Source organism: Pseudomonas sp. TH34 (assembly GCF_016650865.1).
Taxonomy (GTDB): Bacteria; Pseudomonadota; Gammaproteobacteria; order Pseudomonadales; family Pseudomonadaceae; genus Aquipseudomonas; species Aquipseudomonas yamanorum.
Genome location: NZ_JAEKFB010000033.1, coordinates 509,262 through 564,326, shown reverse-complemented (window position 1 = coordinate 564,326; position 55,065 = coordinate 509,262). Strand labels below are relative to the sequence as shown.

Sequence of the window (55,065 nt, the reverse complement as noted above, 5' to 3'; positions counted from 1 at the left end):
AGCCGACCATGATCACCACGTCGGCGTGTTCGCCACGGGCCAGGCGGTTGGGAATCGCTTCCGGCGCCTTGCCCATCGACGGGCCGAGGATGGTGTCGAGGGTATCGCCGCTCTGGGTGGCATATTGCGCACCCAGCACCTTGTAGGCAGCGGTGAAGCCGCCGGAGGTCATGACTTTCAGCTCTTCAGCGTGGGCGACCATCCCCAGGGAACCGATCGCCAGTGCCACCAGTGTTTTCAATAGGGGGTTCATCAGCGTGACTCCTCAGGCAACTTGCAGACGGGCGCTGGCACGGCGATACAGTGCGAACGTCGCGCACAGGGCGCACAGTGCGGCGAACATCAGCCAGTAGGCCGGCGATGCCTTGTCGCCCGTCTCGTGGATAAACCACGTGGAAATCGCCGGGGTAAAACCACCGAAAATGGCGGTCGCCAAGCTGTAGGCCAGGGAGAAGCCCGCCACACGCACTTCCACCGGCATGATTTCGGTCAGGGCCGGGATCATGGCGCCGTTGTACATGCCGTAGAGGAAGGAGAACCACAGCAGGGTTTCCAGCATGTGCGCGAAGCTTGGCGCGTTGACCACGTAGGAAAGTGCCGGGTAGGCGGTCAGCACGGTCAGGGTAGTCATGGCGATCAGCACCGGCTTGCGGCCAAAACGGTCACTGAGGGTGCCGCCGATGGGCAGCCAGATGAAGTTCGACACGGCTACCAGCAAGGTCACCAGCAGGGCGTCGGAGGTGGTCAGGTTAAGCACGGTCTTGCCGAAGGTCGGCGCATACACGGTGATCAGGTAGAAGGCAGTGGTGGTCATCGCCACCATCATCATGCCGCCGATGACGATGGTCCAGTTCTTCACCAGGGTGGCCAGCACTTCGCGCATGGTGGGGCGGTGCTTGCGGTTGGCGAACTCTTCGGTTTCCTGCAGGTTGCGACGCAGGACGAAGATGAACGGGATGATCACGCAGCCGATGGCGAACGGAATGCGCCAGCCCCAATCGGCAACCACGGCCGGTTCCATCCACTGGTTCAGGCCATAACCCAGGGCGGCCGCGACCACGATGGAGATCTGCTGGCTACCCGATTGCCAGCTGGTGTAGAAGCCCTTGCGGCCCGGTGTGGCCATTTCGGCCAGGTACACCGACACACCGCCCAGTTCGGCACCGGCCGAGAAACCTTGCAACAAGCGGCCCATCAACACCAGCAGCGGTGCCCACAATCCAATGGTGTGATAGCCCGGCACCAGCACGATCAGCAGGGTGCCGCTGGCCATGATCGCCAGGGTCACGATCAAGCCTTTGCGACGGCCCACGTCATCGATGTATGCGCCGAGGATGATTGCGCCCAGCGGACGCATCAAAAAGCCCGCGCCGAACACGGCGAAGGTCATCATTAATGACGCAAATTCATTAGCAGCGGGGAAGAAGGCGGCAGCGATATAGGTGGCGTAGAAGCCGAACAGAAAGAAGTCGAACTGTTCGAGAAAGTTGCCGGAGGTGACGCGAAAGACCGCGCCGACTTTGGAGCGGGCAGAGTCAGGCCGAGAAGGGTTTTGCATTTTTTTGTGTCTCCAGCGTTCTTTTTAAAGTGCTTGTTTCGCTTAAGACCGCGGATAGTGGCTGACACATTTGGAAATGATAAGTGAGTTGTTTACATGTATTGATGCGCCGTGGTTATCAATTGCCGGATGCACACAAAACCGCTCACTCATCTATGCTTCCCCAGTGTGTCCAATTCTTACGGACGGGAGGTGGGTATGAGTAACGAGCAGAAGCAGCGCGAAGAGCTGGAGCAGGAGCGGGCGAGGAAGCTTCACGAGGAAGAAAAACCGCAGACCTGGAAGCATCCGGACGATGGCACGGAGCTTTCCGAGCGCGATCAGGAGCGCCCGCTCAGGCCTTGATGCAGGCATTTCATTGTGGCGAGGGAGCTTGCTGTGGCGAGGGTGCTTGCTCCCGTTGGGCTGCGAAGCAGACCGCATATCCAGGGAGTGCTCCGCACTCCAGCGGGAGCAAGCTCCGTCGCCACATTACGATTCACTGAATCGGCGTACACAACTCCACCAGCGTGCCATCCGGGCAACGCACATAAGACACCACCTGACCCCAAGGCTTGGTGCTCGGCTCCGAGAGTTCTGTCGCACCCTCGGCCAGCGCTCTGGCGTGGGCCTTTGGCACATCCTCAGTTACGAATCCCAACTCCATCCCCAGCGGCTGGCGTGAAGCATGCGCCTCCACATGCCCGCCCTTGAAGTTCATCTCGCCCAACTCATGCGCTGCAAAAGAGAGGGTGGTATCACCGGTATCCAACTCGCCATAGGTCCCCGATTCATGCAGGAAACGGCGACTGAAGCCGAAGGCTTTTTCGAAGAATTGCAGGGATGCAGCGACGTCCGGGACGTAGACGATGGTGTAGGCAAATTTCATGGTTCAGCGGTCCTTGCTGGAGAAAGGGCTCATTAGAGTCAGCGTCGTCGATACCGTCAACGGGAAACTATTTGACATATTTGATTTGTGATCACATATTGGAGCCATAAGAACGACAACACAGGTTTTGACTCATGACAGATGGCCCGCTTCTCCTTCCCACCTTGCGCCAGGTGTCCCGCGATACCTTGCAAGACCAGGTCTATCGCCAGATCCGCGAAGCCTTGATGAGTGGTCGTTTCCAGCCCGGCCAGAAACTCACCATCCGCGGCCTCGCCGAAGCCCTCGGCTCCAGCCCCATGCCGGTGCGCGAAGCCCTCCAGCGCCTCAGCGCCGAAAACGCCTTTGAAGTCACCGAAACCTCCCGTCTGCGGGTACGCATGATGACGGTCGAACGCCTGCGGGAAATCCGCGATGCGCGGGTCGCCCTGGAAGGTTTGCTGGCAGAAAAGGCCGTATTGCTCCTGGAAAAAGCCGACCTCGACGAAATCTCCGACCTCTGCCAACAGATGCAACAGGCCGCCGACGAAGTCGACGTTTCCCGCTACCTGTGGAACAACTTCGCCTTTCACCGTCGGATTTATGCCGTGGCCCAAGCCGAATTGACCATGGCCGCCGTGGAAAACTTCTGGCTGCACATGGGCCCGTGTTTTGCCCTGGTCGCTCCCGACAAAGCTCACTTGCAGCGCTCGATGGAGGCGCATACGCGCATCGTCGAAGCCCTGGCCGCCCGCGATGGCGCCGGCGCCCGCGCTGCCGTGACCGATGACATCATGCAGGCCTCCGATTCCCTGGCGCGCCTGCTCGTCAAGAACGACCGTTCGCGGTCGTCTGTTTCAGGAGGTAAACGTGCATGAGTGTCCTACAGCGGCTGCAGCCCTATCCTGGGTTACGTGTGTTGATTTCCGGCGGGGCTGCCGGTATCGGTGAAGTGTTGGCGGCGGCCTATCTGGAGGCGGGCGCCAAGGTGCATGTGTGTGATATCAGCGAACCGGCCCTGGCGGCGTTTCGCGACAAGTACCCACGCACTGTTGCCACCCGTGCCGACGTGAGTGATGCCGCGCAGATCGAGGCGGTGTTCCAGGTGCAGCGCGAGCAATTTGGCGGGCTGGATGTGTTGGTCAACAATGCCGGGATTGCCGGTCCCACCGGCGGCATCGACGCCATCAGCGATGCCGAGTGGCAAGCCACGATCAACATCAACCTGACGGCGCAATACCGCTTTGCCCATCACGCAGTGCCGATGCTCAAGGAATCGTCCCACGGCCATCTGCTGCATATCGCCTCGGTTGCGGGCCGTCTTGGCTACGCCTGGCGCACGCCGTATGCCGCGACCAAATGGGCCATCGTCGGCTTGATGAAATCCCTGGCCTCGGAACTGGGCGAAAGCGACATCCGCGTCAACGCCTTGCTGCCCGGCATCGTCGAAGGCCCGCGCATGGACGGCGTGATCCGCGCCCGTGCCGAGCAGGTCGGCGTACCGGAAGCCGAGATGCGCCAGGAATACCTCAACAAGATCTCCCTCAAGCGCATGGTCACCGCCGAAGACGTCGCGGCCATGGCCTTGTTTCTCTGCTCGCCCGCCGCCCGCAATGTCACCGGCCAAGCGATCAGTGTCGACGGTAACGTCGAGTACCTGTAGGCCGCGTCAGCGTTTAGCCAAGGAAGAACACACAAGCCACACCCGGGATTTTTTTTCATAAGAATAAAAGTCGGAGAATCGTCATGTCCAAAAATCGTCCTGTCATCATTACCTGTGCCGTCACCGGTGCCATCCATACGCCGTCGATGTCGCCGCATTTGCCAATCACCGCGCAGGAAATTGCCGACGCCGCCATCGGTGCCGCCGAAGCGGGCGCCGCGATTGTCCACCTGCATGCCCGTGATCCCATCGATGGCCGTCCCAGCCAGGACCCTGCGTTGTTCGCCGAATTTTTGCCGCAGATCAAAGCCGCCAGCGACGTGGTGATCAACATCACCACTGGCGGCGCGCCGACCATGGGCGTCGAAGAGCGCCTGCAACCGGTGATGCAGTTCAAGCCGGAACTGGCCTCGCTGAACATGGGCTCGATGAACTTCGGCCTGTACGAAATGCTCAACCGCTTCACCGAGTTCAAGCACGACTGGGAGCGTCCGTACCTGGAAGAAAGTGACGACCGGATCTTCCGCAACACCTTCCGCGACATTACCCACATCCTCAATTCCTGTGCCGAAAACCGCACCCGATTTGAAATCGAGTGCTACGACATCGGCCACCTGTACACAGCCGCCCATTTCCTGGAGCGCGGCCTGCTGAAACCACCGTTGTTTATCCAGTCGGTATTCGGTTTGCGCGGCGGCATCGGCGGCCACCCGGAAGACCTGGCCCATATGCGCCGTACCGCCGACCGGCTGTTTGGCGACGACTACGTGTGGTCGATCCTCGGCGCCGGCCGTGGGCAAATTCCGTTGGCCACCATGGGCCTGTCCATGGGCAGCAACGCCCGGGTCGGCCTGGAAGATTCGCTGTGGGATGGCCCGGGCAAACTGGCCGCGTCCAACGCCGACCAGGTACGGCGCATTCGCACGGTGATTGAAGCCCTCGGCCACCGGGTCGCCACGCCGGATGAAGCGCGGGAAATCCTCGGGCTGAAAGGGCGCGACCAGGTCAACTTCTAAGCGATAAACCGGCCGCGTCACGGCGCGGCCATGTCCATCCCGCACAACAACAAAAAAGGGGATAACACCATGCGTATCGAAGTGCTTGTGGACGTGAAGACCACCCTGGGCGAAGGCCCGGTGTGGGACGTCGAGCAACAACGGTTGTACTGGATCGACAGCGCCGACGGCCGGATCCTGCGCTGCACCGAGGATGGCCGCGAACTGCGCGCCTGGGACGTGGGCCAGAAAATCGGCTCCATGGCCCTGCGGCATAGCGGCGAGCAAGCCATTGTCGCCCTGCAAAACGGCGTGCATCTGCTCGACCTGAACAGCGGCGAACAAACGCTGGTCATCGACCCGGAACCGGAACTGCCCAATAACCGCCTCAACGACGGCAAGGTCGACCGCCAAGGGCGGTTCGTCTTCGGCTCCATGGACACCCTGGAAGACAGCGCCAGCGCCAAACTCTACCGCCTCGACGCGGACCTGAGCCTGCACACCCTGGACGAAGGCATCATCGTGTCCAACGGCCCGTGCTGGAGCCCGTCGGGCGACACCTTCTACTTTTGCGACACCTGGTCCGGCGAGATCTGGGCCTATGACTACGACCTCGCCACGGGGGCGGTGAGCAATCGACGCACCTTCGCCATGGTCGACACCAGCAGCGGTGGCGCCGCCGACGGCTGCACCGTGGATGCCGAAGGCTGCCTGTGGCAGGCGCTGGTCTACGCCGGGAAACTGGTGCGCTACACACCTGATGGCCAGGTCGACCGAATCATCCAGATGCCGGTGAAAAAGGTCACCAGCCTGACCTTTGGCGGGCCGAACCTGGACACCCTGTTTGTCACCTCCATGGCCAAGCCACCGTTGCCGCGTTTCCCGGCCGATGGTCAGCAGCGCGGGGCGCTTTTTGCGATCACCGGGCTGGGCGTGCAAGGAATAGCCGAGCGACGGTTCGCCAGCTAGCGCGTTTTTTTCAACAAGGCACTTTCCTTTCGCAACCTTGTGTCAGTGCGCGCCCTCGCGCGCCTGGAGAAACCCATGGCAATCTTGAAAAAAGCCTCGCTACGCAGTATCCATCGGCACTCCTGGGTGTCGCTGCTGGTGTGCTGGATGATCTGGATCCTCAACGCCTACGACCGTGAGATCGTGTTGCGCCTGGGGCCGACCATCTCCAAGCATTTCGATTTGTCGGCCGATCAGTGGGGCACGATGGCCACGGTGATCATGCTCGCCCTGGCCTTGCTGGATATTCCCGGCTCGATGTGGAGTGACCGCTACGGCGGTGGCTGGAAGCGCGCGCGGTTCCAGGTGCCGCTGGTGCTGGGCTACACGGCTATTTCGTTCCTCTCCGGGTTCAAGGCCCTGAGCGGCAACCTCGCGACCTTTATTGCGCTGCGGGTTGGCGTCAACCTCGGCGCAGGCTGGGGCGAGCCGGTGGGCGTGAGCAACACCGCCGAATGGTGGCCGGTGGAGCGTCGTGGTTTTGCCCTTGGCGCGCACCATACGGGTTACCCGATTGGCGCCATGCTCAGTGGCATCGTCGCCAGCTTTGTCATCAGCACCTTTGGTGAAGACAACTGGCGCTACGTGTTCTTCTTCGCGTTTGTGGTGGCGTTGCCGCTGATGATTTTCTGGGCGCGTTACTCCACCGCCGAACGCATCACCGCGCTGTACGTCGACATTGCCGCCAAGGGCATGACCCCGCCGGACAACGCACCCGCCAGCCAAGTGAAGGGCCACGCCTGGCGCACCTTTATCGCCACGTTGCGCAATCGCAATATCGCCCTGACGGCGGGTAACACGATGCTGACCCAAGTGGTGTACATGGGCGTCAACATCGTGTTACCGGCCTACCTGTACAACATCGCCGGGCTGTCCCTGGCCGAGTCGGCGGGGATGAGCGTGGTGTTCACCTTGACCGGGATTCTCGGGCAGCTGGTGTGGCCGTCGCTGTCGGACATCATTGGCCGACGCGTCACCCTGATCATCTGCGGCGTGTGGATGGCTGCCAGTGTCGGTGCGTTCTACTTCGCCAACACCCTGACCCTGATCATCGTCGTGCAACTGTTGTTCGGCCTGGTGGCCAACGCGGTGTGGCCGATCTACTACGCGGTGGCCTGCGACTCGGCCGAGCCGTCGGCGACCTCCACCGCCAACGGCATCATCACCACCGCGATGTTTATCGGCGGCGGCCTGGCGCCGGTGCTGATGGGCAGCCTGATTGCCATGGGCGGCGGCTGGACCACCTTGCACGGCTACACGGTGTGCTTCTTCGTGATGGCCGGCTGTGCCCTGGGCGGGGCGCTGCTGCAATTGTTTTCCCATCGCCCGCCGGCGCTGGTTGCGCAACTCGAACCCTAGAACAACACCGATGCGTCCCCCAGCCGTTGCGCTGGCGGGGCGCCAAGAGGAAGTGCCCGATGAAGACTGCCAACACTGCCCGTGAACCACGGGAGTTGAACAAACTGATGTTCGTCAAGTTGATGCCCTTGCTGATCATCGCCTACGTGCTGAGCTTTCTGGACCGCACCAACATCGCCCTGGCCAAGCATCACCTGGACGTTGACCTGGGGATTTCAGCGGCGGCTTACGGCCTGGGTGCGGGGTTGTTCTTCCTGACCTATGCGCTGTCGGAAATTCCCAGCAACCTGATCATGCACAAGGTCGGCGCGCGGTTCTGGATTGCCCGGATCATGGTGACCTGGGGCCTGATTTCGGCGGCCATGGCGTTCGTCCAGGGCGAGACCTCGTTCTATATCCTGCGCCTGCTGCTGGGCATTGCCGAAGCCGGCCTGTTTCCCGGGGTGATGCTGTACCTCACCTACTGGTTCAACCGCGAGCAACGGGCGCGGGCCACCGGGTATTTTCTGCTCGGGGTGTGTTTTGCCAACATCATCGGCGGCCCGGTGGGCGCGGCGTTGATGCGCATGGACGGCATCCTCGGCTGGCACGGCTGGCAGTGGATGTTCCTGCTCGAAGGCTTGCCGGCAGTAGCATTTGCCTGGGTGGTGTGGCGCAAGTTGCCGGACCGTCCGAGCAAGGCACCGTGGCTCTCGGCCGAAGAGGCGCGCGGGATTGAACAGCGCATCGCGATGGAGACCGAAGAGGGCGCAGGCGAGGGTGGGCATTCCCTGAAGAACTGGCTGACCCCGCAGATCCTGCTGGCGATCTTTGTGTATTTTTGCCATCAGATCACCATCTACACCGTGATCTTTTTCCTGCCGAGCATCATCAGCAAATACGGTGAATTGAGCACCATGAGTGTCGGCTTGCTGACCTCATTGCCGTGGATTGCCGCAGCGGCCGGGGCGGTGTTGCTGCCGCGTTTTGCGACCACGCCCACCCGTGCCCGGCGGCTGTTGATTACCGGATTGCTGACCATGGCGTTGGGGTTGGGGATTGCCTCGGTGTCGGGGCCGGTGTTCAGCCTGCTGGGTTTCTGTGTGTCGGCGGTGATGTTCTTTGTGGTGCAGTCGATCATCTTTCTCTACCCGGCTTCGCGCCTCAAGGGCGTGGCGCTGGCGGGCGGGCTGGGCTTCGTCAACGCCTGCGGATTGCTCGGCGGGTTTGTCGGGCCCTCGGTGATGGGCGCGATCGAAATGAGCACTGGCAACGCCATGAATGGTTTGAAAGTGATTGCCGTGGTGCTGGTGGTGGCCGCGTTGGCCGCCTTGCGTTTGCGTCAGGGACAGGAGCCCGATCACACCAGCAATGAGGTCGGAAACCCGGAAGCCAGCACCAGGTAAGCCACGACGGCCGCCAGGCATAAACCGACAAATACCCGTAACAGTGTCCTGGCGGTGGGATGAGCGATGAATTTGATGGCCCAGAGCAAAATCCCGGCAACCAGGACGCTCAAGGCAGAAATGACCAGCACGATGGTGTTCTCGCAAGCCTTGGAAGCTGCTTTATAGTCCCAAAGGCCCGTGTTGAACAGTGTGCGCATAGACGCAGGGCCCCGGGTGTTTCTAAACTGCGGCTTATCCAGGGCAGTGGGGCGAGCGCCGATGAATCGCAATGAATTACGCAAGGCCGACATCAACTTGATGGTGGTCTTTGAAACCTTGATGCTCGAGCGCAATGTGACCCGGGTGGCGGAGAAGCTGTTTCTCGGCCAACCCACCATCAGTTCGGCCCTCAACCGCCTGCGCACGTTGTTCAATGACCCGTTGTTTATTCGCGTCGGCCACCGCATGGAGCCCACCGCGCGGGCCGAGGAAATCATCAAGCACCTGTCGCCGGCTCTCGATTCCTTGTCGTCGGCCCTGAGCCTGACCCACGATTTTGACCCGTCCATCAGCACCATGACCTTTCGCATCGGCCTGTCCGATGACGTCGAGTTCGGCCTGCTGCCGCCACTGCTGCGGGCCTTGCGCCAGGAAGCGCCGCTGGTGGTGTTCGTGGTGCAGCATGTGGATTACTGGCGCATCCCGGACCTGCTGGCCTCCGGCGATATCACCGTCGGCATCACCCAGACCCGCGGCCTGCCGGCGAATGCCAAGCGCAAGCTGTTGCGGCATATCCGCCCCTGTTTGCTGCGGGCGGACGCCTCGGACAAACCCCTGACCCTCGACGAATACTGCGCACGGCCCCATGTGCTGGTGTCCCACACTGCCAACGTGTCCGGGTTTGCCGATGAGTGGCTGGCGGAAATCGGTCGCAAGCGCCACGTGGTGCTCTCGGTGCCGCAATACAGCGCATTGCCGGCGCTGCTCGCCGGCACCGACATGATCGCCAGCCTGCCGGACTACACCGCCCAGGCCATGGCCGCCGGGGGGAATCTGTTCTGCGAGCCGTTCCCGTTCGAAACCCCGACCCTGGATTTGTCCATGGTCTGGCTCAGCCACGTGGACACCGACCCGGCGGAACGCTGGATGCGTTCGCGGCTGGAGGCGTTCATGAGCGAGCGGGACATGCTGCCGGTGGTCACACCCAAATCTTGAGACAAACCCTTCAGGGAGATCCAGGCATGACCCCATCCCGTTCCTTGCTGCGTGGGCGCGGCAGTCATGACAGCGGCAAGGTTGGCATGGTTGAGTTGTTCTTCGACCTGGTGTTCGTGTTCGCTGTGACCCAGTTGTCCCATTCGCTGCTCGCCCACTTGTCCATCGGCGGCGCGGTGCAGGTGGCGCTGATGATGGTCGCGGTGTGGTGGGTGTGGATCTTCACTTCGTGGGTCACCAACTGGCTGGACCCGGAAAAAATCCCGATCCGCATCGGCCTGTTCGGCTTGATGGTGGCGGGCCTGCTGTTGTCCTCGTCGATTCCCAAGGCGTTTACCGACCGTGGTCTGTTGTTCGCCGGTGCCTATGTGTTCATGCAGGTAGGACGTACGCTGTTTGCCCTGTGGGCGGTGCGCGGCGAGCCCCTGAACATGACCCGCAATTTCCAGCGGATCCTGGCGTGGATGCTGTTTTCCGGGGTGTTCTGGATCACCGGCGCGCTGCTCGAAGGTGAACAGCGTTTGGCCTTCTGGGCCCTGGCGCTGTTGATCGAATTGATTTCCCCGTCGGTGTATTTCTGGGTGCCGGGGCTTGGGCCCTCGACGCTTGCGGACTGGAATGTGGAAGGCAACCACATGGCCGAACGCTGCGGCCTGTTTGTGATCATCGCCTTGGGTGAGTCGTTGCTGGTGACTGGCGCGACCTTCGCTGAATTGCCCTGGAGCCTGGACGGGCTGGCGGCCTTCCTGGTGGCGGTAGTGGGCAGCATCGCCCTGTGGTGGATCTATTTCGACAGCGGCGCCGAGCGTGCCCACCATCGCATCGCCAGTTCTGCCGACCCGGGCCGCCAGGCGCGGATTGCCTACACCTACCTGCATGTATTGATCGTCGCCGGGATTATCGTCAGCGCCGTGGCCGATGAACTGGTGCTGGTGCACCCGGGGCATGCCAGTCAGGCGGGCGTGGTGGCGATCATCGCCGGCCCGTGGTTGTTCCTGCTGGGCAGTGCGCTGTTCAAGTGGGTGATGAGCGACCGTCCGTTGCCACCGTTTTCGCACCTGGGCGGCTTGCTGATGTTGCTGGTGTTGCTGCCGCTGGGATTGCAGCAGGTGTTTTCGGCGTTGGTACTGGGGGCGTTGACGTCGGCGGTGTTGGTGATCGTGGCGATTTGGGAAAACCGCTCGTTGCGCAGCTTGACCGAAGTTTCACATTGAAAGCGGTCTGATTCGGCTCGGCCTCGTGCTATATGTATGGCTCTTTTCCTACAACAACTCGGAGCCTTTCATGCCGCATCTGCATCTGGAATACACCGCCAACCTCACAGACCTGGCCGTTGAGAAAACCTTGTTGCGGCTCAACAACGTACTGATGGCGTCCGGGCAGTTCGGTTCCGAGTTTGATATCAAAAGCCGGGCGCTGAAGGTGGAGACATTCCAGGTTGGCACGTCCATCAGCCCGCGCGCTTTTATCGCGGTGAAGCTGTCGCTGCTCAGCGGGCGTTCACCCCAGGTCAAGAAACAGTTGTCGGAAAGCCTGCTGGCAGCGCTGCAGGACCTGGGCGATTGGCCTGCAGACCTGCAGGTGCAGCTCAGTGTCTTGCTGGTCGATATGGATCGCGAGTCCTACAGCAAAGTCACCATCGGCTGAGGGGCAATACTCTGTGGCGAGGGAGCAAGCTCCCTCGCCACAGGGGGTCATAATAACCCCTGATCCGCACACACCTTCACCACCTGCTCCCTGAACCACGTGTTGGCGCTGTCCTGCGCGCTGTGTTCATTCCACTGCATATCCAGGGTAAACCCCGGCAAACCGTTCGGCACTTCGCAATGGCCGAACACGTTCGTGTCTGCCAGCAGCTTCAGCACTCGACGGGGCAAGGTGACGATAAAGTCGGTGCCGGTGATCATCTTCAGCGCCGCGCTGTAGCTGTTGGCCCGGGCGATCACCTGGCGTTTGTGAGCCTGGCGCGCCAGCCAGCCATCGATCATGTTGGTGTCGGAACTCCAGGGCGTGGGGAACACATGGCGCCGGGCGACGAAGGATTGCAGGCTGAACGCCGGTTCCCGGGGCGCCGACTGTTTGTCGAACACGCACACCAGGTCGTCCTCCAGCAGCATCTGGGTCTTGATGTCCTTGTGCTCGCGATGAAAGTGCGGCCCGAAGCAGATCACCAGGTCCAGGCGCCCGTCGCGCAAGGCGTCGGCCGGGATCTCGGTTTCGAGCTTCTGCACATTGACGATCACCGGCAGGTCGGCGTGGTCGAAGTTTTTCAGCAGGCGCGGCAGGATCAGTTGTTCGAAGTATTCGGGGGCGCAGACGTTGAAGGTCACGGCCTTCTGGGTGGGGTCGAAGGCCTGGCTGCCGGCATGACAGAGGTTGATGCTTTCGAGGATTTTCTGCACATGCCCGTACATGGTGGCCGCTTTGTACGTAGGACGCATGCCCGCCCGGGTGTTGATAAACAACTCGTCTTCGAAGCTGGTGCGCAGCTTCTTCAGGCTGTAGCTCACGGTGGACTGGCTGACGAACAGGGTTTCGGAGACGTCGGTCACGCTGCTTTGGTCGTAAACAGCGACAAACACCATCAGGTCCTGCATATCGAGCTTTCTAAGCAAGTTGCTGTTTAGCATCCGTTCCGTCCGCAAGCGCTTTGTACCGAACTCGGTACAAGACAATACAAAATGTTAACGGAACGCTCGTACCAATAGAAAGCTCTGTCGGACCTTTCTCTGTTTGAGGTGAGACAAATAATGTTTACAACACGACTTCAGCGAATATGCCGAGCGTAATGCCGGGGGTCGAAACGCAGCACGATCAGCAGCATCACCACCACCACGGCCGTCAGTGACCACCAGGCCCACTCGAAGCTGCCCAGTTGGTCGCGGATCATCCCGGCAATCAGCGGCGAAAGACCGGCGATCAGGTAGCCGATGCCCTGCACAAAGGCCGTCAGGCCACCGGCGCGGCGCGGGTTGTCGAGGTGGTCGAGGGACAGGATCAGGCTCATTGGAAACAAGCCGCCAATCCCCAGGCCCAGCAGGCACGGCCACAGCAGGCTCAGGTGCTGCGGGCTGAGGATCAGGCCGCAGAAGCCGGCGATGATCAGCACCAGCAGCACCGCGACCACACCGCGCTTATCTTGGCGGCGGTTGGCGATGGCTGGGGTGATCAGGCCGGAGACCACTTCCATGGCCGTCAGAAAGCCTAGCAACAGGCCGGCATTCTGCTCGCTCCAGCCCAGCTCCACGTAGTACGGCGCCAGCCAGGCCAGCACGCAGGTGTAGGCGGCGGTGCCGAGCCCGAAAAAGATCGCCAGCAACCAGGCCCGGCGATTGCCGAAGAATGATTCCTGTGGGCCTGAGCCGGCTTGGGGCAGTGGCGGCAGCGCCGAGCGTTGGGCGTACCAGAACACCAGCGCCAACACGGCGAGAACCGCCCAGATCGCCAGGCCGATGCGCCAGCTGCCGGTTTGCACCTGGATAAACGGTGAGAACGAAGCGGCGAGGGCAGCGCCGCCCATGATCGCGGTGACGTACAGGCCCATGAACAGGGAAACGTTGTCGCTGAAGCGGGACTTGATCAACGCGGGCATCAGCGCCTGGATCATCGCGATGCCTACGCCGGCGGCGATGGCGCTGAGGATCAGCTCAACCGCCGAGTCCAGGAACAATCGCGACACCGTGGCCAGGCCGATCACCACCAGCGACAGCACAATGCTGCGATGCTCGCCGAACCTCTTGGCCACGCCCATGCCAAAAAACATCGCCAGGCCCATGGCCATGACCGGCAGCATGGTCAACAGGGAGGCGGTGCTGAAACTCAGGGCCACATCGGCGCGAATCGACGACAACAACGGGCCGACGGCGGCCATCGACGGGCGCAGGTTGAGAGCGACCAGCACGACGCTGATCATCAGCCAAAGGGCGGTGGCGGGTTTTGCGCGGACGTTTTCCATGGGCGAGCCTTGAACTGACAAGCGCAGTATTAGGCCGGGCGAGGGGGGGGGGCAAATGAGAAAGTCGTTGGGGCTATTGAAAAAATGCATCTGCTGACACGGCACAAATCAACAGGTAGGAGCTGGCTTGCCTGCGATAGCGGTGGGTCAGGCAACACATCTGTGTCTGATAGACCGCAATCGCAGGCAAGCCAGCTCCCACAGGGAACAGTGGTGCTCTTGAGTGTTTCTACACCGCCCGAATCACATGCTTGATCTCCTGAAACGCCTGCAATCCCCACGGCCCCAGTTCCCGGCCGATGCTGCTCTGCTTGTAACCACCCCAGGCCGTTTGCGGGAAGATCACCTGCGGCGCGTTGATCCACACCAGGCCCACCTGCAACGCATTGGCCACCCGCTCAGCCGCTTCCGGGTTGCCGCTCAGCACGCTGGCCACCAAACCAAACTCGCTGTCATTGGCCAGCGCCACCGCCTCGGCTTCACTGGTAAAGCTGCGCACGCACAGCACCGGGCCGAAGATTTCTTCGTTCCATAACGCGCTGTCCAGCGGCACTTCGGTAAACACCGTCGGGCGAATGAAATACCCGCGAGGCAAATCCGCCGGGCGCCCGCCACCACACAGCAACTTCGCGCCGGCTTGCACCCCCCGCTCGATATGCCCCAGCACCCGCTGGTACTGCGCACGGTTGACCAGCGCGCCCATTTCCACGTCTTCGGCAAACGGGTCTGCCACGCGAATACTCTCGGCCCTGGCCTGCAAACGGGTCAGAAATTCGTCCGCCAATTCGTCGGCTACCAACACCCGGCTGGTGGCGGAACACATCTGCCCGGCGTTGAAGAAACCACCGCCGCAGGCCAGTTCCACGGCCAGGTCGAGGTCGGCGTCCGCCAACACCAGCAACGAGGATTTGCCGCCCAACTCCAGGCTCACACCCTTGACCGTCTCCGCAGCGCGCTGCATTACCTGCACGCCCACGGCGTTGCTACCGGTAAAGGAGATTTTCGCGATCCGTGGATCAGCCGCCATGGGTGCGCCCACCGCCAGGCCAGTGCCGCAGACCAGGTTGAACACGCCGGCGGGCAGTCCCACCGAAGCGATGATCCTGGCCAGTTCCAGCTCCGCCAACGGCGTCACTTCCGAAGGCTTGAGCACCACGCAGCAACCGGCCGCCAGCGCCGGGGCGAGTTTCCAGGCGGTGGTGACCATCGGGAAATTCCACGGCACGATCAGGCCCACCACGCCGCAGGGGTCACGGCGTACGCGGGCGCTGAAATCCTCAGTGGGCAGTGCCACCGAACGATCTTGGCTTGCATCCATTTCGTCGGCCACACCGGCGTAATACTCAAACGTGGCGATCACGTCGTCCACATCAATCCCAGCCTCAAACAGCGGCTTGCCGTTGTTGCTCGATTGCAGGTGCATCAGGTGTTCACGCTGGGCGCTCACGCCCTCGGCGATCTTGCGCAGCAGTGCCGCGCGGTCGCGCCCGGTGCTTTTCGACCAGTCCGGGAATGCAGCGCTGGCGGCACCGACGGCCTCGCTCACCGCACTTGCATCACCTAGGTTCACTTGAGCCAGCGTGGCCTCGGTCGCCGGGTTGATCACGTCCAGCACGTCATGGCCCGCACGCCAAACACCGTTGATGTACAGCCCGTTCAATACCGCGCTCATACTGCCAACTCCTTCATCCAAAGCCCCTGGTCGATTTCAATCAGCGTCGGGCCTTGGCGATCAGTGGCGGCGCGCAGTGCGCTGCGTAATTCCTCAACACCCTGGATGCGCTGGGCAGCAGCGCCAAGGGCCTTGGCCACGCCGATAAAGTCCGGGGTATAGATGTCCACGCCCACCGGCTCGATGGCGCGGTTGACCATGTATTTCTTGATCTCTTCGTAGCCTTGGTTATTCCACAGCAGCACGATCACCGGCGTGCGCGCTTCCACGGCGCTGGCCAGTTCCGGCAGGGTGAATTGCAGGCCGCCGTCGCCGATCAGGCACACCACCGGCGCGCCGTTGCCGCGCCCCAGCCAAGCACCGATGGCCGCCGGCAAGGCGTAGCCGAGGGTGCCGTAGCCGGTGGAGGAGTTGAACCAGCGACGCGGGTGGTCGAGGTTCAGGGTCAGGTTGCCGGTGTACACCGGTTGGGTGGAGTCGCCTACCAGTACGGCGTCGGGCAGTTCGTCCAGGACGGTGTTGAGGAACAGGGTTTGCGCGCGGGTGGTGGCGTCCCAGGTGGGTTCCAGTTCGCTCCATAGGCGCGCGACGCGGTGGGCGCCCCAGTCGCTGTCCCGGGTGGCCAGGGACTTGTTGCCCAGTTCGGCAAGCAATGCCTGCGCAGCGATTTGCGCGTCAGCCACCAGCGCGACCTGCGGCGGGTAATTGCGCACGGTCTGGTCGGAATCGATGTCGATGCGCAGCAGGGCGCCGGGAATGTCGAAACCGCCGGCGAAGGTCACGTCGTAGTCGGTCTCTGCCAGCTCAGTACCGATCGCCAGTACCACGTCCGCCTCGGCCACCAAGGCGCGGGTGGCGACCAGGGTTTGGGTAGAGCCGATCAGCAGTGGATGGTTGGAGGCCAGCATGCCCTTGGCATTAATGGTCAGCGCCACTGGCGCGCCGAGGGCTTCAGCCAGTTGCGTCAACTCGGGCGCTGCGTCGATGGCGCCACCACCGGCGAGAATCAGCGGGCGTTTCGCCGCCGCGAGCAACTGGCTCATCTGCTTGACCGCCGACGGCGCAGCACCGGCGCGGGAAACACTGATGGGCTCGCTGCCGAGCAATGCGTCGGCGTTTTCCACCAGCACATCCAGCGGGATTTCGATATGCACCGGGCGCGGTCGCCCGGCCTGGAACAGTGCAAACGCGCGGGCCAACACACCGGGTAATTCGGCCGCCGACATCAAGGTATGAGAGAACGCCGCCACGCCTGCGATCATCGCGCTCTGGTTCGGCAGCTCATGCAGCTTGCCGCGCCCGCCGCCCAGTTGGCTGCGGGACTGCACGCTGGAAATCACCAGCATCGGGATCGAGTCGGCGTAGGCCTGGCCCATGGCGGTGGTGATATTGGTCATGCCGGGGCCAGTGATGATGAAGCACACGCCAGGCTTGCCGCTGGTGCGCGCGTAGCCGTCGGCCATGAAGCCGGCGCCCTGTTCGTGGCGCGGGGTGACGTGGCGGATGCTTGAGCGCGCCAGGCCCCGGTAGAGTTCCACGGTGTGCACGCCGGGGATGCCGAACACCTGGTCCACGCCGTAGCCTTCCAGCAGGTTGACCAATACTTCGCCGCAGGTCGCCATTGTCGTCGCTCTTATTGTTGATAAAGGCCCGTATTGGAACGGCTGGCCCGTAGCGGCAACAATCGATAAAAAGTCATACTAGCCATGTCCTCACGTCATGGCTGCGCCCTTATGAAACGCCTTCCGCCCTTGCCGGCCTTGCACACCTTTTGCGTCACGGCCCAGTGCTGCAACTTCACCCGAGCCGCCGAGCAATTGCACATCACCCAGGGGGCGGTGAGCCGGCAGATTGCCGGGCTGGAAAGTCATCTGGGTTATGCGCTGTTCCAGCGCCAGGCCCGTGGCTTGAGCCTGACCGAAGAGGGCCGCGAATGGTCGCTGCGGGCGCAGCAGGTGTTCGGCCTGATCGGCGAGGCGGTGGAACAGATCGGCACCCGCCGCGAGACCTTGCAGCTCAAGGCTTCCACCTGCGTGATGCGCTGGTTGTTACCGCGTCTGATGCAGTGGCAGCAAGAACGTCCGGACGTGCCGGTGGAACTGACCACCACCGTGGCCTACACCGTCGACTTTCGCCGTGAACAGTTCGATGCCGCAGTGATCTACGCGCCGATTGCCGAGCAGTCGGCTCAGGCCCGGCATCTGTTTGATGAGCGTCTGACACCGGTGTGCTCGCCGGCCTTGCTCGGTGGTTTGCACACGCCCGCCGACTTGCAGCAACAGGTGCTGTTGCACCCTACGCGGGATGAACGGGATTGGGCATTGTGGTTGAAGGCAGCGAATACACGCTTGAGCAATCTTGCCCAGGGGCATCATTTTGAAACGCTGGATCTGGCGATGACGGTGGCGTCCCAAGGCTCGGGCGTGGCGATTGGCGACAGCGCGCTGATTGGCGAGGATCTCAAGGCGGGGCGGTTGGCGACACCGTTTGAACTGCGGGTGTCGACGGGGATGGGGTATTACCTGGTGTACCCGCCGGGGACTGAGCCCTCGGCGGGGTTGGAGCAGCTTATGGATTGGTTGGTGAGCCAGGCGCAGTCGCCGTCACAATGAAGATCAAAATGTGGGAGCGGGCTTGCTCGCGAAGGCGCTGGGTCAGCCAATACATCTGTTGACTGACACACCGCATTCGCGAGCAAGCCCGCTCCCACATTTTAGTGTGCGTCAGCCTTAGTAACCGGCCGTAAACCGCTGGCGCGAATGCTTCGGCGTTTCCACTTCATCAATCAGCGCAATCGCGAAGTCGGCAAAGCTGATCCAGCTGCGGCCTTCGCTGCTCACCAGCAATTCATCCTGGCCCAGGCGGAATTTGCCGGTGCGTGCGGTTTCGACGAACTCCGCCGAAGGCGACAGGAAGGTCCAGTCCAGGTCCTTTTCCTGGCGCAGGGTGTCGAGGAAAACGCTGCCGGCGCTGGCTTCGGCTTTGTATTCTTCCGGGAAGCCCGGGCTGTCGATCACTCGGCTGCCGCCTGGCAACAGCAGCGAACCGGCACCGCCCACCACCAGCAGGCGCTTCACGCCGGCTTTTTTCACCGGGTTGATCACCGCTTCCGCAGGCAGGGTGGCGAAGTGCGCCGCGCTGATCACTACGTCGTTGCCGCGGATGGCCTGTTCCAGCGCCTGGGCATCCAGTGCATCCACTTGTTTGACGGTGACCCCAGGGCGCACGCCAATCTTGTCGGTATTGCGAGCGATGGCCGTGACGGTGTGCCCGCGACGCAGCGCTTCTTCCAGCAGTTGGCTACCGGCACGACCGGTGGCACCAATGATTGCGATCTTGCTCATGACGTTCTCCAGTACGGTTAAGGGGTGAATCAACTCACCACTGCATTTCGCCCTTGGCGACTTTGGCGCCCAATTCCAGGGTGCTTTCGTCGCCCAGGTTCGGGTAACGCTTTTTCATCGCCGCGATCAGGGCGGCGGAGTCCTTGGCCTTGGCGGTTTCTTCGTCAAACGCCTTGATGTAGTCGGCGGTGAACGCTACGGATTTGAGCGACGGTGTCCCCAGATAGTGACCCGGAATCACGGTGTGCGGTTTCAAGTCCTGGATACGTTGCAGGGTTGCCAGCCAATCGGTGTGGGACTTCGCGGTCTGCGTATCGGCCATCCACACATGAATGTTCTCGGAGACCACCACACCACCCACCACGGCCTTGATCGACGGGATCCACACAAAGGTGCGGTCCGGCTGCGGCCCGTCCAGACCGATCACTTCCAGTTGCTTGCCTTCGAGGGTCAGGCTGTGGCCTTCAAGTGCCTGGGGGATGACGGCTTTGGCTGGCTTGTCGGCCCCCAGTTTCGGGCCCCAGAACGCCAGTTTGTGTTCAACGGTGGCCTTGATATGGTCCACCACCGGCTGCGGCGCCACGACTTTGGCCTGGGGGAACGCGGCGGTCAGGGTGTCGAGGCCGAAGTAGTAGTCCGGGTCACCGTGGCTGATGTAGATGGTAGTCAGGCGCTTGCCGCTGGCGCGGATTTTTTGCACCAGTTGCTCGGCCTGGGTCTTGCCGAATTGGGCGTCCACCAGGATCGCGTCTTTGTCGCCACTGACCAGTACCGAGGTGACCGGCATCATCGCGCTTTCGCCCGGGTTGTAGGCGTCCAGAGTCAAGTCGGCAGCCGTGGCGTGCGCGGCGAAGGCCAGGGTGGCGGCGGCCAGGGCCACGCGCTTGAGCGGGGAGAATCCAAACATGTGCTGCTCCAGTCATCGGTAAGGTGTGGACAGAGCTTAGTTGCACCAAACGCTACAAAAAATGCGATGCTTGGACATAGTTTGTTTCTAAAAGCGGGCAAATCATGGATCGTCTTCAAGCAATGCGCGTGTTTGTGGCCGTGGTGGACTTGGGCAGCCAGTCTGCAGCGGCCGACCACCTGGACCTTTCTCGCCCGGTGGTGTCGCGCTACCTGGCGGAGCTGGAAGACTGGGTCGGCGCGCGCCTGATGCACCGCACCACCCGCAAGCTCAGCCTGACCGCCGCCGGCAGCGAAACCTTGCCCCGTTGCCGGCAGGTGCTAGAATTGTGCAGCGACATGCAGGCCGCCGTCAGCGAACCGGACGAAGCGCCCCGTGGCCTGCTGCGCCTGAGTGTCAGCACGTCCTTCGGCCAGGCGCAGTTGGCCGATGCCATGGCCGAATACGTCAAGCGCTACCCGCTGGTGAGCATCGACATGCAGATGCTCGACCGCACGGTGAACCTGGTGGACGAACGCATCGACCTGGCGATCCGCACCAGCTTTGAACTGGACCCCAACCTGATCGCCCGCCGCCTCACGTTGTGCCGTTCGGTGATCTGCGCTTCGCCCGCTTACCTGCTGGAGCATCCGCAGCCCCGGCGGGTCCAGGACCTGGCTCGGCACAATTGCCTGACCCACTCCTACTTCGGCAAAAGCCTGTGGCACTTCATGGAAAACGGCGAGCCGGTGTCGGTGCCGGTGCAGGGCAATATCAGCGCCAATGAGGCCAGTACCTTATTGCGGGTGACGCTGGCGGGGGCAGGGGTGTCGCGGCTGCCGAGTTATCAGGCGGGCGACTACATCCGCAGCGGCGAGTTGATCCGCTTGTTGCCCGAGGCCGAGCCGCAGCAGATGAACATCTACGCGGTGTACGCCTCGCGCAAGCATATGCCGGCGGCGCTGCGCAGCTTGCTGGATTTCTTGGTACTGAGGTTTCCGGAAGAGCCGGTGTGGGACGTCGGTCTCTAAGCCGACATAAACAGGTTGAATGTCGCCCGATAATGGCGACTTGCCTCAGCTGACCTATGCTTATCAAAGCACCTTCTTGATCCGGTCAGAGGTCAGCATCATGTCGATCAAAACAAGAAAGTACCTGATGATTTTCACCCTGTGCGCCGCCGCCACAGCGCTCTATGGCACTGCCGCCTACCGCGTCGAACAGACCCGCATGCAGCCGGGCTTCGCCTCCAGCTGCAATCATGGTCAATGCGTTGGCCACATGGCCGCCTTCAGTTCGCTTCGCTAGCGTCCTGGTCGGTTTTCAATTGCTCCCGAAACGCCTTCGGGGAGAACCCGACGCGTCGGCGAAACAGCCGTGAGAAGTTGGTCGGATCGGAGAAGCCCAAAACCTCCGACATCTCATTGATGGTCATGCTGGTGTAAGTCAGCAGACGCTTGGCTTCCAGCAACTGGCGGTCGTGCATGATCTGCAACGCGGGCTGCCCGCCCAACTCCCGACATGTACCGTTCAGGTGTGAGACCGAGATCCCAAGCTTGTGGGCCAGGTCTTCGATTTTCGGGTGTTCGCGATAGTGCTGCTCCACCAACTGGGTGAACCGACGGAAGTATTCGCGGCCCCTTGGCGCCCGTGGATGCCGGCGCTGAATGGCCTGGCGGCTGATCCACACCAGCAGTACGCTGACCAGCGCGTGCATCATCATGTCCCGCGCCGGTTGATCGCTGGCGTACTCGTCCTGCAAGCGCGCAAAGAGGCTGTTGAGGTAGTCACTGTCGTTGCCGGCGGGATAGCTGCCCAAGGCGTTCAGGCCATCCAGCGCCGCGCCCAGTTGCCCTTGCAAATGCGCCATCAGCGGCGCCGCCAGGGTGACCACAAAGCCTTCGACGTCTTCGGAAAACCGAAACCCATGCACGCATAACGGCGGTAGTACCTGCAGCGTCGATTCGTTCAGGGTGCTGCGCTGGCCTTCGATCTCCAGCTGCGCCTGGCCCTTGTGCACGTACAACAACTGGCACAAGTCCGCGTGCCGGTGGGGCTGGATTTCCCACTGGTACTCACGGCTGCGCCGGGAGATGGTTTCACAGTGCAACAAATCCGGAGTCGGCCATTGCTGGCTCTCACCGTAGAGCTTGAACACTGGAATCGCGGCACTGGCAGTTTTGGTCATGGCTTCATCCGATACTTCGGGAGAGTTGTGCGGTAATCGCCCCAATTGGCGAAAAGCGCAGCTTTGGGCTCAGTTTTCACCTTCTTATGCCGGGCACTCAAGTGAAAAATGCCAGCAACAACATCAATGACAACTCTTTCACCGAATACGTTCGGGTGAAGCTTGCGGGCCATAAAAATAATGAAAACGCTGAAAACCCAAGTCGCCATCATCGGCGCCGGCCCGTCGGGGCTGCTGCTCGGTCAACTGCTGCACAACGCCGGGATTGAAACCCTTATTCTTGAGCGCCAGACGCCAGATTACGTGCAAGGTCGCATCCGTGCCGGGGTGCTGGAACAGGGCATGATCGACCTGTTGCGCCAGGCCGGCGTCAGTGCGCGAATGGACGTCGAAGGCCTGGTGCATGAGGGCTTTGAGCTGGCACTGAACGGACAGCTGACCCACATCGACCTCAAGGCGCTGACCGGCGGCAAGACGGTGATGATCTACGGTCAGACCGAAGTCACACGCGACCTGATGACCGCGCGCCAGGCCAGCGGTGCCACTACTCTGTACGCAGCCAGCAATGTACAGCCCCATGACTTGAAAAGCGCAGAGCCGTGGCTGAGCTTCGAGCATGCAGGCGAGCAGTACCGGCTGGACTGCGATTACATCGCCGGCTGTGACGGTTTCCACGGTGTGGCGCGTCAGTCGATTCCCTCTGAGGCGCTGAAAATCTTTGAACGGGTGTATCCGTTCGGTTGGCTTGGCATTCTCGCCGACACGCCGCCGATCCACGAGGAACTGGTGTACGCCAAGCACGAGCGCGGCTTTGCCCTGTGCAGCATGCGTTCACCGACCCGCAGCCGCTATTACCTGCAAGTGCCGGCCGATGAGTCGGTCGACCACTGGTCCGACGAGCGCTTCTGGGATGAACTGAAAAACCGCCTGCCGACATCGCTGATCGAACAACTGGTGACGGGCCCGTCCATCGAAAAGAGCATCGCGCCACTGCGCAGTTTCGTGGTGGAGCCGATGCAATACGGTCGCCTGTTCCTGCTGGGGGACGCCGCCCACATCGTGCCGCCCACCGGCGCCAAGGGCTTGAACCTGGCGGCCAGTGATGTCAGCACCTTGTTCAATATCCTGCTCAAGGTGTACCGCGAGGGCAGGGTGGAGTTACTGGAGAAATACTCACAGATTTGCCTGCGGCGGATCTGGAAGGCCGAACGGTTTTCCTGGTGGATGACCTCGATGTTGCACCAATTCCCCGAGGCGGACGGCTTCAGCCAGCGCATCGCCCAGAGCGAATTGGAGTACTTCGTCGACTCCGAAGCTGGGCGTAAAACCATTGCAGAAAATTACGTCGGACTTCCTTACGAGACTATCGAATAGCCAGCTATCTAGTACACTGACGAGCATTCCCGCGGGCTTCCTTTTCCCGCGGGCCTTGCTCGCAGGTTCTGCCGTGACCAACCTCAATCAGCCCGCCACACCAGCTGTTCGCAGTGTCCTTGTCGCCTTGATGATGGCGATCTTTCTCGGGGCCCTGGACCAGACCATCGTCGCCGTCTCCATGCCGGCGATTTCAGCCCAGTTCCATGACGTCAACCTGCTGGCCTGGGTGATCTCCGGCTACATGGTGGCGATGACCGTGGCAGTGCCGATCTACGGCAAGCTCGGCGACCTGTACGGGCGCCGGCCGATGATGTTGATCGGCATGGGCCTGTTCACCATCGCCTCGCTGTTTTGCGGCATGGCCCAGAGCATGGAGCAACTGGTGCTGGCGCGGATCCTCCAGGGCATCGGTGCCGGCGGGATGATTTCGGTCAGCCAGGCGATTATCGGCGACATCATTCCGCCCCGTGAGCGTGGGCGTTACCAGGGTTACTTCAGCAGCATGTACGCGGTAGCGAGCGTGGCCGGCCCGGTGTTGGGCGGTTACATGACCGAGTACCTGTCGTGGCGCTGGGTGTTCCTGATCAACCTTCCATTGGGCGCGGGCGCCTGGTGGGTGGCCCATCGCACATTGGTAGGGCTGCCGGTGCCGCAGCGCAAGCCGGTGATCGACTATCTCGGCACTGTGCTGATGATTGTCGGTTTGACGGCGCTGTTGCTGGGCATCACCGAAATCGGCCAGGGTCATCATTGGCGCGACGATGAAGTGCTGGGCTTGCTGGCCTGCGCTCTGGTGGCGTTGACGGTGTTTGTGTGGCACGAACGCCGGGCGCGGGAGCCGTTGTTGCCGATGCACTTGTTTGCCAACCGCAGTGCGGTGTTGTGCTGGTGCACGATTTTCTTTACCAGTTTCCAGGCGATTTCCCTGACGGTGTTGATGCCGCTGCGCTACCAGACCGTGACCGGTTCCGGTGCCGACAGCGCCGCTTTGCACTTGCTGCCGCTGGCGATGGGCTTGCCGATGGGGGCTTATTTTGCCGGGCGTATGACCTCAGTGACGGGACGCTATAAGCCGATGATTCTGATTGGGGCTTTGCTGAGTCCGATCGCGATTCTCGGTATGGCCCTCAGTGCGCCTCAGGCTGTGGCAGTGACCAGTTTATTTATGTTGCTGTGTGGGATTGCCGCCGGGATGCAGTTTCCGACTTCGCTGGTGGGCACGCAGAACTCGGTGGAGCAGCGGGATATCGGGGTGGCGACCAGCACCACCAACCTGTTCCGTTCCCTGGGCGGTGCGGTTGGGGTGGCATGCATGTCGGCGCTGTTGCTGGCGTTGTTGCAGGACTCCAGTTTTGCGCACCTGGCCAGTGGGGCGCTGGTCGCGGAGGGGAGTTCCGGGAATGTGCTGTTGGATGGTTTGAATGCGGCGCCTGGGCCGGCGCAGGATGCCTTGCGGGGGAGTTGCTGATTACCTTTCGGCATTTGCTGATGGTCAGTGCCGGGGTTTCGTTGTTGGGGTTGGCGGCGGCGATTGCCATGCCTAATCGGGTGTTGCGGGGGCGGGAAGACAAGGCCCGGTAGTTCTGGGTTTGTTTTGTTTTGTGTACATATCCGTTGCTGCGGTAACGGCGGCTTATGGTTCCGCTCTTACAGCGGGTCACTTTTGGCAAACGCCCCAAAAGTAACCAAAAGGTCTCTGCCCCACCACTCGGTGCCTCGCTTAGGCTCGGCATGCCCGCACTCCGGCACGGCTCCGCGGGCCGCCGCGACGGGCCATCCATGGCCCGGCGCGGCTAAACCGGCGTCCTGCCGGTTTACCCGCTCCACCGTGCCTACTTGCGGCCATCGTGGTTGACGGGGCCCGCAGATCAAAATCAAAAGCAACATCAAGATCAAAGGCACGCAGCCTCGCTGGTGCTCGACAGCTGCTACGGGCGGGGTGGCGCTGCTTTTCTGTGGGAGCTGGCTTGCCTGCGATGCAGACAACTCGGTACATCAGGTACACCCAGTTGATGCTATCGCAGGCAAGCCAGCTCCCACATTTGGACCGTGCCCGCTTTAGCTTTTGATTGTGCTGTTGCTCTAAAACACTCAAGCCGGCCGGTAGGCCGCTGTGCTCTTGATCTGCTTTTGATCTTGATCTTAGGCGCCCCGTTAAACCACGCTGGCCGAACGCAGGCTTTGGAGCGTGGGTAACCCGGCAGGACGCCGGGTTAGCCGCGCTGGGCCAAGGATGGCCCATCGCGGCGGCCCACGGTCCAAAGCCGGAGTGAGGGCACACCGAGCCCAAGCGAGGTGCCGAGTGGTGGGGCAAGAGCGTTTTGCTTACTTTTGCGCTGTTCAAAAGTGAGCCGCTGTAAGAGCGGAACCATAAGCAGCCGTTACCTAAATAACGGATATACACGCCTCAAGGACTGTAATACCCCACAGCCACCATGAGATGCCCGGTTTTGCGCAAATACGCATGCTTGTTCTCAACCTTCCCCGTCACCGGATTTTTCCAGCGGTATCGATATTCCCCCTGATCCTGCTCGGCCATGACCGCCAGGATCGGCTCGCCCACCGGCTTCCCGTCGGGGTCCTTGATCTTGCTGAAATCCGTATTCACCAACCGCGGAGTCGTGCCATGAGCCACGTAGCGCTGGGTGTCGAGGTCAACCACAAACACATACAGATCATCCTGCAAAAAGCCGCCCTGCATGGCGTTGATCGCCTTGAGCGTCCCCGCCTGATCCTTCTCCAACGCCTTGACCGCCTTGTCCCGCAAAGACTTCGCATGTTCCGGCGTGGCCCTTGGCAAGTAGTAGCCAACGGCCAAAATCCGCTGCCCAACACGCTGGTAATACACATGCTTGCGCTCCACCTTACCGTCATTCCAATTCTGCCAACGGTAATCGGCCTGCTGAATGCCACTGCCTTCAGGCACCGCCAGCGCGTCCTTGAACGACTTGTTCAAATCCGGCCCCAGCACCTCGGAAACATTGCGCCCGATCAACGCAGAAGAGGGCCCGCCACTTGCCAGCAGCACGCCCTTGGTGTTGACCACGAACACATAACGGTCCTGATCGACGAATTCACCCTGTCGGCTGAACGCCGCAAAGGCTTTGTCGCCATTGCTCTGGTAATACGCCAAGGCCTTTTCCAACAAGGCCTTGGCGGCTTGGGCATCCGCCTCCTCAGCGGTGGCGGCGTGCACCTGGCCAAAACACAACAGCAGCAGCCAGGTGGCTCGGAGCATTGCCTTCATTACCCGTCCCTCGTTCTTGTTGGTGTGCCAAGAGCGTAGACGGTTTACCGGCAAATCAGAACGGTTTGGTCGGCAGGTATTTGCCATCCAGGGTGATCACCGCGCGCGAGCCGCCGTCCGGGTCTTCGACCTTCTTGATGTCCAGCTTGAAGTTGATCGCGCTGATGATGCCGTCGCCAAACTGCTCGTGCACCAGGGCCTTGAGGGTCGAACCGTAGACCTGCAGCATTTCATAGAAGCGGTACATGGTCGGGTCCGTCGGCACACCGCCGGGGAAGCTGCCACGCAGGGGCACGGTTTGCAGCAGGCGGCTGGCGTCCTGGTCGAGACCGAGCTTGTCGCAGACCACATCGGCAGCGTCTTTCGGCAGTGGATGCTGGCCGAGCAGGGCGGCGGTGACGAACGCCAGGCTCAGGCCGGTGCCGTCGGTGAGGTCCTGCCACGACAGATTCTTGCGCGCCTTGATGTCGATGACGGTGTCGGCCAGGGCCAGGCGTGGGGATTGGGCGAATTGGGATTGCAACATGATGATTTCCTCTTGGGGTTGAATAAGGTTCAGGCGGCGTGGGCGCGGGTGGTGGGGTGGTCGAGCAGGGACACGAAGCGTCCGCTGCGGCCATCCAAGGCGTCGATGCCGCCGCTTTCGATGTCGTAGACCCAGCCGTGCAGGCTCAGCCGGCCTTGTTCCAGGGCCAGGGCCACGGAAGGGTGGGTCTTGAGGTTGGCCAGTTGGGCGACCACGTTTTCCCGCACCAGTGAGTTCAGCCGGTCGGCATCGGAGGCGTGAGTACGGGCGGCGTTGATCACCTTGGCCGACTCGGCATGGCGCAGCCAGTTGGCCACGGCGGGCAAGTGATCAAGGCATTTGCAGGTGGAAATGGCGGTCATGGCGCCGCAGTCGGAGTGGCCGCAGATCACAATGTCGCTGACGCCGAGAACGGCTACCGCGTATTCGACGGTGGCCGACACGCCTCCGGGCTCTGGTCCGTAGGACGGCACGATGTTGCCGGCATTGCGGATCACAAACAGATCCCCAGGTTCCTGCTGGGTCAACAGCTCCGGGACTACGCGGCTGTCGGAACAGGACACGAACAGCGTGCCGGGGTTCTGTGTGGTCGCCAGGTGTTTGAACAGATCGCTGCGTTGGGTGAAGGCTTCACCCTGGAACTTGCGGAAGCCGTCGATGAGGTCTTGCATGGTGGTTCTCCTTGCGTCGCTGATGGGGCAAGGATGGAAGTTTTCAGCTATAGCGTCCAAGACCGGCTTATTATGGTTTCTATAAGCCATACCTATAGTTGGAGCATCACCCATGTTGCTGCGTCATATCCGCTACCTGTTGGCCGTCGCCGAGCACCGCAATTTCACCCGGGCGGCCGAGGCGCTGCATGTGTCGCAGCCGACCTTGTCGCAGCAGATCAAGCAACTGGAAGAAACCTTGGGCGCACCGCTGCTGGATCGCTCCGGTAGAAGCGTCAGCCTCACCGACGCGGGTGAGGCCTATGTGCGGTTTGCGCGCCTGGCGTTGCAGGATTTGCAGGCCGGCACCCGCGCCATGCATGACGTGCAGGACCTGAGCCGTGGCAGTCTGCGCCTGGCCATGACGCCGACGTTTACCGCTTACCTGATCGGGCCGTTGCTGGCGCGTTTTAACGGTTTGTACCCGGGCATAACGGTGAGCGTCGAGGAGCTGACCCAGGACCGCATGGAGGCAGCGCTGACGGAGGATTTACTGGATATCGGCATCGGTTTTACCGGCGAGCATTTGCCGGATATCGAGTGTGAAGGGGTGTTTGTCGAGGCGTTGAGTGTGGTGGTGAGTGCTGACCATGCTGATATCGGCCAACAGTCGTGGCTTCAGCAACCGCTGGTGTTGCTGAACTCAGGCTTCGCCACGCGCCGCTATATCGACGAGTATTTTCGCAGTCAAGCGGTGAAACCGCTGATTGCCATGGAGGCCAATTCCATCAGCGCGATTATCGAAATCGTACGGAACACCCGGCTGGCGACCATCCTGCCCAGCGCAATTGCCCAGGTACAGCCGGGGTTGCAGGCGGTGCCGCTAAGCCCGGCGTTGCCGCAACGCACGGCGGCGTTGCTCAGTCGCAAGGGGGCATACCGTAGTGCCGCGTGCAGGGCATTTGTTGAATTGGTCAGGGCGCAGCCAACCACTGATTGATGATGCCGTCATACACGCCCGTCACCGTGCTCAAGTGCAGCCACTGGTCCACATAACTCTTCCAGGCCACATCATCGCGAGGCAGTAAAAACGCTTTCTCGCTGTACTGCATGTACCGCTCGGGGTTCACCGCGCACAGCCCCGGCTTGAGTTTTTGCTGATACCGGGCTTCGCTGGCGTCGGTGATCATCACATCGGCCTTGTTGGCCAGCAGCTCTTCGAAAATCGTCACGTTGTCCGGGAACAACGTCAGCTTTGCCTTACCCAAGTGCGCCCGTGCGAACACCTCATTGGTGCCGCCCGCAGGCTCGATCACCCGAACCTGCGGCTGGTTGATCTGCTCCACCGTCTGATAGCGCTGCACATCGGCGCAGCGCACCAGCGGGATCTTGCCATCGACGCCCAATGGCTGGCTGAAAAATGCCTTTTTCTGCCGCTCGAGGGACACCGAAATACCGCCCACCGCAATATCACAGCGCTGGGCCAGGAAGTCCGGCATCAGGGTTTTCCAGGTGGTCGGCACCCACTTCACCTGCACCCCAAGGCTCTTGGCCAGGGATTGGGCCATGGCGATGTCGATGCCTTCGTAGCTGCCGTCCGGGCGCAGATAGGTGTAGGGCTTGTAGTCGCCGGTGGTGCAGACGGTCATTTCACCGCGTTGGAGCACTTCATCCAGGTGCGACACGGGGCCGTCGGCCTGGGCCTGGGCGGACAGGCCAGCCAGCAGGGAAAGGGTCAGCAAAGCTTTCATGCGGTCGGGTCCTTGGGCATGGGCAGGGCCGCCATTATTTGCAAATGTTTAGCCATGGCACAACCAAACTCCGTCAAGACTGGATTTAACGGCTTAACCTCGCGTGTGAGGCTGCCCGGCATCTCTTCACTGTGATTTGCGCATGGACGGTTCCCCCGACACACACCCTGAGACATCGCCAGGCGCTGCTGCGTCCAGCCGTCCGGATCGTCGTCGGATCACCGCTGATGCGCTTCCCTCCGAGCTCGCCTTCTGGGCGCTGTGGCACTGCCGCCACGCACGCCCACCGGACACCTTTCTCCTACGTTGATTTGCCCCATGGATGCCCCGCGCATCTGCCCGGCAGCGCCTGTGCGCCTGCCTGACGCGAACGTATGAGAATGCCCATGAGCACGCCCTTTGCCACCTTGCACGAAGCCCACTCCTTTCTTGAACAGAACCCGGATATCGAGATGTTCGAGCTGTTCATCCTCGATAACAACGGGGTACCCCGGGGCAAGCTGTTGCACCGCGATGAACTGCTGGCGGTGTATGAAAGTGGCCGGCCGCTGCCGAGTACCATCCTCGGCCTGACCATCAATGGCGACGACGTGGAGAACTCCGGGCTGGTCTGGGAAGTCGGCGATATCGACTGCCGTGCCTACCCGGTCAGCGGCAGTTTGCAGCGCATGCCGTGGCGGCTGATTCCGACGGCGGCGGTGCAAGTCAGCATGCACCCCACCGAAGGCATGCCCGCCACCGTGGCCGATCCCCGGCACTTGCTGGCCAAGGTGATCGACGACCTCAAGGCCGACGGCTATTACCCGGTGATGGCGGCGGAGCTGGAGTTCTACTTGCTCGACCAGAAGCCCGACAGCAACGGCCGCCCGCAACCGGCGCGGGATGTCGATGGCGGTCGCCCACGCTCGACCCAGGTCTACGGCCTGCGAGAACTGGAGCAGATCGAACCGTTCCTCGCCGACCTCTACAGCGCCTGCAAACTCCAGGGCATCCCGGCGCGCACGGCGATTTCCGAATACGCCCCGGGCCAGGTGGAAATCACCCTGGAGCATCGCAGCGATGCCCTGCAAGCCATGGACGAGGCGGTCCGTTACAAGCGCCTGGTCAAGGGCGTGGCCCACAAGCACGGGATGACCGCGTGTTTCATGGCCAAGCCTTTCGATGACCTGGCCGGCACCGGCATGCACATGCACGTCAGCCTGGCGGACCGCGACGGCAATAACCTGTTTGCCAGCGAAGCGCCCGACGGCACGCCGCTGTTGCGCCATGCGGTAGGCGGCATGCTCAGTACGTTGCTCGACTCGTTGCTGATGTTCTGCCCGAACGCCAACTCTTATCGGCGCTTCCAGACCAACAGCTACGCGCCGCTGGCCGCCACTTGGGGCGTGGACAACCGCACCGTCACGCTGCGAGTACCCGGCGGGCCGGCGTTTTCCCGGCATATCGAGCACCGTATCTGCGGTGCCGACGCCAACCCGTACCTCGCGGCAGCCGCGATTCTGGCCGGTATTCACCGGGGCATCCGCGAACAGCGCGACCCCGGCGCGCCGGTGGAGGGCAACGGTTACGCCCAGGCCAAGGAATTGCTGCCGACCGATTGGCTGACCACCTTGCGTGCGCTTGAAGGCTCGGCTTGGGCGCGGGAGGCGTTTGGCTGCGAATTCCTTGGCGTGTACCTGGCGGTCAAGCGGGCCGAGTACCGCCAGTTCATGGGCGAGGTGGGCGAGCAGGACTGGCGCTGGTATTTGCACCAGGCCTGAAGATGAAGGCGTTGATCACAGACAGTTAACAGACAGGCTGCGCGCTGGATACTGGATCGGTATGAACGGTGAACAATCCTTCGACCTTTTTTTCACGAGCCAGTGGTTAAGCTGCGAATGTCTGATCCATTAACAGAGTCGTGTGATGCCGTCGCAACCGCCGTCTTCCATCGAGATTGAATTTGCCGAACGCACAGGCCAGGAGCATGCCCGGGTCTGCGCGGACACACGTCCGCCGGGTCTGCTGCGGCGCCTGGGGTTATGGCGCGATGAGCGGTTGGTGCGCCGCGCGCTGAAAATCGCCGGCGAGCCGGGGCTGATCCTCGACCTGGCATGCGGTACCGGGCGGTTTTGGCCAGTGCTGGCCGAGCACAGCAACCGGGTGATCCTCGCGTCGGACAACTCCCAGGACATGCTCGACCACGCCCGCACTCACCACGCGCCGGGCTTGCTCAAGCGGATCAAGACCTTCCAGGGCTCGGCGTTTTCCATCGGCCTGTCGGCCAACGCGGTGGATTGCATTTTTTGCCTGGAGTTGTTTCGCCATGTGCCCACGCCAGAAGGGCGCCTGGCCCTGCTCGGGGAGTTTCACCGGGTGAGCCGTGACACGGTGATCGTCTCGGTCAACAGTGACAGCGGCTACCGGGCTGTGCAGCCCGCACTGGCGGCAGTTACCAGCCATCGGGCGCAGGTGGAAGCGGAGTTTCGCCAGGCCGGTTTCAAGGTCCTCAATCAACAGGAATTCCTGCCCGGCTCGGCCATGTGGCGCGTGTACGTCCTGCGCAAGAGAGGATAAGCGCCGGCTGTCGGACTATTCTTCAGCTCCTGTAAGAGTTTTCATGGCGGATGCTGTACTGCGAATGCTCGCAACTCCCTTTCGCGATATATACTGCGCGCCATTCTTCAAGGGAGAGCCGTGTGGCCATCGATATTCACTGGATCTGCGACAACGATAGCCTCGGCCAGCACTGCGCCGAATGGCAGCAGTTGCCATTCGTCGCCCTCGACACCGAATTCATGCGGGTCGACACCTTTTATCCCATTGCCGGGCTGATCCAGATTGGTGATGGCGTTCGCGCTTACCTGATCGACCCCCTGACCATCGACAACTGGCAACCCTTGGCCGCCTTGCTGGAAAACCCGGCGGTGATCAAGGTGGTGCACGCCTGCAGCGAAGACCTGGAAGTGTTGCTGCGCCTGACTGGTAGCCTGCCGGTGCCGTTGTTCGACACGCAACTGGCGGCGGCCTACCTGAACCTCGGTTTTTCCATGGGCTATTCGCGGTTGGTGCAAGCCGTCCTCGATATCGACCTGCCCAAGGGTGAAACCCGCTCGGACTGGCTACAGCGGCCGTTGTCCGAGACGCAAATCAGCTACGCCGCCGAAGACGCGGTGCACCTGGCGGAGGTCTACACACGCCTGCGCCCTAAACTGTCCGACGACAAATACGCCTGGGTCCTGGAAGATGGTGCCGAACTGGTGGCCAACCTGCGCCGTGAAGTCGACCCGTATGAGGTCTACCGCGACGCCAAGCTGGCCTGGAAACTGTCTCGTGCCCAACTCGCGGTATTGCGCGAACTGTGCGCCTGGCGTGAACAGCAAGCCCGCGCCCGGGACCTGCCGCGCAACCGGATCATTCGTGAACACTCGTTATGGCCCCTGGCCAAATCCCAGCCGGATAACCTCGCCGCGTTGGGCAAGATCGAAGACATGCACCCGCGCACGGTGCGCCAGGACGGCGAGTTCCTGCTGGGCCTGATCAAGCGTGCCGGTAGCGTCCCCATGGACCAATGGCCACCGGCGGTTGCCGAGCCATTGCCGGTGGACGCCGCCACGCTGATCAAGCAACTGCGCGCCCTGGGCCAGGCCGAGGCTGAACGCCTGGACATGGCGCCGGAACTGATGCTGCGCAAGAAAACCCTAGAAGCCCTGGTCAAGAGCGGCTACCCCGAGGGGCCATACCAATTGCCAGATTCGCTGCGTGGCTGGCGCCGCGAATTGATGGGCCAGGCGCTGCTCGACAGCCTGGCCACTGCCGGAGAACAGCCTTGAAACGTATTTGCTCCATCTATCGCAGCCTCAAACGAAACGAGATGTACCTCTACGTGCTGAAAAGCGATGCACTGGAGCGCGTGCCGGAAAGTCTGCTGGCTGCCTTCGGCAAGCCGCACCATGCCTTTGACCTGGTGCTGAGCCCGGAGCGCAAGCTGTCCCGCGAGGACATCACCGTGGTTCTGGAGAACCTCGAAAAGCAGGGTTACCACCTGCAAATGCCGCCGGCCGAGGACGAGTACATCGAACACTTGCCCGAAGAGCTGCTGCGACGTAATGACCCGATGTGATCGGTCAGTGCCCCTTCCGGGGCACATCATCAATGGAATTCAATTTTTGGCGGTGGCCGCAACGGACAGCGAACTGCGCCGGCGGCCGCCTGCAGTGTTTTTGAAAGGTTTGAACCATGCGCGTTCTGATTGCTGAACACGATCACCCGCTGTACGCCCGGCTGCTGCGCGAAGCGGCGCCGGACCTTGAGGTCATGACCAGCGGCGACTCCGCCGAATTGTCGCGCCTGGCGGTCGATTGCCCGGTGTGGCTGGGCCAGCCGGACCTGCTGGCCACCTTGCTGCGCCAGGGCCACCAGCCACAATGGCTGCAGTCCACCTGGGCCGGCATCACGCCGCTGCTGGCCGAAGGCCTGCCCCGGGATTATCGCCTGACCCGCGCCGTAGGCATTTTTGGCCAGGTGATGGCCGAATACGTGCTGACTTACATGCTCGGCCATGAGCGTGAAGTGCTGGCGCGGCTGGTCAGCCAGGTTGAGCGCAAGTGGGATAACCGCATGGGCCAGAGCCTGGCGGGGCGCAAGGTGCTGATCGTCGGTACCGGCGATATCGGCCGTAGCGTTGCGCAATTCCTGCTGCCGTTTGGTGTTGAGTTGTATGGCATCGCCAGCGAAGCCCGCGAGCAGGCGCCGTTTATCGAAGTCGCCGGGCTCGAAGAGTTACCGCGCCTGGTGGGCGAGGTGGACTATGTGGTCAACCTGCTGCCCAACACGCCGAACACCCATGATTTGTACGACGCCGCGTTGTTCAAGCAATTCAAGCCGACCGGGTTGTTTATCAACGTCGGGCGCGGTGTAGCGGTGGTCGATGCGGACCTGGTGGAAGCGTTGAAGGAAGGCCATCTGGCCGGCGCGGTGATTGACGTTTGCCGTCAGGAGCCATTGCCCCAACGCCATCCGTTCTGGACCGCCTGGGGCTTGCTGCTCACCGGCCACAGCTCGGCGCCGACTTCGCCGGGGATGATGGTGCAGTTGTTTGTCGAGAATTTGCGGGCGTATCAGGCGCAGGAAACGTTGCGCGGGGAAGTGAGTTTCGAGCGCGGTTACTGATAGTGTGCTAACCCGGCAGGCATGTTGCCGGGCGTTTACAAATTTCTGCAAACACTAATCAGATGTCGGTTTTACAGGTCGTATGTGAGTCTCGTACCCCTCTTTAGATGGGTACATTCTCATGTTGAATGCTGGCACTGTGTCTCTCCCTCCACGGGTCACTCCACAACTTTCCTTGCTTTCCACCGAGCCGGCGGCGCTCCCTCTATTGCCCTCTGCTCTGGTCGCCGCGGCCGATTTCAACGCGCAGGCCCGCGCGCCAGTCCCCCGGCAATCCGGTCTCACCGCGGCGTTGGGCGACCGCGAGAATCTGCGGACACTGGGCCAGAAGCTCAACGAAATCGCCAGCCGTCTTGGCGTGAATGCCAGCCCTCAAGCGGTGCTGGCCGCGCTGCAAACGACACCGATGCAAATACACCCCGACTCGTCCTACCCGATCCGGGCGGGTAAAGCGGCGACGGTAGAGACCTTTCTCAGACGTATCGGCTTGGGGTTGCCCACCAATCATTTTCAACTGACCGGTCATGCCCACGCGGTGAGTGACAGGGCACTGGAGCATCCGCTCGGCAATTTTGGCGGCGGGTTGTCCTGGCCTGTTCCCATGAGCGCCGGTGAACAGCGCAGGGTGCTGGCGGCGGCTACCGACCATGGCAGCCAGAACCCCAATGCACCGCACATCGGCGCAAGCGTGGGTATACTGGAATATCTGAACGCGAACCGGCCGTTGTCGGACGAGGCATTGGCTGATCCTGCCAAGGCACTCGAAACCCTCGTCAGCTCCACCCGCGGGCAGGCACTGGGGCAAGCCATCCAGGATCAGCTCGGGGGCGTCGCAACCGATACCAGCGTGAACGAATATGCACTGAGCGCAATCCACCTGCTGCTGGACCCCGAGTCCATTACGGCGCCGCACCGAAACCATGTGGCAGGTTTCGACCTCGCGCAACACGCCCACTGGGGCAGGCCGGCTTCGACAGTGCTCGAGCGCCTGAGCACTTACCTGCACGAAAATTACAAGACCAGTCCCGAGATGGCCAAGGCCGGCGCCTATTTGTTACTGGCACGAAAGGCCCCCGAGTTTTTGATCAAGGGCATTCCCGACCGCGTGACTTACGGCAGCCCGGCCTGGGTAAGCCTCGCGGTCGCAGCTGCGGCCATAGAAGCGCAGTTCCCCGGGAAGGTGGCGCACATGAACTTTGCCCAGGTCATGTCCAGCGCTGAAAACGCGATCGTGACGAATCGAGCGGCCGCCGAACACGCACAGAAGGCGGCATTGGTGGATTGGGGCGTGGCCAACGGGATTGTCACTCGGCAGCCCAGTGACAGTTACAGCGACGTCGAGATAGACCGTGCAAGGACGGCATTCAACGCACAACTGAAGTTGACGCTTGCGGCTACCGGGTTATTGGAAGCCGATATCCCAAGCCGTAAAGACATTGCACTGGTCCACCTGAAAGAGCGGTTTGGCGAGCATGTACCCTTTGAAGAGAAACGACTGAAGGTCGTTGACTCGAAACAACCGTCAGCCCAACCGCTTTACGATCCGAACCGGGCACCCGCCGGGCTTTACTCGTTGCTGGACATCGCCATGAGCGGACTTGGCCACTACACATGGGAAAGCAGGGACCCGCACATTGCAGAGGCGATCAAAGGCAAGCGCCTTGATTTCGGCGTGAACAAAGTCTTCAACGAACAGTTCGAGCAAGCGATCGCCTCTCGCAAGCAAGGGGTTCGCAGCGCTATCAGGCACCTTGTCGCAACACTTCCATTGGCCGACAGAGAAAACCTTGAGTTTGGAAAACTCGAGTTTTTTCAGAAAAACACCTATGAACTTGGCGTCGACTTCACCTCAAAAAAAAGGCGGGGGGCGGACAATAAGTTGTGGGTCAAGGCGACCGGAAGAAATGGCGACACCGTTTATGAAATTGACTTGAAAGCAGCTGCTATCAGCGCGGTGCCAGCTTCTGAATTAACAACAAAACGAGAGCGGCAAGCCAACAAAACGTTCAAGACGGAACACTTCAATCCCAAGGCCGTGAATGAGGCTGCCCTTGGCCCGAAAAACCAGGCGGGCTTATCGACGCCGCCCATCAGTTTTTCCAGTACGCGAACGCAGCACATCGCCGACGCTTTTGTTGAGCACCTCGATCTCGACAGTGATGACGTCAAGGCTTATGCCCGGGGCGTGACCTCGTTCGATAAGCAGATGGCAACCGAGTGGAACGTCACCAACTTTTTTCTCGACCTGATTCCGCTTAGGTCAGCCATTGCGAACTTTTCCAAGGGCAACCACCTGGAAGGTGCCAGTGACCTGGCGCTGGATGTGTTTGGTTTCGTCACGGCGGGCGCGGGTGTGGCGGCGAAAGTGACGAAGGCGGGGGCCAAGGTCGCCAGCGCTGCCGCCAAGGCCATTCAAGTGGCAAAGGTCATCGGTGTGGCGGCCATTCAGGCATTCAACCCGTTGGATGGCTTCAGCGATCTGGTCGCCGGCGGTGCCCGGCTGCTGGGCAAAGGCGCCAACCTTGTACGCGCGACGGGTGCAGAGGTGGTCAACAAGCTCAAGGGCGCGAGTGGCAGCTATGACCTGTTGAAAGCGGCCAGCAAACACCATGACGCAGCGGCGACGGGTACTTTCAAGGTCGCGGGGCAAAACGTTGATGGAGGTGCGGTACTCCAGAACGGTCGATGGTATGCGTTTGATGTGCATAGGATGCGGCCGTACGGCAGCCCGCTTGAAGGTTTCACCGCAAAAACGAGTGCGATGGATGGCGCGATTATCACGAGGCCTGCCGAGTCAGGCAGCGCCCTGAACAACCGGTTGTTTGGCGACTACGGCGTGGCTGAATCGAACATTTCCGGGCTTGCGCGCGACAGTCAGGGGATCTATGCGGCGGCAGACGGTCACGTGTCTCATATCCGCCATACCGATACCGCCGGCAACACGGCGGTCTACGAAGTACGGCAAGTGACTCGCACCGCCGACGGTGCCGTGCAGGCACGGATTTATCACAACAACCGGCAAACGCCGCTGTTGGTGCAGCACCTTCAGGGGGACCAATGGCAGCGCCTGGGTGCCCGCGGCGGCAACCCGCCTTCGGTGGCATCGGACCTGGGCCCAAAAATTGGCGGAGGCGGCGAGGGGACGATCTACGAAAGTCTCGACGGTAAAAGTGTTTATAAGGACTATGGCCCTTCATCCATGACGGCTGCCGACGACTTTGTCGATAACGAGACCCTGTGCCTGAACAGCTATTACGGTGACGGCTTTGCAACGACGATACTTGAGGATGGTCGTCGTTATTTGAAAATGGGCAAACTGGACGGGGTGGATGTTAATACCCTGGCGAGGGGAAGTTTGCCCCCAGAGGCGCGGCTTTTACTGGATGACGCGTTTCGGCGTATGGAGCAGAAAAATCTTTACCACAACGATCTGCAGCTGAGCAATTTCCTGTATTCGGCGAGGGATAATAAAATTTATCCAGTGGACTTGAACGCCAACGGGCTTGAAGACATGACACCGTTTCTCGCCAGTTTGTACAAGCGTGATAGAGACGAGCTGCGCAGGGCCTATTACGCGCTGATCGCCAAGGCGTAGCTACACTTGTGGCGGGTGCACCCTGCTGTGATGGCAGCAGGGTTTTGAAGCGACCGTCAAGGGTTGTCAGAGCGTGTCAGTCCTGGTGATTGAAGTCGCCTTCGGACACCAGCTCGTTCAATGGACGACGCGGGCTCGGGGTTTCCCGGGCTTGCAGGTAGTCGGGCAGGGTCGACTTGTCCCCCAACTTGCCAATCGCCACGGCTGCGTGCAGGGCGTAACCTTCAGGAATCTTCAGTTCCTTGCGGGTCAGCTCCTGGTCGAAACCGGCCATGCCGTGGGTGTGCCAGCCGCTGAGGCTGGCTTGCAGCGCCAGGTGGCCCCAGGCCGAGCCGGTGTCAAAGGTGTGCCACAGCGCCGGGGTTTCTTCGGTGGCGCCGGGGACGGTGAAGGTCGTCTTCGACGCGACGATTACCAGGGCCGAGGCATGCTGCGCCCAGCCACGGTTGAATTCGTTCAGCAGGCCCAGGAAACGCTCCCAGTTTGGCGTGTCGCGACGGGCGTAGAGAAAACGCCATGGCTGAGAGTTGTAGGCCGAAGGGGACCAGCGCGCGGCTTCGAAGAAGCTCAACAGGGTCTCCACCGGGATGCTTTCGCCGGTGAAGGCGCGCGGCGACCAGCGGTCGGTGAATTGTGGGTGGATCGGGTAGTCGGCGACGCGAGGGTTGCTGCTCATTGGGCTGATCCTGATGAAAAACGGGGTTCAAAACTACTTCGCCGCCGGATGGCTGACAAGTCTTGTTGTACCGACAGTCGTAAGCGCTTGGCCCCGGGAGCCATGGGCACTAGACTGGCGGCCTTTTAACATACCGATATTGATGTAGAGCCATGGCCGCCAAAGTCGAACCTTTCTGGATCCGCAAAACCCTCGAACAACTCGACCAGGATGAGTGGGAGTCGTTGTGCGACGGCTGCGGCCTGTGCTGCCTGCAAAAGCTCGAGGATGAAGACGACAACAGCGTCTACTACACGCGTATCGCCTGCAAACTGCTGGACCTGAAAACCTGCCAGTGCACCGATTACCCCAACCGTCGCGACTCGGTGCCCGATTGCATCCAGCTCACTCCGGGGCAGGCCGACCAGTTCAAATGGCTGCCGCCTACCTGCGGTTACCGGTTGGTGAGTGAGCGCAAGGACTTGCCGCTGTGGCATCACCTCGTCTGCGGCGATCGCGACGCCGTGCACCAGGAACGCATTTCCCAGTCCGGACGCATGCTCAGCGAAGGCAGCGTGCCTGAGGATGACTGGGAGGATTACCTGATTTTTCGCGCGGGCTGAGAAGGAGTGTGTATGACGGTTGGAGCCAGGCTGGCGGCAAGCCTGCTGTTATTGGCATTGAGTACGTCGGCTTGGGCGAAGAAAGTCGACTTGGACTACCACGTCAAGCTGCTGCCCCAAAGTGATCAGGCAGAGGTGCGCCTGAGCCTGTCCCAGGGCTCGGCGGTGCGCAGCCTCAACTTCGACCTGGGCCGCGACGGCGACTACAGCGATTTCAAGGCCGATGGCCAGTGGCAAGTGATGCCGGGCAATACGCCGGGCGCCAGCCGTGGTCTGTGGCAACCCAGTGCCGACAAGGCCAGCCTGACCTACCGCGTTCGCCTGACCCACGCCCGCAAGAAGGGCGTTTACGAAGCACGCATGACCCCTGGCTGGGCGCTGTTTCGTGGCGAAGACCTGGTGCCCACCGCGCGCCTGGATCAGCAGGACGGCATTGAACTGGTGTCGCGCCTGGTGTTTGAACTGCCCGCCGGCTGGAAAAGCGTCGAGACGTCCTGGCCGCGCATCGGCAAGAACAAATTCCGCATCGATAATGTTTCCCGCCTGTTTGACCGGCCCACCGGCTGGATGCTCGCGGGTACGTTGGGCAGCCGCAGGATGCGCCTGGGGGAAACCGAAATCACCGTGGCGTCGCCCAAAGGGCAGGGCATGCATCGCTTGGATGTGCTGACCTTGCTGACGTTTGTCTGGCCGCAAGTGCAAGCGGCATTCCCGCGGCACCCGGCGAAACTCCTGGTGGTGGGCGCCAGTGACCCGATGCGGCGCGGTGCGTACTCGGCGCGGGACTCGATCTACCTCAACAGCCGAACACCGCTGGTCAGCGAAAACGGCAGCAGCCCGTTTATCCGCGAAGTGGTGCAGGCCATCGGTCGCTTCAACGACCAGCAGGGCAGCGACTGGATCAGCGAAGGTTTGGCGCAGTACTACGCCATTGAATTGATGCGCCGTGCGGGCGGCATCAGTGACGACCGCTATGCCGCGCTCCAGACCCGGCTGGCCAAGGAAGGCAGGGACGTGACCACCCTGCGGGTCGAGCACGCCAGTGGCGCGACGGTGTCACGGGCAGTGGTGTTGTTGCAGGAGCTGGACCGCGAGATTCGTGTGAAAACCCACAACAAGCGTTCGCTGGATGATTTGACCCAGGCGGTGATGCGCATGAACAGCATCAGCACAAAGGAGTTTGTGCAGCTGGGGGAGAGCATTATTGGCGAGTCGTCGGTAGTACTCGATACTAAACTGCTGCACTGAAACCAAGGTGGGAGCGGGCTTGCTCGCGAATACGATGTATCAGAAACACATTCAGTGACTGACACTCCGCTTTCGCGAGCAAGCCCGCTCCCACATTTGATCGAGGTTAACCCACAGTTTTGCTGGCGTTTTCAGCCGCCACTTCAGCCTTGGTCTTGAGGTTTTTCAATTCCTCACCGGCGCGTTCAATCTTGGTCCGCACGGTGTTCATTTCCTGGCGGCTGCGCTCCAGCAACTCTTTCGCCGAGCTGTGCCCGCTGATCCCGCGTGCCAGGGCCACGCCGCCAATCGCCACCTGGATCAAACCGAAAAAGCCACCACGGCGCAGGCCTTTGCCCATCATCACCACGCCGCCGGCCAGGGAGCCGATGCGTTCCCAGCCCTGGACGTTTTGCGTGGGTTGGCGCTCGAACGGTGTGGACCGGATAACGGGTCGCAAGGTTTTGCTGTCGCTCATGATCTGTCTCCAACAAGGGCTTATTGATATGCAGCTGACTGCACACAGGGCGCGGATGTTCCCGGAAAATCAGTATTTGGGGCCTGAGCGGGTGTTGTTGCCCTTGGCCAGGCGGTCGTAAAGCACCACGTTGACGGTGGCGGCAAGGTTCATGCAACCGGTGGTCGGGATGTAGACCACGTCTTCACACCAGTCACGAATCTCCTTGTCCAGGGAGCCGTCTTCCGGGCCGAAGATATACAGTGCGCGGTCGGGGTGGGTGTATTCGGGGAGAGGGCGGGCGCCTTCCACCAGCTCGACGGCGACGGGGATGCAGCCCAGGGGCAGGATCTTTTTCAGGTCGTCGATACCGATTAGCGGAATGTCGTGGTGGACCTTCTTGGTGTCGGTAATAAAGTCCCGGGCCCGCTCATAGCGCTTGCCGGTGTAGAACACCGAGGCCACGCCGTAGCAGCCGGCGGCGCGCATCACCGAACCGACGTTTTCGGGGGATTTGGGGTTATACAGACCGATGCAGCTGTAGCGTTTATTGCCCACGGGAAAGGGTGCCTTCGAGAAAAGCGGCGATTATACGGCCTCGGGCTAATGTATTGCTTGGGCGATCGCTATCGCGGGCAAGCCCGGCTCCCACATTTGGAATGCAATCCCCTGTGGGAGCCGGGCTTACCCGCGATGAGGCCGTCACATTCAGCGAAGATACTCAGTCGTCTTTCTTCATCAACCCGGCCAACGCCGCAAACGGGTTATGCGTCGCCTTGGCAATCGTCGGGCTGCTGGTGGAGCCTTCGCCGAAATACTGCTGGTCGGTATAGCGCGAGTGTTCGTTGTCGTGGCAATACAGGCACAGCAACTCCCAGTTGGAGCCGTCCTGGGGATTGTCATCATGGTTGTGGTTACGGTGGTGCACGGTCAGTTCGCTCAGGCGCTTGCCGGCGAATTCACGGGCGCAGCGGCCGCACACGTGGGGGTACATCTTCAGGGCTTTGTCGCGGTAGCCCATTTCCCGGTCGCGCTGGGCATCGGCGAGGATGCGATCCAGCTTGGCGGTGTGGGAGGGCGGGTTGGTCGAGCTCATCATGGCTCCTGTCTTTTAGTGGATCACGGATAGCGTTGATTCTAGCTGCTTGCGGGGTAATAAACCTCCGGCTTTTTCAGCTGCAGTACGCGCAGGTGGTGGGGATTGTTTGTAGTATCGGCGAACTGAATTCATAAGGAGCGGTACTCATGCGGATGCATACAGGATGGTGGGCGTTGCTGTTATTCGCCGTCAGCGTCCAAGCCCAGGCGTTTTCCACGCCCCAGCCGGGCCAGGTGATTGATGTGGCGCTGGAGCAGCTCCACCCTACCCAGGCGGTGATCGGCTTTGATCAGATCTATTACAAGCTGGGGGTGTTTGCCGAATCACCCAAGAAGGTGTTCGACGAATACTGTGAAACCAATGGCCAGGGTGAAGCCAGCAAGGTGCCTAAAGATGCCGACCTGCATAAACCAGGCAGCTTTACCTGCAAAGACCCGGTGGGGACTCACCCGGCGGACATGAAAACCGTGGTGGTCGGCCCTGCTGGCCAGCTGTACCTCACTGACGGCCACCATTCGTTCAGCACGTTGTGGGAGCAGCCAGGGGCCGGCGCCAGACTGAAAATGTGGGTGCGGGTCACTGATAACTTCAGTGACAGCCCTGACCTGGCTACGTTCTGGAAGCGCATGGAGCAGGGGCGCAAGGTCTGGCTCAAGGACGGCCAGGGCAAAACCATCACCCCTGAGCAGATTCCGGCGCACCTGGGTTTCAAGGATCTGGGCGACGATATGTTCCGCAGCCTGGTGTATTTCTCCCGCAAGGCATCCTACGGCAAGCCGACCTCTGGCGCGGTAGTGCCGGAATTCCTGGAGTTTTACTGGGGAGGGTGGTTGCGCACGCAGATTGACCTGAGCGCGTTCAACCTGAACAAGCAGGGCGGGTATGAAAAGGCCATCGAAGCGCTAGCCAAGCGCATGGTCAGTCTGGCGCCCGATGCGCCGGTAGGGGACAGCGGCTTCAACGCCGGGCAGTTAGGGGGATTTACTTCACTCAACCGCAAAGAGCTGGATGACACCTTCAAGAAGAAAGTGCCCTACGTTATCGACAGCAGGAGCAAGTAAGTGACGAACCGACAGGGGCGGCCTGGCGCCGTTTCTGTCGGGCGTATAACGGCTGAATATACAGTAATGGTCGGGCAAATATTGATTTAAATGCCCTCGGGGATTTAAATAGGATTTGGGTAATAAAGTGTTGGACTAACGTTGCCGGTTTCTTTAATGTGGCGCCTCTTGGCCAGCTGCCGTTAGTGTGTTCTGCAGTAGCGCCAGATGTTCAATGCCTCAGGTCTTTCCTGACGACTGTTAGTTTCCCGTCAACCGGGTTCCCCTTCACGATATCAACCCCATGTGGCGGATGTTGTGGCGTTTCAAATCAGAGTCGCTCGTCCAGAGCGCGCTGCTTCAAATAACCGAAGTCGGGTAGGTTGAAGTGTCTGATGATCGTCGTACGAACAATAAAAAATTCGACGAGCTGCCCTGCTTATATAACTTGAAGGTTCAGGCTCATTGTCCTGCGTAAGTTATGAAGTTGTGGCGCTCGTTAATAAACTTCTGATGTTCATCTCGCTTATATTCGCGCTACGTGAATACAACTGCCTGCTTCAATCAAATATATGCAATTTTTTGTAGAGGCTGTTGTGTCTAAAGGTGTTGTTCTGGCGGTTTCCGCTTCCTTCCTGTTTGGCGTGCTGTATTTCTTTACCTCCCTACTTGAACCCTTGGATGGTCAGCAGATATTTGGCTGGCGAATGCTCATTTCGCTGCCCTTCATGACGTTGCTGCTGTGCCTCTCCGGAGACTGGAAGTGGGTGCCGTTGATCTACAAGCGGCTGCGGGAGAAACCCGCGCTGCTGCCCTATGTCGTGGTCACCAGTGCGCTGGTGGGGGTGCAGTTGTGGATCTTCATGTGGGCGCCACTCAATGGTCACGGCCTGGATGTGTCGCTGGGCTATTTCCTGTTACCGCTGACCATGGTCATCACCGGCCGCATCGTTTACGGCGAACGCCTTTCACATCTGCAAAAGATTGCCGCAGCGCTGGCGGCGGTGGGTGTGGCCAATGAGTTGTATCGCACGGGCGGGTTCTCCTGGACCACCCTGGTCGTGTGCGTGGGTTATCCGCTGTATTTCGTACTGCGTCGGCGCTGTGGCACCGATAACCTCGGCGGACTGTGGCTGGACATGGTGCTGATGATCCCGGTCGCGCTGTGGTTTGTCCTCGGTGGCGAACCCATCGGCGAGACCCTGGCGCAACGCCCGGCGCTCTATTGGCTGGTGCCACTCATGGGATTGGTCAGTGCGGCGGCGGGTTATTCCTACATCCGGGCCAGCCGGCTGTTGCCGTTCAGCCTGTTCGGTTTGCTCAGTTACGCGGAGCCGGTGCTGCTGGTGGCCGTGTCGTTGATGCTGGGAGACAGCCTCAAGCCGGGACAATGGATGACCTACCTGCCGATCTGGCTGGCGGTGGTGGTGTTGGTGCTGGAAGGCTTGAGGCATTTGAATCGACTGCGCCGGTCGATCTGACGGCAACCCGCGCAGTGAATGTTTAGCCCTTGAGCTTCTCGGCAATCCAGATGGTATGCCGCGTGCCCTTGTTGCCATGGGCAAACACCTGCACTTCCTCGGCCTTGAAGCCGGCCTTGCGCAGTTTGTCGCTGAACTGCTTGTCGGCGCTGGCCGACCACACCGCCAGCACGCCCTTGGGCCGCAGGGCCTTGGCGCAGGCGCTTAGGCCACCGGCGGAATACAGCCAGCTGTTGGCTTTTTGCGTCAGGCCTTCGGGGCCGTTGTCCACATCCAACATGATCGCGTCAAAGCCCTGGGGCTCGGCCTGCAGCACCTTGGCCACGTCTTCCATACGGATCACGGTGCGCGGGTCCAGCAGCGGGCGGCCGGACTTTTCTCCCAGGGGCCCACGATTCCACTCGACCACGCCGGGCACCAGCTCGGCAACCACCACCTCGGCAGTCTTGCCCAAATGCTTGAGCGCTGCCGCCAGGGTAAAACCCATGCCCAGGCCGCCAATCAACACCCTGGAGCCGGGCCGACCGGCAACCTTGCGGCACGGAATCTCCGCCAGCGCATCCTCGGAACCGTGCATGCGCGTGTTCATCAACTGGCCACCGTCACCGCCCTGAATCTTGATGACAAAATCCTCACCGTATTCGAACAGGCACAAGGCACCGCCGTTGTCGGGGATCGGAGTGGTGTCCAGCAGAACGAAACGTTTCATGGAAATCTCATTGGGAAGGGCATTCTTGCGCGGTTGGGAGTAGCCTTACGACTTTACGGTCAGGCCATGGAGCCATCGATGAAGTGCAGCATTCTAACGGTCATTGTGTGGAGCGCGCTCGCCCTTGGCGGGGTGGCCCAGGCTCAGGAGTCGCAAACCGTACCGATTACCCCAGCGCCGACGGCGGGTTCGCCGGGTACTGCAACGCCCACACCTTACCCGCAAGTCACGCCACCGGCGACGCCAAAGGCGGCCGGCAGCGGTGAGCCATTGTTGGCGCCTATCGTGCTGCCCACGCCGCCGAAGGACCAGACGATCCCGGGCTTGCAGCAGAACGACATCAAGCCCAAGACCCCAGGCGGTTAAAACTGCTGGGACAGCAATTGCCCGTCCGCCATGCGCAGGCGCCTGGACAGGGCGATAGCAATCGCACGGATTATCTTGGCCGCGATTTTCGGCGCATCGTTGAGCATTTTTTCCAGGGAATCCTTGCCCAGGTTCAACAGCACGCAATCGCTGGCCGCCACACAGCTGGCTGAACGGCGCTCGCCATCCAGCACGGCCATCTCGCCAAACGCCCGCCCACTGCGCAAGGTGGCGATGGTCAGCCGCTGGCCCTCATGGTTGGTTTTCTGCACCGCCACCTGGCCTGAGTGGATGATGCACATGAAGGTGCCGGCGTCCCCTTCGAGGAATATCACTTCATCGCGGGCGATGCTGCTGATGTTGAAATAGCCCGCCGCCACATGGAAGTCTTCCGGCAGCAGCGGGTCGAAGAGGCCGCAATCCATCAGCATGTCGCGGATTTCGTTATTGAGTAAGGTCGGTTCTGGCATGAGGCTTACAGTCTTTGTCCATAAATCGTGCAGGGCGCGCCCGGCGGTCAGGTGTTCAGACCCGCCCGCCAGGCGGAGTTCCTTAAATCAGCCCCAGCGCCTTGAAAACAAATGCATATTCGAGTGCTACGTCACGTAATCCCTGGTAACGCCCACTCATGCCGCCGTGGCCCGCACCCAGCTCGGTCTTGAGCAGTAGCAGGTTATCGTCGGTCTTGGTGTCGCGCAGCTTGGCCACCCACTTGGCCGCTTCCCAATATTGCACGCGGCTGTCGTTGTAGCCGGCGATCACCAGCGTGGCCGGGTAGGCCTGGGCGCTGACGTTTTCGTACGGCGCGTAAGCCTTGATCCGCTCATACACCTCCGGCTCTTCAGGGTTGCCCCATTCGTCGTACTCGGTGATGGTCAACGGCAATTCAGGGTCGAGCATGGTGTTGAGCACGTCGACGAACGGCACTTCGGCAATGGCCGCCTGGAACAGCTCCGGGCGCTGATTGAGCACTGCACCGATCAACAGGCCGCCGGCGCTGCCGCCGCTGATAGCCAGTTGCTTGGAGGTGGTCAGGCCTTGGGCGATCAGGTGTTCGGCGCAGGCGATAAAGTCGCTGAAGGTATTTTGCTTGTGCTCCTGCTTGCCGGCGCGGTACCAGGCTTCGCCCAGTTCGCCGCCCCCGCGTACATGGGCAATGGCAAAGGCCACGCCACGGTCCAGCAGGCTCAGGCGCGCGTGGGAGAACCACGGGTCGAGACTCTGGCCATAGGCGCCGTAGCCGTATAGGTACAGCGGCGTCGGCTTACCCAACTGGTCGCGGCGGACGACAAGACTGATCGGCACCTGAGTGCCATCGGCCGACGTCGCCCACAACCGTTGGCTGACGTAGTCGTCGGCGTTGAACACACCGAGCACCGGGGTTTCCTTGAGCACCTGTTGCGCGCCGCTGGCCAGTTCCAGCTGGCGCACCTGGGCCGGGCGGTTCAGGGCCTCATAGCGCAGGCGGATCTTGTCGCTGGCAAATTCCAGGCTGTTCTGCACATAGAGGCTGTAGGCCGCGTCCGGCAATTCCACCCGATAAGGTGCTTGGCCTTGTGGGTGCACTTCGATGATCGGCAAACCACCGATGCGCAGGCTCAGGGTCATGGCCCGGGCGTTGAGGCTCACGCCATCCAGCATCACTGCGTCGTCGTGGGGGATCAGGTTCTGCCAGTCGTCCTGGGTCGGCACGCTGCCGGTGTCGGCGGCCTGGAACAGGGCGAAGTTGATGCCGTCGCGGTTGCTGCGGATAAACCAGGTCCATTGGTCGTCCAGCTTGCCGTGGTCGACGTCATATTCATGGCCTTCGACCCGTGGCGCCAGGCAGGTAAAGGCCTGCTGCGGCTGCTCGGCGTCCAGGGCCCAGATCTCGCTGGTGGTCTTGCTGCCCAGGGCCAGCAGCAACTGGCGCTCGGAACTTGAGCGGTAGCAATGCAGGAAGAAACGGCCGTCGGGCTCGTGGAACACTTCTTCGGCGGCGGTGCCGTCCAGGCGATAGCGATACAGTTTGTGCGGGCGGTGGGTGTCGTCCAGTTCAGTGAAAAACAAGGTCAGGCTGTCGTTGGCCCAGGTCATGCTGCCGTCGCAGTCTTCGAACTCCAGTTCGCTGACCTTGCCGGTGGCCAATTCCTTCACGTAGAGGGTGTAAATCTCTTCGCCGTTGGTGTCCAGGCTGTAGGCCAGGCGCTGGTGGTCGGGGCTGATGCTGAAGGCGCCAAGGGAGAAAAAGCCGCCATTGGCAAGCACGTTCGGGTCCAGCAGCAGCTCTTCCGCGCTTTCGTCGACCTGTTGGCTGTCATCCGCCGGGCGCGGGCAGCGGTAGTGGCGGGCATATTCGTCACCGGCGGTGGTGCGGGTGTAATACAGGTACGGGCCCCAAGGCGAGGGCAGGGACAGGTCGGTTTCGAGGATGCGGCCCTTGATCTCTTCGAACAGGGTTTCGCGCAGCGCCTGTTGGTCGGACAATTCTGCTTCTTGCCAGGCATTTTCCGCCTTGAGGTAATCGAGCACCTCGGCGCTGTCCCGCGCTTGCAGCCAGGCGTACGGGTCGGTGCCGGGGGCCTTGCGGGCGATCGGGGCGGCAGTGATGTGGGTCGCTGGGGGCATGGATCACTCTCTGTCTGGCGGTTGGCCGACGGCATTGCAGCCTCGGCACTGAAAAGCCGTTATCATAGCGGCCTGTTTGCCTACCTTGCCATGGACACCATGACCGAGAACGACTATCTGATCGCTTGGGGCCTCTACGCCTTCGCAGCCCTGGGTTGCCTGTTGGTGTGGTTTGCCATGACCCGCTGGATGTGGCGCTGGCTGCGCGAACCGCTGCGGCTGCTGATGGCGGTGCTGCTGTTCAGCCCGACCATTGTCGACCCGGTGAAGACCCAGTTCGCCCCGGCCGTGGCCATCACCGCCCTGGACCTGGTGCTCAAGGTCGGCAACAACGCCTGGCGGGCAATTTCCGATCTGTTCATGTATTCCATGATCGCGTTTGGCGTGTACCTGGTGTTTGTGCTGATCCGCTGGCCCATCGAGCGTGCCTCCAGGGCCCGCCGTGAGCAGAAGGCCGCCGCTGCGGCAGCCGCTGAAGCCGAGCCGGAGGATGACGACGAACCCTTCGCCGATGAGCGTTACGGTCGCCCGGCACCTGTCAGCGGTATGCGGGTCGAACCGCGCCTTTAACGTTGTACGCCCTGTATCGAGAAGCCTGGCATGTGTGAATTATTGGGCATGAGTGCCAACGTACCGACCGATATCGTGTTCAGCTTTACCGGGCTGATGCAACGCGGCGGACGGACCGGCCCCCACCGCGACGGTTGGGGCATCGCCTTCTACGAGGGCCGTGGCCTGCGGTTGTTCCAGGACCCGGCGGCCAGCAGCGAATCGGAAGTCGCGCTGCTGGTGCAGCGTTATCCCATCAAGAGTGAAGTGGTGATTGGCCATATCCGCCAGGCCAATGTGGGCAAGGTGTGCCTGTCCAATACCCACCCGTTCGTGCGTGAACTGTGGGGCCGCAACTGGTGCTTCGCGCATAACGGCCAACTGGCGGACTTCAACCCCCGCGCCACGTTTTACCGCCCGGTGGGTAATACCGACAGCGAGGCGGCGTTCTGCGATTTGCTCAACCGAGTCCGTGAAGCGTTCCCGGAACCGGTGGACATCGAACAGGTGCTGCCTGACCTGATCGCCGCCTGCAGCGAATACCGCAGCAAGGGCGTGTTCAACTGCCTGCTCAGCGACGGTGACTGGCTGTTCTGCTATTGCTCGACCAAACTGGCACAGATCACCCGGCGCGCGCCGTTTGGCCCCGCACGGTTGAAAGATGTCGACGTGATCGTCGATTTTCAGGCCGAAACCACCCCCAATGACGTGGTGACGGTGATTGCCACCGAACCCCTGACCGAAAACGAGACCTGGACCCGCTACGAACCGGGCCAGTGGAGCCTGTGGCGACGCGGCGAATGTGTCAGCCAAGGCAAAACGGAATAAGGACGTCGAATATGTTGCTCAGCTATTTGCGACTGGTGTTGTTTGCCGTGGGTCTGTTGGTCGGTGTGCAGGTACCGGGATTCATCAGTGACTACGCCAAGCGCGTCGAAGCCCATCTGATCGAGGCCCAGACCGGCCTGCGCGGCTTTGATGCTACGGCGCAGCAGTTCTTCAACGGCGATTTGCAGGCGCTGGTGGCTCATTACCGTGCCAGTGACGACCCGGTGTTTCGCAGCGATGCCAACAGCCTGGGCACGTTGCTCGACCGCCAGGTAGCGCTGGATAAACAGTTCCAGGCGATGCAAGGCCCGTGGTACATCCGCGCGCTGCAAGTGGCCGTGGCTGCCGACCCGGCAATTCGCCAGGAAACCTGGAACGGCTACAGCTACATGCTGTTACTGACCCCGGAAGCCATGGGCTGGGGCCTGGGTGGGGCGATGCTGTTGTCGTTTGGCCTGGAATGCCTGTTCCGCCTGATCGACTGGGTGGTGTTGGGCGGCAAGCGCCTGCGCCAGAGCCGGCCGATTGAAGAGCGGGACCTCAAGGGGCTTTAAAGGCTGACGCGGTCAAATTGTGGGAGCGGGCTTGCTCGCGAATGCAGTGCGTCAGTGACATATAGGTTGGCTGGTACACCGCATTCGCGAGCAAGCCCGCTCCCACAGTTTTAAATCGGTTCCTTCAGTGGCATGGGTTTGCTCAGCACCATCAAACCCTCGCCGACCTTCTGCGCATACCGCTCCACCACGCTCTGGCACAGCGCCACAATCTCCTCCACCAACTCCACTCCTATTCGCCACGACACCACCACCTGCAAGTTCGGTGGTCGTTGCTCCATGGGCAGCATGGTCAATTCTCCTCGTGCCAACTCTTCGCTGACCAATACGGGCGGAAACGCACCAATCCCGAACCCGTCCCGCAGCAGGCGGGTGATCGCCGACACCGAGTTCACACAGCTCATTCGTGGCGCGGCTACGCCGTTCGCCTGCATCAGGCTGAGCACGTCCTGGTGCGGACAGGAGTTTTTCGAGTAGGTGATGATGCGCTCCTGGGCCAGTTCGGCGAGGGACGCGTAGTCGCGGTTGTAGATCGAGTGGCTGGCAACGATCCAGCCCATGGGATGGCTGGCCAGTTCCAGGCTGCGCACGGTTTCCTGGCGCAGCAGGTCGGTTTGCAGGATCAGGTCGAGAAAGCCTTTTTGCAACTGATCGCTGAGGTTCAGCGCGGTATCGGCGACCAACTCGATTTCCACCCGTGGGAAGTGGTCCGTCAGTTCTGCCACCAGCGCGCTTAGCCAAGTGTGGATCACCGTGTCCATCACCCCGATGCGGATACGCCCGACCTTGCTGCTGGTGGTTTCCAGGGACTGCTTGAGCCCTTGCATGGTCGCCATCATCTGCTCGGCATAATCGAGCACCTTCAAGCCCTCCGGCGTCAGGCTCACCCCCCGGGAGTCGCGCAGGAACAGCTTCACCCCCAGCTCGCTTTCCAGCACGGCGATGCGACTGGAGATCGAGGCCTGGGTCGTGAACAGCTTCTCCGCCGTCAGGCGAAAGCTCTTGAGCTTGGCCACCCAGACGAAGGTTTCGAGGAACTTCAAATTCATGGGATCAACTTTTCTTATGCATGGATCGGTTTTTATTAGTTGGACGCAGCGTGTCGCAAACGCCAAAAATCGAGCTGTCTCACGATAAGCGTCGTTGGGGTTCAGGACAACATCGTTGCGAGATCTTGGTAAAAGATCCCACACTACAAAAAAACAAAGCCTACAGGAGCCCTACCGTGAGCCGCCTGCTATTGAACTGCGACATCGGCGAAAGCTTTGGCAACTGGACCTTGGGTCTGGATGCCGAGGTCATGCCTTTCATTGATTGCGCCAACGTTGCCTGCGGCTTCCACGCCGGCGACCCGAGCATCATGCGCAAGACCGTCAGCCTGGCCTTCAAGCATGGCGTGCAGGTGGGCGCACACCCGGCGTACCAGGACCTGCAGGGTTTCGGCCGCCGCTCCATGGCCTACACCCCGCAGGAAATCCAGGACCTGTTGCACTACCAGATCGGCGCCCTCGACGGTATTTGCCGGGCCCAGGGTGGGCGGGTCAGCTACGTTAAACCTCACGGCGCGATGTACAACGACATGATGGCCAAGCCGGCGCAATTGCGTGCGGTGATCCAGGCCGTGGCGGCCTACGACGCCAGTCTGCCGTTGATGCTGATGGCCACCCGCGACAACAGCGCTGCCCAGGCCCTGGGCGACGAATATGGCGTGACCCTGTGGTTCGAAGCCTTCGCCGATCGTGCTTATGACAGCGCTGGCCATCTGGTCTCCCGCCAGTTGCCGGGGGCGGTGCACCACGATCCGGAAAAGATCATCCAGCAGGCCTTGATCATCGCCCGGGGTGAGCATCTGGTCGCCAGCGACGGCAGCCCGTTGCACCTGCAGGCCAATACCTTGTGCGTACACGGCGATAACGCCAGCTCGGTGGCCGCCGTGCAGCGCATCCGCGAGGCGTTGACCCCAGCATGAAACCACGGATTGAAGTCGTAGCCATCGACAGCCTGATGGTGCGCCTGTTTGATGTGATCGCCGAAGACAACATGCCCTGGATGCTCGCCGCCACCCGCCGTTTGCGGGAAGGTTTTGGCCCGGCGCTGGTGGACCTGGTGCCGTCCTACACGACCCTGATGGTGCATTACGACCTGATGGCGCTGAGCCCGGCCCAGGCGCGGGAGTTGATCGATCAGGCGCTTGAAGCGCTGCAGCCAGAGCCCAAGGGCAGCGGGCAATGCCATGTGTTGCCAGTCTGGTATGACCTGAGCGTCGGCCCCGAACTGCCGTTGCTCGCGCAGCGCAGTGGGCTGGCGGTGGAGGAGGTGATCCGTCGCCACAGCCAGCACGAATATCAGGTGTTCGCGTTGGGCTTTGCGCCGGGGTTTGCCTTTATGGGCCTGGTGGACGAACTGCTCGCAGCTCCACGACTCAATACGCCGCGCAAGCGGGTGGCGGCCGGCAGCGTGGGGATCGCCGAGCGGCAGACGGCGGCCTATCCGGTGGTATCGCCGGGTGGCTGGAACCTGATCGGCCGCACACCGGCCAAGCTGTTTGATCGAGAGCGCGAGGGCTACAGCCTCATGCAGCCGGGGGACACCGTGCGTTACGAAGCGGTCAGCCATAGCGAATTCATCAACCTGGGTGGCGATGACACACCGTTGGAGGCCCAGGCATGAGCCGCTTGTTGATCGAGGCCAGCACCCCGCTGTGCTTGTTGCAGGACGCTGGACGTTTTGGTGTGAGGCATTTGGGCGTGACCCAGGGCGGCGCGCTGGATTGGGTGTCGATGTCGTGGGCCAATTGGTTGCTGGGCAATGCCCTGGATGCGCCGGTGGTAGAAATCACCTTGGGTGGCTTCACCGTGCAGGCCGATGACTATTGTCTGCTGGCGTTGGCCGGGGCGGATTTGGGCGCTTATGTCGATGAAAGAGCGATCAGCCCGGGGCGCAGTTTTATTCTGCAAAAAGGCCAGCGTTTGCGGTTTACCCAGCCGTTCAGCGGCGCGCGGGCTTACCTGGCAGCGCCGGGCGGGTTTGATGCGCCGCAGGTGCTGGGCAGTTGCGCTACGGTGGCGCGTGAGGAACTGGGCGGGCTGGATGGCTTTGGCCGAGCGCTGGCTGAAGGTGCGCAGTTGAGCTATTCAGGGGTGGGCGGTGCGATGCGGGTGTTGTCTGCGGAGCAATTGCCGAAACTGGATTCGAAGGCGCCACTGGAGGTGATCCTCGGGGCGCAGATCGGCCAGTTCGGCGGGCAGAGTCTGTTTGACGTGTTCAACAGTGAATGGACCCTCGACAGCCGTGCCGACCGCATGGGCATGCGCTTGCTCGGCACACCGCTGGAATATCAGGGACCGTCGCTGATTTCGGAAGGCATCCCGCTGGGCGCGATCCAGGTGCCACCGGATGGGCAGCCGATTGTATTGCTCAATGATCGGCAGACCATTGGCGGTTATCCGCGACTGGGTGCGTTGACGCCATTGGCGCTGGCGCGGCTGGCGCAGTGTTTGCCGGGGGAGAAGGTGAGGTTGGCGCCGGTGATGCAGGAGACGGCGCATCGGCAGCAGGTGGAGTATTTACGCCGCTTCGCCAGAAACTAAAGACCACCGCAGGACAAAGTGTGGGAGCGGGCTTGCTCGCGAAAGCGCAGTGTCAGTCACCGAATATATTGGCTGATACACCGTCTTCGCGAGCAAGCCCGCTCCCACATTTGATCGTGGTTGTCTGGGAAACAGGTTACTTCGACAAAAAGCGCATCCCTTCCTCAAGCCCGCGCAACGTCAACGGAAACATCTGGTCCTCGATCAAGTCCCGGACTATCCCGGTGGACGCCGTATAGCCCCAAGTGTCTTTCGGGTACGGATTAATCCAGATCAGCTTCTTGTACTTCTCCATGAACCGCTGCATCCACACATACCCGGGCTCTTCATTCCAGTGCTCGACGCTGCCGCCGGCCTGGGTGATTTCATACGGCGCCATGGCCGCATCCCCGATAAAGATCACTTTGTAGTCGGCGCCGTACTTGTGCAGCAGATCCTGGGTCGAGGTGCGTTCCGAACCCCGGCGCATGTTGTTCTTCCACACCGATTCATAAATGAAGTTGTGGAAGTAGAAATACTCCAGGTGCTTGAACTCGGTCTTGCACGCGGAGAACAGCTCTTCGCAGGTCTTCACATGGGCATCCATCGAGCCGCCGATGTCGAACAGCAACAGCAGCTTGATGGTGTTACGCCGCTCCGGGCGCATCTGGATATTCAGCAACCCGGCATCGCGTGCCGTATGGTCGATGGTGCCGTCGATGTCCAGCTCTTCCGCCGCCCCCTGACGCGCGAACTTGCGCAGGCGGCGCAGGGCGATCTTGATGTTGCGGGTGCCCAGTTCCACCGAATCATCGAGGTTCTTGTACTCGCGCTGGTCCCAGACCTTGACCGCTTTGCCCTGGCGCTTGCCGGCATCACCCACGCGAATGCCTTCGGGGTTGAAACCGCCGGAGCCGAACGGGCTGGTGCCGCCGGTGCCGATCCAT

56 protein-coding genes and 1 pseudogene (2 of these 57 running past the window's edge) are annotated in these 55,065 nt (G+C 61.3%); 33 read left to right on the top strand and 24 right to left on the bottom strand.

Annotated features, from left to right (window positions below; genetic code table 11):
* Together JFU58_RS28140 and tcuC are read right to left on the bottom strand one after the other, a co-directional pair.
* Window positions 1–253 carry the 5' portion of a substrate-binding domain-containing protein gene (locus tag JFU58_RS28140; protein ID WP_177070720.1) on the bottom strand. The gene continues 506 nt to the left of window position 1, outside the view, so the window shows 253 of its 759 coding nt (coding positions 1–253); its start codon is at window positions 251–253; its stop codon lies beyond the left edge, outside the window.
* A gap of 12 nt (window positions 254–265) precedes the next feature.
* On the bottom strand, window positions 266–1,558 hold the full coding sequence (tcuC, locus tag JFU58_RS28135) for an MFS transporter (RefSeq protein ID WP_010176562.1): 1,293 nt from the start codon (window positions 1,556–1,558) through the stop codon (window positions 266–268).
* 198 nt (window positions 1,559–1,756) lie between these two features.
* Here tcuC and JFU58_RS28130 point away from each other — a divergent pair, with 198 nt between their 5' ends.
* Window positions 1,757–1,903 (top strand): hypothetical protein, encoded by a 147-nt coding sequence (locus JFU58_RS28130; RefSeq protein WP_201142862.1) that lies wholly within the window; start codon window positions 1,757–1,759, stop codon window positions 1,901–1,903.
* Between the two features lie 133 nt (window positions 1,904–2,036).
* Here JFU58_RS28130 and JFU58_RS28125 read toward each other — a convergent pair whose 3' ends face one another.
* Window positions 2,037–2,426, bottom strand: a complete 390-nt coding sequence (locus JFU58_RS28125) for a VOC family protein (protein ID WP_093200734.1) — start codon at window positions 2,424–2,426, stop codon at window positions 2,037–2,039.
* 134 nt (window positions 2,427–2,560) lie between these two features.
* On the opposite strand from JFU58_RS28125, the gene JFU58_RS28120 reads away from it, so the two are divergent.
* The 6 genes from JFU58_RS28120 (at window position 2,561) to JFU58_RS28095 (ending at window position 8,815) form a co-directional block, all read left to right on the top strand.
* Window positions 2,561–3,283 (top strand): GntR family transcriptional regulator, encoded by a 723-nt coding sequence (locus JFU58_RS28120; protein ID WP_201142861.1) that lies wholly within the window; start codon window positions 2,561–2,563, stop codon window positions 3,281–3,283.
* A complete protein-coding gene (locus JFU58_RS28115; RefSeq protein ID WP_201142860.1) occupies window positions 3,280–4,068 on the top strand; it encodes an SDR family oxidoreductase in 789 nt (262 codons plus the stop codon). Before JFU58_RS28120 ends, JFU58_RS28115 begins: the two co-directional genes overlap by 4 nt.
* Window positions 4,069–4,151: 83 nt before the next feature.
* Window positions 4,152–5,084, top strand: coding sequence for a 3-keto-5-aminohexanoate cleavage protein (locus JFU58_RS28110; protein ID WP_010176558.1), 933 nt, complete (start codon window positions 4,152–4,154; stop codon window positions 5,082–5,084).
* Window positions 5,085–5,153: 69 nt separating this feature from the next.
* A complete protein-coding gene (locus tag JFU58_RS28105; protein ID WP_201142886.1) occupies window positions 5,154–6,032 on the top strand; it encodes an SMP-30/gluconolactonase/LRE family protein in 879 nt (292 codons plus the stop codon).
* Window positions 6,033–6,107: 75 nt separating this feature from the next.
* The gene (locus JFU58_RS28100; RefSeq protein WP_177044996.1) at window positions 6,108–7,430 is read left to right on the top strand and encodes an MFS transporter; all 1,323 of its coding nucleotides are present in this window, start codon (window positions 6,108–6,110) and stop codon (window positions 7,428–7,430) included.
* 59 nt (window positions 7,431–7,489) lie between these two features.
* A complete protein-coding gene (locus JFU58_RS28095) occupies window positions 7,490–8,815 on the top strand; it encodes an MFS transporter (RefSeq protein WP_063032586.1) in 1,326 nt (441 codons plus the stop codon).
* Here JFU58_RS28095 and JFU58_RS28090 read toward each other — a convergent pair.
* A complete protein-coding gene (locus JFU58_RS28090; RefSeq protein ID WP_023659101.1) occupies window positions 8,770–9,015 on the bottom strand; it encodes a hypothetical protein in 246 nt (81 codons plus the stop codon). The two genes, JFU58_RS28095 and JFU58_RS28090, sit on opposite strands and share 46 nt — an antisense overlap.
* 61 nt (window positions 9,016–9,076) lie before the next feature.
* Here JFU58_RS28090 and JFU58_RS28085 point away from each other — a divergent pair, with 61 nt between their 5' ends.
* From JFU58_RS28085 to JFU58_RS28075, 3 genes are all read left to right on the top strand, one after another.
* Window positions 9,077–10,012, top strand: coding sequence for a LysR substrate-binding domain-containing protein (locus tag JFU58_RS28085; RefSeq protein ID WP_201142859.1), 936 nt, complete (start codon window positions 9,077–9,079; stop codon window positions 10,010–10,012).
* 26 nt (window positions 10,013–10,038) lie between these two features.
* On the top strand, window positions 10,039–11,226 hold the full coding sequence (locus tag JFU58_RS28080; protein ID WP_201142858.1) for a low temperature requirement protein A: 1,188 nt from the start codon (window positions 10,039–10,041) through the stop codon (window positions 11,224–11,226).
* Window positions 11,227–11,296: 70 nt separating this feature from the next.
* The gene (locus tag JFU58_RS28075) at window positions 11,297–11,659 is read left to right on the top strand and encodes a 5-carboxymethyl-2-hydroxymuconate Delta-isomerase (protein ID WP_063032580.1); all 363 of its coding nucleotides are present in this window, start codon (window positions 11,297–11,299) and stop codon (window positions 11,657–11,659) included.
* Between the two features lie 47 nt (window positions 11,660–11,706).
* Here the strand turns inward: JFU58_RS28075 and JFU58_RS28070 are convergent, their stop codons facing one another.
* From JFU58_RS28070 to JFU58_RS28055, 4 genes are all read right to left on the bottom strand, one after another.
* A complete protein-coding gene (locus tag JFU58_RS28070; RefSeq protein ID WP_201142857.1) occupies window positions 11,707–12,642 on the bottom strand; it encodes a LysR family transcriptional regulator in 936 nt (311 codons plus the stop codon).
* A gap of 137 nt (window positions 12,643–12,779) precedes the next feature.
* The gene (locus JFU58_RS28065) at window positions 12,780–13,967 is read right to left on the bottom strand and encodes a cyanate transporter (RefSeq protein WP_201142856.1); all 1,188 of its coding nucleotides are present in this window, start codon (window positions 13,965–13,967) and stop codon (window positions 12,780–12,782) included.
* 229 nt (window positions 13,968–14,196) lie between these two features.
* A complete protein-coding gene (locus tag JFU58_RS28060) occupies window positions 14,197–15,639 on the bottom strand; it encodes an aldehyde dehydrogenase family protein (RefSeq protein WP_201142855.1) in 1,443 nt (480 codons plus the stop codon).
* Entirely contained in the window at window positions 15,636–17,261 is a 1,626-nt protein-coding gene (locus JFU58_RS28055; protein ID WP_201142854.1) for a 5-guanidino-2-oxopentanoate decarboxylase, read from the bottom strand. The genes JFU58_RS28060 and JFU58_RS28055 overlap by 4 nt, the downstream gene beginning before the upstream one ends.
* 111 nt (window positions 17,262–17,372) lie before the next feature.
* Here JFU58_RS28055 and JFU58_RS28050 point away from each other — a divergent pair, with 111 nt between their 5' ends.
* Window positions 17,373–18,251, top strand: coding sequence for a LysR substrate-binding domain-containing protein (locus tag JFU58_RS28050; protein ID WP_201142853.1), 879 nt, complete (start codon window positions 17,373–17,375; stop codon window positions 18,249–18,251).
* Between the two features lie 117 nt (window positions 18,252–18,368).
* Here the strand turns inward: JFU58_RS28050 and JFU58_RS28045 are convergent, their stop codons facing one another.
* Complete coding sequence (locus JFU58_RS28045) at window positions 18,369–18,983, bottom strand: NAD(P)-dependent oxidoreductase (protein WP_201142852.1); 615 nt, start codon at window positions 18,981–18,983, stop codon at window positions 18,369–18,371.
* A 34-nt stretch (window positions 18,984–19,017) separates the two neighbouring features.
* Window positions 19,018–19,890: an MBL fold metallo-hydrolase gene (locus JFU58_RS28040; RefSeq protein ID WP_201142851.1), complete on the bottom strand. Its 873-nt coding sequence runs from the start codon at window positions 19,888–19,890 to the stop codon at window positions 19,018–19,020.
* 104 nt (window positions 19,891–19,994) lie between these two features.
* Here JFU58_RS28040 and JFU58_RS28035 point away from each other — a divergent pair, with 104 nt between their 5' ends.
* Window positions 19,995–20,900 (top strand): LysR family transcriptional regulator, encoded by a 906-nt coding sequence (locus JFU58_RS28035; protein WP_201142850.1) that lies wholly within the window; start codon window positions 19,995–19,997, stop codon window positions 20,898–20,900.
* Window positions 20,901–20,919: 19 nt separating this feature from the next.
* A complete protein-coding gene (locus JFU58_RS28030) occupies window positions 20,920–21,177 on the top strand; it encodes a hypothetical protein (RefSeq protein WP_063032562.1) in 258 nt (85 codons plus the stop codon).
* On the opposite strand, the gene JFU58_RS28025 is transcribed toward JFU58_RS28030, so the two are convergent.
* Window positions 21,161–22,057 (bottom strand): helix-turn-helix domain-containing protein, encoded by an 897-nt coding sequence (locus JFU58_RS28025; protein ID WP_063032560.1) that lies wholly within the window; start codon window positions 22,055–22,057, stop codon window positions 21,161–21,163. The genes JFU58_RS28030 and JFU58_RS28025 overlap by 17 nt on opposite strands.
* 189 nt (window positions 22,058–22,246) lie before the next feature.
* On the opposite strand from JFU58_RS28025, the gene pobA reads away from it, so the two are divergent.
* Both pobA and JFU58_RS28015 read left to right on the top strand, forming a co-directional pair.
* Window positions 22,247–23,431: a 4-hydroxybenzoate 3-monooxygenase gene (gene pobA, locus JFU58_RS28020; protein ID WP_201142885.1), complete on the top strand. Its 1,185-nt coding sequence runs from the start codon at window positions 22,247–22,249 to the stop codon at window positions 23,429–23,431.
* 133 nt (window positions 23,432–23,564) lie between these two features.
* Window positions 23,565–25,015 (top strand): annotated as a pseudogene (locus JFU58_RS28015) (MDR family MFS transporter).
* 826 nt (window positions 25,016–25,841) lie between these two features.
* Here JFU58_RS28015 and JFU58_RS28010 read toward each other — a convergent pair.
* From JFU58_RS28010 to JFU58_RS28000, 3 genes are read right to left on the bottom strand one after another with little or no spacing between them, the layout of a single operon-like run.
* Window positions 25,842–26,681 carry a cache domain-containing protein gene (locus tag JFU58_RS28010; protein WP_201142849.1) on the bottom strand — a complete coding sequence of 280 codons (840 nt, stop codon included), beginning with the start codon at window positions 26,679–26,681 and terminating at the stop codon, window positions 25,842–25,844.
* Between the two features lie 55 nt (window positions 26,682–26,736).
* Entirely contained in the window at window positions 26,737–27,207 is a 471-nt protein-coding gene (gene cynS / locus JFU58_RS28005) for a cyanase (protein ID WP_003210659.1), read from the bottom strand.
* Window positions 27,208–27,236: 29 nt separating this feature from the next.
* Window positions 27,237–27,878, bottom strand: a complete 642-nt coding sequence (locus tag JFU58_RS28000) for a carbonic anhydrase (RefSeq protein WP_063032552.1) — start codon at window positions 27,876–27,878, stop codon at window positions 27,237–27,239.
* Between the two features lie 112 nt (window positions 27,879–27,990).
* On the opposite strand from JFU58_RS28000, the gene cynR reads away from it, so the two are divergent.
* Window positions 27,991–28,857, top strand: coding sequence for a transcriptional regulator CynR (gene cynR / locus JFU58_RS27995; protein ID WP_063032550.1), 867 nt, complete (start codon window positions 27,991–27,993; stop codon window positions 28,855–28,857).
* Here the strand turns inward: cynR and JFU58_RS27990 are convergent.
* Window positions 28,832–29,608: a transporter substrate-binding domain-containing protein gene (locus JFU58_RS27990; protein ID WP_201142848.1), complete on the bottom strand. Its 777-nt coding sequence runs from the start codon at window positions 29,606–29,608 to the stop codon at window positions 28,832–28,834. The two genes, cynR and JFU58_RS27990, sit on opposite strands and share 26 nt — an antisense overlap.
* A gap of 386 nt (window positions 29,609–29,994) precedes the next feature.
* Here JFU58_RS27990 and JFU58_RS27985 point away from each other — a divergent pair, with 386 nt between their 5' ends.
* The 6 genes from JFU58_RS27985 (at window position 29,995) to JFU58_RS27960 (ending at window position 38,354) form a co-directional block, all read left to right on the top strand.
* Window positions 29,995–31,368 (top strand): glutamine synthetase family protein, encoded by a 1,374-nt coding sequence (locus JFU58_RS27985; RefSeq protein ID WP_201142847.1) that lies wholly within the window; start codon window positions 29,995–29,997, stop codon window positions 31,366–31,368.
* A 145-nt stretch (window positions 31,369–31,513) separates the two neighbouring features.
* Window positions 31,514–32,164, top strand: coding sequence for a class I SAM-dependent methyltransferase (locus JFU58_RS27980; RefSeq protein ID WP_093200667.1), 651 nt, complete (start codon window positions 31,514–31,516; stop codon window positions 32,162–32,164).
* A gap of 122 nt (window positions 32,165–32,286) precedes the next feature.
* A complete protein-coding gene (gene rnd, locus JFU58_RS27975) occupies window positions 32,287–33,420 on the top strand; it encodes a ribonuclease D (protein WP_063032544.1) in 1,134 nt (377 codons plus the stop codon).
* Window positions 33,417–33,710, top strand: coding sequence for a YcgL domain-containing protein (locus JFU58_RS27970; RefSeq protein WP_003210667.1), 294 nt, complete (start codon window positions 33,417–33,419; stop codon window positions 33,708–33,710). Before rnd ends, JFU58_RS27970 begins: the two co-directional genes overlap by 4 nt.
* A 116-nt stretch (window positions 33,711–33,826) precedes the next feature.
* A complete protein-coding gene (locus tag JFU58_RS27965; RefSeq protein WP_201142846.1) occupies window positions 33,827–34,759 on the top strand; it encodes a D-2-hydroxyacid dehydrogenase in 933 nt (310 codons plus the stop codon).
* A gap of 121 nt (window positions 34,760–34,880) precedes the next feature.
* Complete coding sequence (locus tag JFU58_RS27960) at window positions 34,881–38,354, top strand: OspG family effector kinase (protein ID WP_201142845.1); 3,474 nt, start codon at window positions 34,881–34,883, stop codon at window positions 38,352–38,354.
* A 76-nt stretch (window positions 38,355–38,430) separates the two neighbouring features.
* Here the strand turns inward: JFU58_RS27960 and JFU58_RS27955 are convergent, their stop codons facing one another.
* Window positions 38,431–39,030, bottom strand: coding sequence for a nitroreductase family protein (locus JFU58_RS27955; protein WP_063032540.1), 600 nt, complete (start codon window positions 39,028–39,030; stop codon window positions 38,431–38,433).
* A 152-nt stretch (window positions 39,031–39,182) separates the two neighbouring features.
* Here JFU58_RS27955 and JFU58_RS27950 point away from each other — a divergent pair, with 152 nt between their 5' ends.
* Both JFU58_RS27950 and JFU58_RS27945 read left to right on the top strand, forming a co-directional pair.
* Window positions 39,183–39,632 carry a YcgN family cysteine cluster protein gene (locus JFU58_RS27950; RefSeq protein ID WP_010176530.1) on the top strand — a complete coding sequence of 150 codons (450 nt, stop codon included), beginning with the start codon at window positions 39,183–39,185 and terminating at the stop codon, window positions 39,630–39,632.
* A 12-nt stretch (window positions 39,633–39,644) separates the two neighbouring features.
* Window positions 39,645–40,880, top strand: coding sequence for a hypothetical protein (locus JFU58_RS27945; RefSeq protein WP_201142844.1), 1,236 nt, complete (start codon window positions 39,645–39,647; stop codon window positions 40,878–40,880).
* 106 nt (window positions 40,881–40,986) lie between these two features.
* Here JFU58_RS27945 and JFU58_RS27940 read toward each other — a convergent pair whose 3' ends face one another.
* The 3 genes from JFU58_RS27940 to JFU58_RS27930 form a co-directional block, all read right to left on the bottom strand.
* Entirely contained in the window at window positions 40,987–41,337 is a 351-nt protein-coding gene (locus JFU58_RS27940; protein ID WP_063032538.1) for a YgaP family membrane protein, read from the bottom strand.
* A 69-nt stretch (window positions 41,338–41,406) separates the two neighbouring features.
* Complete coding sequence (locus JFU58_RS27935) at window positions 41,407–41,874, bottom strand: RNA methyltransferase (RefSeq protein WP_063032537.1); 468 nt, start codon at window positions 41,872–41,874, stop codon at window positions 41,407–41,409.
* A 163-nt stretch (window positions 41,875–42,037) separates the two neighbouring features.
* The gene (locus JFU58_RS27930; protein WP_003210675.1) at window positions 42,038–42,412 is read right to left on the bottom strand and encodes a YajD family HNH nuclease; all 375 of its coding nucleotides are present in this window, start codon (window positions 42,410–42,412) and stop codon (window positions 42,038–42,040) included.
* A 149-nt stretch (window positions 42,413–42,561) separates the two neighbouring features.
* On the opposite strand from JFU58_RS27930, the gene JFU58_RS27925 reads away from it, so the two are divergent.
* Both JFU58_RS27925 and rarD read left to right on the top strand, forming a co-directional pair.
* Window positions 42,562–43,476, top strand: a complete 915-nt coding sequence (locus JFU58_RS27925) for a ParB/Srx family N-terminal domain-containing protein (RefSeq protein ID WP_177070678.1) — start codon at window positions 42,562–42,564, stop codon at window positions 43,474–43,476.
* A gap of 575 nt (window positions 43,477–44,051) precedes the next feature.
* On the top strand, window positions 44,052–44,936 hold the full coding sequence (gene rarD, locus JFU58_RS27920) for an EamA family transporter RarD (RefSeq protein ID WP_063034037.1): 885 nt from the start codon (window positions 44,052–44,054) through the stop codon (window positions 44,934–44,936).
* A gap of 22 nt (window positions 44,937–44,958) precedes the next feature.
* Here rarD and JFU58_RS27915 read toward each other — a convergent pair whose 3' ends face one another.
* The gene (locus JFU58_RS27915) at window positions 44,959–45,645 is read right to left on the bottom strand and encodes a spermidine synthase (RefSeq protein WP_063032534.1); all 687 of its coding nucleotides are present in this window, start codon (window positions 45,643–45,645) and stop codon (window positions 44,959–44,961) included.
* Between the two features lie 78 nt (window positions 45,646–45,723).
* Between JFU58_RS27915 and JFU58_RS27910 the strand changes: the two genes are divergently transcribed.
* Window positions 45,724–46,011: a hypothetical protein gene (locus JFU58_RS27910; RefSeq protein ID WP_017479183.1), complete on the top strand. Its 288-nt coding sequence runs from the start codon at window positions 45,724–45,726 to the stop codon at window positions 46,009–46,011.
* Here JFU58_RS27910 and JFU58_RS27905 read toward each other — a convergent pair.
* Complete coding sequence (locus JFU58_RS27905) at window positions 46,008–46,481, bottom strand: cyclic nucleotide-binding domain-containing protein (RefSeq protein ID WP_017479182.1); 474 nt, start codon at window positions 46,479–46,481, stop codon at window positions 46,008–46,010. The two genes, JFU58_RS27910 and JFU58_RS27905, sit on opposite strands and share 4 nt — an antisense overlap.
* A gap of 82 nt (window positions 46,482–46,563) precedes the next feature.
* Window positions 46,564–48,618 (bottom strand): S9 family peptidase, encoded by a 2,055-nt coding sequence (locus JFU58_RS27900; RefSeq protein WP_063032528.1) that lies wholly within the window; start codon window positions 48,616–48,618, stop codon window positions 46,564–46,566.
* A gap of 21 nt (window positions 48,619–48,639) precedes the next feature.
* Here JFU58_RS27900 and JFU58_RS27895 point away from each other — a divergent pair, with 21 nt between their 5' ends.
* Genes JFU58_RS27895 through JFU58_RS27885 form a run of 3 tightly spaced genes read left to right on the top strand, consistent with a single transcriptional unit; the run spans window position 48,640 to window position 50,549 of the window.
* Complete coding sequence (locus JFU58_RS27895; protein WP_201142843.1) at window positions 48,640–49,188, top strand: MFS transporter; 549 nt, start codon at window positions 48,640–48,642, stop codon at window positions 49,186–49,188.
* A 30-nt stretch (window positions 49,189–49,218) separates the two neighbouring features.
* Window positions 49,219–49,995, top strand: a complete 777-nt coding sequence (locus tag JFU58_RS27890) for a class II glutamine amidotransferase (RefSeq protein ID WP_201142842.1) — start codon at window positions 49,219–49,221, stop codon at window positions 49,993–49,995.
* Window positions 49,996–50,006: 11 nt separating this feature from the next.
* Complete coding sequence (locus JFU58_RS27885) at window positions 50,007–50,549, top strand: DUF2937 family protein (RefSeq protein ID WP_017479178.1); 543 nt, start codon at window positions 50,007–50,009, stop codon at window positions 50,547–50,549.
* Between the two features lie 110 nt (window positions 50,550–50,659).
* On the opposite strand, the gene JFU58_RS27880 is transcribed toward JFU58_RS27885, so the two are convergent.
* Window positions 50,660–51,598: a LysR family transcriptional regulator gene (locus JFU58_RS27880; protein WP_063032526.1), complete on the bottom strand. Its 939-nt coding sequence runs from the start codon at window positions 51,596–51,598 to the stop codon at window positions 50,660–50,662.
* A gap of 176 nt (window positions 51,599–51,774) precedes the next feature.
* On the opposite strand from JFU58_RS27880, the gene JFU58_RS27875 reads away from it, so the two are divergent.
* Genes JFU58_RS27875 through JFU58_RS27865 form a run of 3 tightly spaced genes read left to right on the top strand, consistent with a single transcriptional unit; the run spans window position 51,775 to window position 54,139 of the window.
* Entirely contained in the window at window positions 51,775–52,518 is a 744-nt protein-coding gene (locus JFU58_RS27875) for a 5-oxoprolinase subunit PxpA (RefSeq protein WP_093200652.1), read from the top strand.
* A complete protein-coding gene (gene pxpB, locus JFU58_RS27870; RefSeq protein WP_177026445.1) occupies window positions 52,515–53,219 on the top strand; it encodes a 5-oxoprolinase subunit PxpB in 705 nt (234 codons plus the stop codon). Before JFU58_RS27875 ends, pxpB begins: the two co-directional genes overlap by 4 nt.
* A complete protein-coding gene (locus JFU58_RS27865; protein WP_201142841.1) occupies window positions 53,216–54,139 on the top strand; it encodes a 5-oxoprolinase subunit C family protein in 924 nt (307 codons plus the stop codon). Before pxpB ends, JFU58_RS27865 begins: the two co-directional genes overlap by 4 nt.
* Before the next feature lie 136 nt (window positions 54,140–54,275).
* On the opposite strand, the gene JFU58_RS27860 is transcribed toward JFU58_RS27865, so the two are convergent.
* Window positions 54,276–55,065, bottom strand: partial view of a vWA domain-containing protein gene (locus tag JFU58_RS27860; protein WP_003210689.1) — the 3' portion only. It continues 389 nt past the right edge of the window; the window shows 790 of its 1,179 coding nt (coding positions 390–1,179); the start codon falls outside the window, past its right edge — the gene reads right to left on this strand; its stop codon occupies window positions 54,276–54,278.

What these genes read in the sequence shown, in the direction of transcription:
- JFU58_RS27985 (WP_201142847.1), top strand. Translation starts at nt 29,995, where the DNA reads ATGAGCACGCCCTTTGCCACCTTGCACGAAGCCCACTCCTTTCTTGAA.
- JFU58_RS27915 (WP_063032534.1), bottom strand. Translation starts at nt 45,645, where the DNA reads ATGAAACGTTTCGTTCTGCTGGACACCACTCCGATCCCCGACAACGGC.
- pxpB (WP_177026445.1), top strand. Translation starts at nt 52,515, where the DNA reads ATGAAACCACGGATTGAAGTCGTAGCCATCGACAGCCTGATGGTGCGC.
- JFU58_RS28080 (WP_201142858.1), top strand. Translation starts at nt 10,039, where the DNA reads ATGACCCCATCCCGTTCCTTGCTGCGTGGGCGCGGCAGTCATGACAGC.
- JFU58_RS27900 (WP_063032528.1), bottom strand. Translation starts at nt 48,618, where the DNA reads ATGCCCCCAGCGACCCACATCACTGCCGCCCCGATCGCCCGCAAGGCC.
- JFU58_RS28085 (WP_201142859.1), top strand. Translation starts at nt 9,077, where the DNA reads ATGAATCGCAATGAATTACGCAAGGCCGACATCAACTTGATGGTGGTC.
- JFU58_RS28050 (WP_201142853.1), top strand. Translation starts at nt 17,373, where the DNA reads ATGAAACGCCTTCCGCCCTTGCCGGCCTTGCACACCTTTTGCGTCACG.
- JFU58_RS27930 (WP_003210675.1), bottom strand. Translation starts at nt 42,412, where the DNA reads ATGAGCTCGACCAACCCGCCCTCCCACACCGCCAAGCTGGATCGCATC.
- JFU58_RS27990 (WP_201142848.1), bottom strand. Translation starts at nt 29,608, where the DNA reads ATGAAAGCTTTGCTGACCCTTTCCCTGCTGGCTGGCCTGTCCGCCCAG.
- JFU58_RS28025 (WP_063032560.1), bottom strand. Translation starts at nt 22,057, where the DNA reads ATGACCAAAACTGCCAGTGCCGCGATTCCAGTGTTCAAGCTCTACGGT.
- JFU58_RS27885 (WP_017479178.1), top strand. Translation starts at nt 50,007, where the DNA reads ATGTTGCTCAGCTATTTGCGACTGGTGTTGTTTGCCGTGGGTCTGTTG.
- JFU58_RS27940 (WP_063032538.1), bottom strand. Translation starts at nt 41,337, where the DNA reads ATGAGCGACAGCAAAACCTTGCGACCCGTTATCCGGTCCACACCGTTC.
- JFU58_RS28030 (WP_063032562.1), top strand. Translation starts at nt 20,920, where the DNA reads ATGTCGCCCGATAATGGCGACTTGCCTCAGCTGACCTATGCTTATCAA.
- JFU58_RS27890 (WP_201142842.1), top strand. Translation starts at nt 49,219, where the DNA reads ATGTGTGAATTATTGGGCATGAGTGCCAACGTACCGACCGATATCGTG.
- JFU58_RS28125 (WP_093200734.1), bottom strand. Translation starts at nt 2,426, where the DNA reads ATGAAATTTGCCTACACCATCGTCTACGTCCCGGACGTCGCTGCATCC.
- JFU58_RS28075 (WP_063032580.1), top strand. Translation starts at nt 11,297, where the DNA reads ATGCCGCATCTGCATCTGGAATACACCGCCAACCTCACAGACCTGGCC.
- JFU58_RS28100 (WP_177044996.1), top strand. Translation starts at nt 6,108, where the DNA reads ATGGCAATCTTGAAAAAAGCCTCGCTACGCAGTATCCATCGGCACTCC.
- JFU58_RS28120 (WP_201142861.1), top strand. Translation starts at nt 2,561, where the DNA reads ATGACAGATGGCCCGCTTCTCCTTCCCACCTTGCGCCAGGTGTCCCGC.
- cynR (WP_063032550.1), top strand. Translation starts at nt 27,991, where the DNA reads ATGTTGCTGCGTCATATCCGCTACCTGTTGGCCGTCGCCGAGCACCGC.
- tcuC (WP_010176562.1), bottom strand. Translation starts at nt 1,558, where the DNA reads ATGCAAAACCCTTCTCGGCCTGACTCTGCCCGCTCCAAAGTCGGCGCG.
- JFU58_RS28035 (WP_201142850.1), top strand. Translation starts at nt 19,995, where the DNA reads ATGGATCGTCTTCAAGCAATGCGCGTGTTTGTGGCCGTGGTGGACTTG.
- JFU58_RS27865 (WP_201142841.1), top strand. Translation starts at nt 53,216, where the DNA reads ATGAGCCGCTTGTTGATCGAGGCCAGCACCCCGCTGTGCTTGTTGCAG.
- JFU58_RS28010 (WP_201142849.1), bottom strand. Translation starts at nt 26,681, where the DNA reads ATGAAGGCAATGCTCCGAGCCACCTGGCTGCTGCTGTTGTGTTTTGGC.
- JFU58_RS28065 (WP_201142856.1), bottom strand. Translation starts at nt 13,967, where the DNA reads ATGGAAAACGTCCGCGCAAAACCCGCCACCGCCCTTTGGCTGATGATC.
- JFU58_RS28055 (WP_201142854.1), bottom strand. Translation starts at nt 17,261, where the DNA reads ATGGCGACCTGCGGCGAAGTATTGGTCAACCTGCTGGAAGGCTACGGC.
- JFU58_RS28000 (WP_063032552.1), bottom strand. Translation starts at nt 27,878, where the DNA reads ATGCAAGACCTCATCGACGGCTTCCGCAAGTTCCAGGGTGAAGCCTTC.
- JFU58_RS28130 (WP_201142862.1), top strand. Translation starts at nt 1,757, where the DNA reads ATGAGTAACGAGCAGAAGCAGCGCGAAGAGCTGGAGCAGGAGCGGGCG.
- JFU58_RS27960 (WP_201142845.1), top strand. Translation starts at nt 34,881, where the DNA reads ATGTTGAATGCTGGCACTGTGTCTCTCCCTCCACGGGTCACTCCACAA.
- JFU58_RS27925 (WP_177070678.1), top strand. Translation starts at nt 42,562, where the DNA reads ATGCGGATGCATACAGGATGGTGGGCGTTGCTGTTATTCGCCGTCAGC.
- JFU58_RS27880 (WP_063032526.1), bottom strand. Translation starts at nt 51,598, where the DNA reads ATGAATTTGAAGTTCCTCGAAACCTTCGTCTGGGTGGCCAAGCTCAAG.
- JFU58_RS28045 (WP_201142852.1), bottom strand. Translation starts at nt 18,983, where the DNA reads ATGAGCAAGATCGCAATCATTGGTGCCACCGGTCGTGCCGGTAGCCAA.
- JFU58_RS28115 (WP_201142860.1), top strand. Translation starts at nt 3,280, where the DNA reads ATGAGTGTCCTACAGCGGCTGCAGCCCTATCCTGGGTTACGTGTGTTG.
- JFU58_RS27910 (WP_017479183.1), top strand. Translation starts at nt 45,724, where the DNA reads ATGAAGTGCAGCATTCTAACGGTCATTGTGTGGAGCGCGCTCGCCCTT.
- JFU58_RS27945 (WP_201142844.1), top strand. Translation starts at nt 39,645, where the DNA reads ATGACGGTTGGAGCCAGGCTGGCGGCAAGCCTGCTGTTATTGGCATTG.
- JFU58_RS27950 (WP_010176530.1), top strand. Translation starts at nt 39,183, where the DNA reads ATGGCCGCCAAAGTCGAACCTTTCTGGATCCGCAAAACCCTCGAACAA.
- cynS (WP_003210659.1), bottom strand. Translation starts at nt 27,207, where the DNA reads ATGTTGCAATCCCAATTCGCCCAATCCCCACGCCTGGCCCTGGCCGAC.
- JFU58_RS27905 (WP_017479182.1), bottom strand. Translation starts at nt 46,481, where the DNA reads ATGCCAGAACCGACCTTACTCAATAACGAAATCCGCGACATGCTGATG.
- JFU58_RS28040 (WP_201142851.1), bottom strand. Translation starts at nt 19,890, where the DNA reads ATGTTTGGATTCTCCCCGCTCAAGCGCGTGGCCCTGGCCGCCGCCACC.
- JFU58_RS28110 (WP_010176558.1), top strand. Translation starts at nt 4,152, where the DNA reads ATGTCCAAAAATCGTCCTGTCATCATTACCTGTGCCGTCACCGGTGCC.
- JFU58_RS28095 (WP_063032586.1), top strand. Translation starts at nt 7,490, where the DNA reads ATGAAGACTGCCAACACTGCCCGTGAACCACGGGAGTTGAACAAACTG.
- JFU58_RS27965 (WP_201142846.1), top strand. Translation starts at nt 33,827, where the DNA reads ATGCGCGTTCTGATTGCTGAACACGATCACCCGCTGTACGCCCGGCTG.
- JFU58_RS27980 (WP_093200667.1), top strand. Translation starts at nt 31,514, where the DNA reads ATGCCGTCGCAACCGCCGTCTTCCATCGAGATTGAATTTGCCGAACGC.
- JFU58_RS28090 (WP_023659101.1), bottom strand. Translation starts at nt 9,015, where the DNA reads ATGCGCACACTGTTCAACACGGGCCTTTGGGACTATAAAGCAGCTTCC.
- JFU58_RS28070 (WP_201142857.1), bottom strand. Translation starts at nt 12,642, where the DNA reads ATGCTAAACAGCAACTTGCTTAGAAAGCTCGATATGCAGGACCTGATG.
- JFU58_RS27955 (WP_063032540.1), bottom strand. Translation starts at nt 39,030, where the DNA reads ATGAGCAGCAACCCTCGCGTCGCCGACTACCCGATCCACCCACAATTC.
- JFU58_RS28060 (WP_201142855.1), bottom strand. Translation starts at nt 15,639, where the DNA reads ATGAGCGCGGTATTGAACGGGCTGTACATCAACGGTGTTTGGCGTGCG.
- JFU58_RS28105 (WP_201142886.1), top strand. Translation starts at nt 5,154, where the DNA reads ATGCGTATCGAAGTGCTTGTGGACGTGAAGACCACCCTGGGCGAAGGC.